Genomic DNA, 57,228 nt, shown 5'->3' with positions numbered 1-57,228 from the left:
TTTCAAACAAGCCGATGTGAAGGACATTCCTCATATAGTGAATGCGCTGTATTTACTAACGCAGGACGGCTGCGAACTCCTGGAAGTTGCCAGACAACGAATAGACCGTTAAAACCAAAAACATACACATTACAAACCCGGCAACAACTAACCACTTCATTATTTAAATAACACACACTAGCCTGCAAGCTCTTAAATAAAAACAAACGCACAACAATGACTACATTAACTATTTTCTTTTGCGGCACCGGCTCGACCAAATTAGACAGCCAAAACCCGACTTACTGGAATGGCGAACTGGTTTCAACGCTGGCTTCTCATCATGGCGGCCGGGAGTTTGCCGAATGGATCGTGCTCGATGGTCCCGGCACCAGCAATCTGCAAGCCGACGAACTGTTCACCCGCTCCAAGGACTATGGCCTCAGCGGCACGTTGTTTGGCAAGGGGTGGGACGAGAACGTCCAACACGCCATCAACATCATCAAAGGCAAGTGCGACTGGCAGCGTGAGAAGCTGACCGAGACCGAATACAAGCGACTCAAGGCGGCGGGTATTCCCATCGAAGACGTGATCGTTGAAGGTTCGTGGCTATGGCGTAAATATAACTACGGCGCCCGCAGCGTGACCCAGCAGAAGTTGCAAGAACAAATAATTAAAACATTTCGCAAGGACGGCATTATTCCAACCAAGGTCAACTTGGTAGGCTGGAGCCGCGGAGGTATTAGTTGCCACATGCTGGCCAATGCCATGTTCAAGGACAGCGCACTGAAGAACATCCCGGTGAATATCTTTGCGATTGATCCGGTACCGGGCATCGGTAACTTTCAGGAAGACAAAGTAAAACTGAATGCCAACGTAAAAGAATACGTCGGCTTCTACGCCCGAGACGAGCGCTCCAAAGGCTTCAGCTGCGTCATCCCGCAAACGGCCACCGGCACCCGAACCCACATTTATCCCATGCCCGGCCGCCATGGCACGCTGGCTGGCAACGCCGCCGCAGATGGTGTCAGCGGCCCTAAAACACTGGCCGAACCCGGCCTGATCGTCCGCCACTTTGCTGAAGGGTGCCTGAAACGCTGGGACGTGCCGCTGAACAAAAACCTCAACCTGAGCGCGGCCGACCTGCAGAACCATCACAACTCCATGGCCAGCGCCGCCGCGAAATACAAAGCGATGGAAAAGTGTTCGTACACCTACTTCACCGAACTGGACCAAGGCGAGCGATACGTTTCACTCGGCAGTAATGGGGTCAGGTTCTCGGCAGTGAAAGGCACGATCTATGCGCCGGCGACCGGGCTGAGCACTGACCTGCTGGATGTGGCTTCGTATCAGCATATTCTTTGAGGTGAGGGGCGCGGGAGGGTGGAAAGCGCGAGAACATTCGTCGCGAAAATTCCTATAGAAAGGACCTAGCCGAGGTTCGGCCCGATCCTACAAGCGGGGACTCTTTATCGTCTATCGCTGCCCGGCTGCCCGCACCTATAGTCGGGCTGTCGCTGCCAAATCAGCGTCTCGGGCTTGGTCACTCGATGGAATACATAAACGCGTCCGTTGTATGCTGCCGGCACCTCAAGTGTCTGCACGCTATATGGTGGCTGTGTTTGGGACGCCTTATGGCGTGCCGGTCTTATGTATTCCTCCGGCTGACCAACCCGAACACAGTCCGCCTCCATCGCTTGGTCACGATGGTGGTGGTTTCATCTGATGCATTTGAGAATACATAAAATGAATAAGTTGAACCCGTTCCCCGATCGCTACCGCCCCCTCCAAACAAACCTCACCGATTCCCCGCCCCTGATCATCGACACAGAAGCCAACCCGCAAGACATCCTCGAAGCCGCCCTCCAGCGAATCCGAGCCTCCGGCGACCTGCTCAAAACCCTACATTGCCAATGCTTCAAAAACGGTGACGTGGAAGACATCCCGCATATCACCCACGCCCTCTACCTATTGACCCAGGACGGCTGCGACCTACTGAAAGTCGCCCAACAACGCATGATGGGCTGGAAAGCACCCACCTGACGTTGAGCGAAGATCGTTCCCACGCTGTGGGAACGATCAAATCCCGGGGATAACCTTGAGCAAGTTTTTTGATCAGCTGATGGAAAGCGTGCAACAAATGAACGAGATCGTACGGAGTGAGCGCCAGCCTTCCCGCGAATTCCATGTTCGCAGCTCTGATCGACATCCAACGCATCGCAAAATCAGGCTTAATCCATCCCACGAAATGGCCCTGAACAGAAGACGCCCCATGAACCTCGCCCCCAACTTCCCCGATGACCACGCGATGCACTTGCTTATGCAGCTGCTGCACGAAGAACTCGGGCTGCCCGAACGCAAAACCATCAGCCTCACCACCTCGATCAACTTCGACCTGGGCTGCGACGGTGCCGATGCACGGCATTTGATGGAAGCGCTAGAAGAACAGTTTGGGGTCGACCTCGTGGACTACGACACCTATCGCTACTTCCAGCCGGAAGGGTTTGATGTGCATCTCAAGCGAAGGGCCAAGGGGCGCGGCGATAAAGTCCCACTGACCATCGATATGCTTTACCAAGCGGTCAAGTTGCAACGGTGGGATACACAGGAAATGGAAAGCCAATAAAGCAGATTCCGCAAAATCCGATTCTGAAAAGAGACTTCTAGCCTTTGTGGTCAATTTTCACTTCCCTAACCAACGTCCCCTCTTATCCAATCTGACCATGAGCTTTCAATAGATACTGGCAAATTGGTGCCGCTGCAGTTTACTCTCCAACAATGGGCAACGTGTCATTGCTCTTTAAGCATGGCACATCAGGTAATGAGAGACATAAGCAAAATTCGGTTTTGCACTGTACTGCCGACATAAAAATTCCCTGCTAGGGAACGGTATGGAACAAGACTTAAGGATCTATGCTCAAGGGCTCGCATTTAGCGGGGGAGTATACGACCTAAGAACTCTTGAAAATCTAATTTCTAGCTATAGAAAAATTCTGGACGGTTTAGTTGCGGTGCAATTAGGGAGAAGACAAATCACTCCCAACATAAAAAAACAATTAGACTACAATGTTAGTATCAACCAAGGGTCAATCGAGCTTTTATTGAACTTTGTACTAAACCACAAAGAGGTTTTGGGCATATTCGCAGCAGATGGAGGACAAGTACTATCCGAAACGATAGTTACTCTATTCAAAAATGCCATTGAACTTCGTGAAAAAGCGTCAAGCCTTATCGATAAAGGTCTTTCAATTAATATCAACATCGTAAACAGCTTCAACGCCGGTTCTCGCTTCGATAGTCCGAATGTTTCTTATGATAATAATAAAGGTACTATTCTTATTAACGACCCTAAAATTCTTTGGGCCGCCCAGCTTACTCGAGGACCTGTAAACAAGCTTCTTTCCCAGATTGACGGCAGCTCGGTCGAGTACATTAGTCTTAGCACCGAAAGCAGTGAGTTCAGACTAACTCCTGACCAAAGAGCAATAATGGGAAACCAAAAAGAGGAGCTTAAAGCCACCCTTAATATTGTCGGCCGCCTTGATGTCGTAGCGTTCAGCTAGCACAAAGGAACTATAATTTCAGATAATGAAAAATTCAGCGTGACTTGGAATGAAAGTATAAGGTCGAAGATGCAAAGAGTTGCTGATAGGGAGGGGATAATTTTTCGAGTCAATCCAGTTGTAGATCACATGCGCCTCGACAGCCAAACTATCGGCTTTCACATTCTTGATTGCACAGACCCTCAGCAAAAACTAGAAATTTAAAAGTACCCCACAAAAAAGCCGCCCTCAAAGGGCGGCTTTTTCATTCGCTAAATCCAAGCCTTACAACTTAGGCCCAGCAGCCTTGATCGCGTCGCTCACTTCAAACTTCTTGAAGTTCTCAACAAACAACCCAGCCAGTGCTTTCGCCGATTCATCGTAAGCAGCCTTGTCAGCCCAGGTGTTACGTGGGTTCAACAGCCCAGTCTCAACGCCCGGTACGGCCAATGGCACGTCGAGGTTGATGGTATCGAGGTGTTCGGTTTCAACGCCGATCAACGCGCCGCTCTGGATCGCTGCGATCACGCCGCGAGTGGTCGGGATGTTGAAGCGTTTGCCGACGCCGTAGCCGCCGCCGGTCCAACCGGTGTTGACCAGGTAGACCTTGGAGCCGAAGCCGCGGATGCGCTTGATCAGCAGTTCTGCGTATTCGCCGGCCGGACGCGGGAAGAACGGTGCGCCGAAGCAGGTGGAGAAAGTCGACTTGATGCCGCTGCCGGAACCCATTTCGGTCGAGCCCACCAGTGCGGTGTAGCCGGACAGGAAGTGGTAGGCCGCTTGTTCTTCGCTGAGGATCGACACTGGCGGCAGTACGCCAGTCAGGTCGCAGGTCAGGAAGATCACAGCGTTTGGCTCGCCACCGAGGTTTTCCTCGGAACGCTTGGCGACGTGCTCCAGCGGGTAGGCGGCGCGGCTGTTCTGGGTCAGGCTGACATCGGTGTAGTCGGCGTGCTTGGCGTCATCGATGACGACGTTTTCCAGGACTGCGCCGTGCTTGATGGCTTTCCAGATGACCGGCTCGTTCTTCTCGGACAGGTCGATGCACTTGGCGTAGCAGCCGCCTTCGATGTTGAAGACAACGCCTTCACCCCAGCCGTGCTCGTCGTCACCGATCAGGTAACGGCTTTCATCGGCGGACAGGGTGGTTTTGCCGGTGCCGGACAGACCGAAGAACAGGGTCACGTCGCCCGCTTCACCGATGTTGGCGGCGCAGTGCATTGGCAGTACGTCAGAAGCCGGCAGCAGGTAGTTCTGCACCGAGAACATGGCTTTCTTCATTTCACCGGCGTAAAGCATGCCGGCGATCAGCACTTTCTTCTGAGCGAAGTTGAGGATCACGCAACCGTCGGAGTTGGTGCCGTCACGCTCTGGCACGCACTCGAAGTTGGCAACGTTCAGGACTTGCCACTCGTCACGGCCAGCCGGGTTGTACTGAGCCGGGTTGATGAACAGGCAACGGCCGAACAAGTTCTGCCAGGCAGTCTGGGTGGTCATCTTCACGGCCAGGTAGTGGTCGGCGGACGCACCTACATGCACGTGGGAAACGAAGTGCTCTTGCGCGTTGTTGAACGCTTCAACGCGGTCCCACAGGGCATCGAACTTGTCGGCCGGGAACTTGCGGTTGATCGGGCCCCAGGCGATGGAAGCCGAGGTGGACGGCTCGTCAACGATGAAACGATCGACTGGCGAGCGGCCGGTGCGGTGACCGGTGCGAACAGTCAGCGCGCCGGTATCGGCAAGCTCGCCCTCACCGCGACTCAGAGCTTCTTTTACCAGATCATCAACACTCAGATCGGTGTACACGGCGTTATTGGCTTGCGTCATGAGATTCCCCGTCGGCCAGTGGCCGAGTGTGCTCCAAACGTTTTGTAGTAGAAAGTCGTGCACTACTACCGCGACAAAAAGTGGGCCGGATTATGCCAGAAACGCCCAAAAATAGTAGGGCCCTCCCGTCGTAATGGCGTTATTCCGGCGCTAACCAGTGAATTTACCTGCGCTGAACCGTTTTAGTGACGGGTATCTGACGGCGTATCGACACCCGCTCCGGCGAACAATTGAGCGATATCGGCGGCGTCGAACAGGTAACGCTGGTTGCAGAACTGGCAGTCGATCTCGATGTTCCCACCGTGCTCGATGACCAAGTTCTGCGCATCTTCAAGACCCAAACTGACCAGAGCATTGGCAGAACGTTCGCGCGAGCAGCTGCAACGGAAGCGTAGATTCTGCACATCGAACAAGCGAACCTGCTCTTCGTGGTAGAGGCGATGGAGCGCGGTTTCGTTGTCCAGGCCCAGCAATTCATCGGCGGTCAGGGTGCTGGCCAGCGCGGTGATGTGCTGCCAACTGGCGGCGCGTTCTTCTTCATCTTTCAGACGGTCGGCGGGCAATTGCTGCAGCAACAAGCCACGGGCACGACGACCATCGGCGTACAGCCAGAAACGCGTGCCGACTTGCTGAGACATGACGAAGTAGTTAGTGAAGCACTCCGACAGGGTTTCGCCATCGAGGTCGACGATGCCCTGGTAACGCTGGCCCTGGGTCGGGTCAACCGTCAGTGCCAGAACACCGTTTGGCATCAGGTCGGCGAGGGTCGCGTCAGGGGCAATCTTGTCGGCCTCGTAACGGGCCAGGCCACGGATTTCGCGCTCGCTGGAGCACTCGATCATCAACAGCGGCACCGGGCCTTCAGAACGGGCCTGAAGAATCAGCAAGCCGTCGAACTTCAACGTGCCGACCAGCAACGAAGCGGCCGCCATCAGTTCGCCGAGCAGTTGTTTGACCGGCTCCGGATAAGCGTGTTTGGCGAGGACTTCGGCGTAGCTACGTTCTAACGAAACCAGCTCGCCGCGGGTGTCGCTGTCATCGAAGATGAAGCGTTGGGTGTAGTCGGTATCCGGTAGATCAGTCATAGGTCTGGGTATCTGAAGTAATGACAAAATGGTTACAGAAGTGAAAATCGTACCTTGGCAGCACCGTTTTGGTGCACAACGTTCAGCCATGGGAGGCATTTTATGAACAATCCGGGTTTGTTCCAAGCAAGGTGGAACCTGCGCCGGGTGGCTTCGCGCAATTTTTTTGCCTCTGGCGCTGCTGGCCTTCTGGTTATGGCCTATTGGTCCCTTATCGTTTGATCGTTCCCACGCTCTGCGTGGGAATGCAGCCCGGGACGCTCTGCGTCGCATCCGGAGCCGAACGCGGAGCGTCCGTTGAGGCATTCCCACGCAGAGCGTGGGAACGATCTGCTGTCTCACTCGTCGTTGCTGCTGCTGCCGCGAAACTTGAACAAATCACGTCGCTGCTTCTTGCTCGGTTTGCCATCGGTGCTCACACCCAGCGAACCGGCCTTACGCATGGCCGCAGCCGCCTCGCGCTTGGCGATGCTGGCTTCGGTTTCAGCGTAGAGCGCCTGAGCCTCTGGCGCGCCACGGCGTACGATCGACAGCGCCTGAACCACCACCGTGCGCTCCTCGAAACCTGCGCGAATCTGAAACTCGTCGCCAATCCTCGGTTCCTTGCCGGGTTTGCAGCGCTCGCCCCGGCAATGCACCTTGCCACTTTCGATGGCCGACTTGGCCAAGGCACGTGTTTTATAAAAACGCGCGGCCCACAACCACTTATCGAGACGGACCTTGTCGTCCTCTTCCTGTTTTTGTGCCACTTGAATTCCTCTTTAAGCCCATAGTCGGAACTGTACTACCGTTTCTGTCGGGCGCAAGAACTCGGCCCTCCAGATAAACTGTGATCTTGGCCGGCTACCGGCATGGAGTGATCGAGTGACTATATTTCCGGCTTCATTGACCTCGCCTCAGGACAGTTGCCAGGGCTGCCAGCAAAGCGAGCCCCTGGGCTTCGATTTTGCCTTCGCCTATCAACCGATCGTCGATTTACGAGACCAGTCGATTTTTGCCCACGAAGCGTTGGTCCGCGGTTTGGCTGGAGAGGGTGCGCTGTCGGTGCTCGATCAGGTTACCGAAGACAATCGCTACCGCTTCGACCAGCTCTGCCGGACTCGCGCCATTGAAGGTGCGGCGAATTTAAATATGCAGACACACTTGTCGATCAACTTCATGCCCAACGCCGTATACCGCCCGGAGCTGTGTATTCGCAGCACTCTGGAAGCCGCGAGAAAACACAACTTCCCCATCAACCGGCTGATTTTCGAAACACTGGAAAGCCAGCATGTAGATAACTATCGCCATTTGACTAATATTCTGCGTGAATACCGCGAATTCGGCTTCAAGACTGCCATCGACGATTTCGGCGCGGGCTACTCGGGGCTCAATCTGCTCGCCGATTTCCAACCGGACCTGATCAAACTCGACATGGCACTGATCCGCGATGTCGACCGCGATCGTGTTCGTCAGGCTATCGTACGAGGGGTTGTCACAATGTGTGCGGAGTTGGACGTTACAGTCATCGCCGAAGGCATTGAAAGCGCTGGAGAACGGGACTTCCTGGCGGACTGTGGAATTTTTCTGATGCAGGGTTACTGGTTCGCCAAACCTGCATTCAAAGCGTTGGCTCAGGTAACGCCTGGGACCTGGACGCGTTAATCGCCGGTTTTTCCTATTGAAGACATTTGACCATTTGACCGTTGTCGGTCTGCGCGAGTGGGTGGCGCTCCCGGATCTGGGAGTCGCTGGCCTGCGGGCAAAAATCGACACCGGCGCCAGCACCTCCAGCCTGCATGCCACCGATATCGAACCGTTCGAACGCGACGGGGAACGATGGGTACGCTTTACTGCGCACTTGGGCACGGTGGTGCAACTGCGTCACCGGCGCTGCGAAGCACCGCTGGTGACGATGAAAACCATTAAAAGCTCCAATGGTCACGCGCAGATGCGTTACGTGGTCAGCACCACCCTGGCCCTCGGTGATCGGGTCTGGCGGGTCGAGTTCACCCTCGCCTGCCGCAAGTCCATGCGTTATCGCCTGTTACTCGGTTCCAAAGCCCTGATCGACGGCCAGTTGGTGGTCAATCCGGGCATCAAGTATGTACAAGACAAGCCGGTGTTCCCGGTATCTACCTTCTCCACAGGTGTTGCATGAAGATCGCTGTGCTGTCGCGAAACCCGCGTCTGTATTCCACTCGTCGTTTGGTCGAAGCCGGTATCGAGCGCGGCCATGAAATGGTGGTGATCGACACCCTGCGCGCTTACATGAACATTGCCAGCCACAAGCCGCAGATCCACTACCGCGGCAAGCCGCTGGAAGGTTTCGATGCGGTGATCCCGCGGATCGGTGCGTCGGTGACGTTTTATGGCTGCGCGGTGTTACGTCAGTTCGAAATGATGGGCGTTTTTCCGCTCAACGAGTCGGTTGCCATTGCTCGATCGCGGGACAAACTGCGGTCCCTGCAATTGCTGTCGCGACGGGGGATCGGTTTGCCGGTCACCGGTTTTGCGCACTCCCCGGACGACATTCCCGACTTGATCGAGATGGTCAACGGCGCGCCATTGGTGATCAAGGTGCTGGAAGGCACTCAGGGCATCGGCGTGGTGATGTGTGAAACGGCGACGGCGGCGGAATCGGTGATCGAGGCGTTCATGGGCCTGAAGCAGAACATCATGGTTCAGGAATACATCAAGGAAGCCGGCGGGGCGGACATTCGCTGCTTCGTGGTGGGCGACAAGGTGATTGCGGCGATGAAGCGTCAGGCCAAGCCTGGGGAGTTTCGCTCCAACCTGCATCGTGGTGGCACCGCCAGCCTGATCAAGATCACCCCGGAAGAACGCATGACGGCATTGCGTGCGGCGAAGGTGATGGGATTGGCGGTGGCCGGTGTGGATATCCTGCGTTCCAATCATGGGCCGCTGGTGATGGAAGTGAACTCGTCACCGGGGCTGGAAGGGATTGAGATCACCACGAGCAAAAACGTGGCGGGGATCATCATTGAGCATCTGGAAAAGAATGGTGGGCCGAATATGACGCGCACCAAAGGCAAAGGTTGAAGCTGACTCGGTGATCGTTCCCACGCTCTGCGTGGGAACGATCATGCCGATCGGGTTAGACGGCATCCCTCGGCAACAACAACCCCAGCGGCAACCGCACCCGCGCTTCCAGCCCGCCGCCGGAACGGTTGCGCAGCTCGACATTGCCGCCATGCATCGAAGCAATCCGCTTCACGATCGCCAACCCCAGCCCGGTTCCCTTGCCACCCCGCGCACGGTCGCCACGGGTGAACGGGTTGAAAATCGCCTCCAGCTCCGACGGATCAATCCCCGCCCCCCGGTCCATGACGCTCAGTACCACGTACGGCGCACTGGTATCCCCAGACACATAAGCCGCCACTTCAACACTGCTGCCGGCGTGATGCAGCGCGTTGCCGATCAAATTGTTCAGCAGCCGCTTCATCGACACCCGCCGCAACGGGAAAGGCTGGATCGGTTCCAGACGCAGGCGCACTTTCTCTTCGTTCTGGTTGTACGGCGCGGCGACTTCGCGAACCAGGTCGGTCAGGTCCACCTCTTCCACCGACTCATCGCGACCATCGCGAATGAACGCCAGGAACTGGTCGAGAATCGCGTCCATGTCTTCGATGTCGCGGACCATGTCATCCGTCAGGTCGCTATGGTCGCCCATCAACTCCAGAGACAGCCGCAAACGGGTCAAGGGTGTGCGCAAGTCATGGGAGACCCCGGCCAACATCAGTTCGCGTTCGCGACCGGCCTGTTCGACGTCTTCGGCCATCTGGTTGAAGGCGCGATATACCTCCGTCATCTCGCTCGGCGTGTCGCTGATCGGCAGGCGCACGCTACGGCCCTGGCCCAATTGCCTCGCGGCATAGACCAAGCGCTTCAACGGTTGATTGAGCTGGCTGACGAAGATCCACGCCGAGGCAGTGGACAGCAGACCGATAGCGAGGAACCAGCCGAGCACGTTCCAGATTTTCTGGCCGCGCAGTGGATGCGGATAAAGCGGTACTTTCAACCAGCCATCACCCAGGCTTGGCGCCCGAACCCACAGGGCTGGCGGCGAGTGCATGCGTAAGCGGACTTCGGTGTCGGCACCCAGCTCCGCCTGCATCTGCCGCTGATAGATCTCGCTGTACGGCCAGTGCTGCTCGCCTTCCGGCACACCGGCGCCCACTACCCGGATCAGGGTCGCGGCATCAGCAATTTTCGTGCGGTTTTCTTCATCGGCCGCCCAATAGGCACGCAGCGTCAGGGCGACGCCGTGGCTGTATTGGCGGTCCACCAGCACGTCTTCGTTCATCAGCAGATAAACCAGGGTCAGCGCCTTGGAAAACAGGACGACGATCAGCACCAGCCAAAGGGTGCGGGAGAAGAAACTCTGGGGGAACCAAACGGGGGTTTTCATGAATAACCGCTACACACTTGCAGGAGCGAGCGATGCTCGCATATTGCGGATCGCGAGTCTGCGGACAACATCATCCGCAAGACCCGCTCCTACAAATCGCCGATCACTTGGTGGCGGCGCCATCCGGAACGAACACGTAACCCACGCCCCAGACTGTCTGGATGTAACGCGGCTTGGACGGATCGGGCTCGATCATCCGGCGCAGACGGGAAATCTGTACGTCGATGGAACGCTCCAGGGCGTCCCACTCGCGGCCACGGGCCAGGTTCATCAGCTTGTCGCGGGTCAGTGGCTGACGCGCGTTCATCACCAAGGCCTTGAGTACCGCGAACTCACCGGTGGTGAGCATGTGCACTTCGTCACCGCGCTTGAGTTCGCGGGTGGCCAGGGACAGTTCGTAGTCACCGAAGGTCACGCTTTCGTCTTCGCTGCCCGGTGCGCCCGGCACAGGGGCCGACTGACGACGCAGGACGGCTTTGACGCGAGCCATCAGCTCGTCCGGGTTGAACGGCTTGGCGAGGTAATCGTCAGCCCCCAGTTCAAGACCCTTGATGCGGCTCAGCTCATCGCCCTTGGCGGTGAGCATGATGATCGGAATCTGATTGTCCGCGCCGCGCAGGCGGCGGCAGGCGGTCAAGCCGTCTTCGCCGGGCAGCATCAGGTCGAGGACGACCAGGTTGAACACTTCACGCGCCAGCAGGCGATCCATTTGTTCAGTGTTCGGTACGGAGCGGGCACGGTAGCCCTTGCTGACGAAAAAGCGTTCCAGCAGGCTGCTTAGCCCCGGATCGTCGTCAACGATAAGAATTTTTTCGCCTTCAGCAATGTTTGCAGTGCTGCTCATTAGATGCTCCTTTGATCTCGGCGCGCATTATGGCGTAGCTGCCGTTATACGCACCGTGTGCATTGTTAGCAGATTTTTCCTTCACCGCCAGAAATCCAGGCATTGTGCCTACAGCCTGCGATGCCCCCCGAATGATAGAACGCTGGTTATAATGCGCGGCCTTTTGTGTCAGGCAACGTCTGATCATTACTGTAGGTGGCCTTTTTTTATTTTCATGGCGCCGGCAGTAATTGTTCGATTTCACGGGTCAACGGGATGCCTGTTGATCCAGGTAGCGGCGCAGGCCAGGCCGCTCAACCAGACTCGCCGAGGCCTTATCTCTGCGCCTGCGAGCCTGCTTTCACAATTTGTCAGGTGGTTTTATGGACAGCATCAACAGCCGCATCGCCGAGGAACTCGGCGTACGCCCACAACAGGTCGAAGCGGCCGTCGCGCTACTCGATGAAGGCTCTACCGTTCCCTTCATCGCCCGCTACCGGAAAGAAGTGACCGGCAGCCTCGATGACATTCAGTTGCGTCATCTGGAAGAGCGTCTGCGCTACCTGCGAGAACTCGACGAACGGCGCATCAGCATCCTCGCCAGCATTCAGGAACAGGGCAAGCTGACGCCGCAACTTGAACGCGACATCAAACTCGCCGACACCAAAACCCGCCTCGAAGACTTGTACCTGCCGTACAAGCAGAAGCGCCGCACCAAGGGCCAGATTGCTCTGGAAGCCGGCCTCGGCGAACTGGCCGACGGCCTGTTCAACGACCCGACCCTGACGCCAGACGCCGAAGCTGCACGCTTCATCGATGCCGAAAAAGGCGTCGCCGATGTGAAGGCGGCCTTGGAAGGCGCCAAGTACATCCTGATGGAACGCTTCGCCGAAGACGCCGGCCTGTTGGACAAATTGCGCAGCTACCTCAAGCAGGAAGCCACCCTCAGCGCTCGCGTCATCGCAGGCAAGGAAGAAGAAGGCTCCAAGTTCCGCGACTACTTCGAGCACGACGAACCGCTGAAAAGCATGCCGTCGCACCGCGCGCTGGCGATTTTCCGTGGTCGCAACGAAGGCATCCTGAGTTCGGCGCTGAAAGTCGGCGACGAACTGCCGGGCGCCATGCACCCGTGCGAAGGCATGATCGGCCAGCAATTCGGCATCCAGAACCAGAACCGCGCCGCCGACAAATGGCTGGGCGAAGTGGTGCGCTGGACCTGGAAGGTCAAGCTCTACACCCACCTCGAAACCGACCTGTTGGGCGAACTGCGCGACGGCGCGGAAACCGAAGCAATCAACGTGTTCGCCCACAACCTGCACGACTTGCTGCTGTCGGCCCCGGCCGGGCCGCATGCCACGCTGGGCCTCGACCCGGGCCTGCGCACCGGTTGCAAGGTCGCCGTGGTCGATTCCACCGGCAAGCTGCTGGATCACGCCACGGTCTACCCGCACGTGCCGCACAACAAGTGGGACCAGACCCTCGCGATTCTTGCCGCCCTGTGCGCCAAGCATGCAGTGGACCTGATCGCCATCGGCAACGGCACCGCCAGCCGCGAAACCGACAAGCTGGCCGCTGAACTGATCAAAAAATACCCAGCGATGAAGATGACCAAGGTCATGGTCTCCGAGGCCGGCGCATCGGTTTACTCGGCATCGGAACTGGCTTCCAAGGAATTCCCGGACCTCGACGTGTCGATCCGTGGCGCGGTGTCGATTGCCCGTCGCCTGCAGGATCCACTGGCGGAGCTGGTGAAGATCGACCCGAAGTCCATCGGTGTCGGCCAGTACCAGCACGACGTGTCGCAGCTGAAACTGGCGCGCGGCCTGGACGCCGTGGTCGAAGACTGCGTAAACGCCGTGGGCGTGGACGTGAACACTGCTTCCGTAGCGCTGTTGGCGCGCATTTCCGGCCTCAACGCAACCCTGGCGCAGAACATCGTCAGCCACCGCGACGAGCACGGCGCCTTCAAAACCCGTGCGGCGCTGAAGAAAGTTGCGCGTCTGGGTGAGAAAACCTTTGAACAGGCAGCCGGTTTCCTGCGCGTGATGAACGGTGACAATCCGCTGGATTCGTCGGCAGTTCACCCGGAAGCCTATCCGTTGGTTCAGCGCATCGCCGCTGAAACCGACCGCGACATCCGCTCGCTGATCGGCGACGCCAGCTTCCTCAAGCGTCTTGATCCGAAAAAGTACACCGACGAAACCTTCGGTCTGCCAACGGTCACCGACATTCTGCAAGAGCTGGAAAAGCCTGGCCGCGATCCACGTCCCGAGTTCAAAACTGCCGAGTTCCAGGAAGGCGTCGAAGACCTCAAGGACCTGCAGCTGGGGATGATCCTCGAAGGCGTGGTGACCAACGTGACCAACTTCGGTGCTTTCGTCGACATCGGCGTGCATCAGGATGGTTTGGTGCACATCTCTGCGCTTTCGGAGAAGTTCATCAAGGATCCGCGTGAAGCAGTGAAGGCTGGCGATGTGGTTAAAGTGAAGGTCATGGAAGTCGACATCCCGCGCAAACGCGTGGGCCTGTCGATGCGCATGAGCGACACCCCGGGCGAGAAAATCGATGGCGCACGTGGTGCACGTCCGGGTTCGGCACCGCGCCAATCCCAGAACAATGCACCGCGTAAAGAAACCACGGCGGCGGCTCCGGTCAATAACGCCATGGCTTCGCTGTTCGCCAACGCCAAGCAATTGAAGAAACGCTGATGGACATCCCTGCCGGGCTGACCGAAAGCGCGTATTTCAAGCTGCTGGGGTGTCGCCTGCACAGCCTGGAGACCGGGGTGGCGCAAGTCGCCCTCGGGCTTGCGCCAGAACTGCGCAATCGCGGCGGCAAGCTGCACGGCGGGGCCTTGTTCAGTCTGGTGGACATTGCCATGGGGCTGGCCTGTTCCAGCAGCCACGGCTTTGACCAGCAGAGCGCGACCATCGAGTGCAAGATCAACTACATTCGCGCCGTGGCCGACGGCGAGGTGATGTGCACGGCGCGGGTGATCCACCCGGGCCGCCGCACGCTGGTGGTCGAAGCTGACGTGATGCAAGGCGACAAACTGGTCGCAAAAGCACAAGGCACGTTCGCTGTCCTGTAGCTAACGGTCATCGATTTGAGTTAATTTCAGCGCAAAGCAACCTGTGGGAGCGGCGGTGCGACGATTCGACTTGCCCGCGATGGCGGTGTGTCAGATGACATAAATGGTGGTTGACACTCCCTCATCGCGAGCAAGCTTGCTCCCACAGGGATCGTGCAGTTTTTGAATAATCGGCATATGGCCTGTCGGGCTCAAAAACCAGGCGACAACGCCAGTTTCAACTTCACCCTTGTAGACCGTCCTGCCCACCCCCATATTGGGGCGACTGACGCGTGAAGGAATCCAACTTGAGCGAACTTCTCAACCGCCGCCTGGCTCTGCTCGGCGAGCGCGCTAACCTCTCTCTGCTCGAACAGTGCCTTCACGGCATCGAACGTGAATGCCTGCGCGTGACCAGCGAAGGTCGCCTGGCGCAAACGCCGCACCCGGAAGAATTGGGTTCCGCGCTGACCAACGAACAAATCACCACCGACTATTCCGAGTCGTTGCTGGAGTTCATCACGCCCGCCCTGCCCGACCCGGCAGACACGCTGGCGAGCCTGGACAAGATTCACCGTTTTGCCTACAGCAAGCTCGGCAACGAGTACCTGTGGAGTCCATCGATGCCGTGCCCGTTGCCGGCCGAGGAAGACATCCCGATCGCCTATTACGGCACCTCCAACATCGGTCAGCTCAAGTACGTCTACCGCAAGGGCCTGGCCCTGCGGTATGGCAAGACCATGCAGTGCATCGCCGGGATTCACTACAACTTTTCCCTGCCGGAAAAGCTCTGGCCGCTGCTCAAGGAGGTCGAAGGTTTTGTCGGCACCGACCGCGACTATCAGTCGTCGGCCTACATCGCACTTATCCGCAATTTCCGCCGCTACAGCTGGCTGCTGATGTACCTGTTCGGTGCTTCGCCAGCGCTGGACGCCGGATTCCTGCGCGGTCGTTCGCATCAACTGGAGCAACTGGACCCCGACACTCTTTACCTGCCGTATGCCACCAGCCTGCGCATGAGCGACCTGGGTTACCAGAGTAACGCCCAGGCCGGTCTGACGCCGTGCTACAACGATCTGGCCAGCTACACCGACAGCCTGCGCAAAGCAGTGGCCACGCCGTATGCGCCGTATGTCGAGATCGGCACACACAAGGATGGTGAGTGGGTTCAGCTCAACACCAACATCCTGCAAATCGAAAACGAGTACTACTCCAACATCCGCCCGAAACGCGTGACCTACACCGGCGAACGGCCGATCCAGGCGCTGGTGGCCCGCGGCATCCAATACGTAGAAGTGCGCTGCCTGGACATCAACCCGTTCCTGCCGATGGGCATCGATCTGCCGGAGTCGCGGTTCCTCGACGCATTCCTGTTGTACTGCGCGCTGAACGACAGCCCGCTGCTGACCAACACCCACTGCGACAATGCAACCTCGAACTTCCTCAGTGTGGTCAAGGAAGGTCGCCGCCCGGGCCTGCAACTGCAACGCGACGGTCAACCGGCAGACCTGAAAGAGTGGGCCAGCGAATTGCTGGAGAAGATCGCGCCATTGGCGGCGCTGCTGGATCAGAGCCATGGCGGCGATGCCCACAGCAAGGCAGTGGATGCGCAACTGGCCAAGATCAAGGATCCGTCCCTGACGCCATCGGCCCAGGTGCTGGCAGCGATGGCTGAGCACAAGGAGAGCTTCAGTCAGTTTTCCCTGCGCCAGAGCCAGGTCCATGCAGAGTTTTTCCGCAGCGAGCCATTGAATGGCGAAGACCAGGCGAAGTTTGAAGCTCGGGCGCGCTCGTCGTTGGCTGAGCAGGTTGAGCTGGAGCAGAACGAAGTCGGCGACTTCGATGTGTTTGTCGGGTCGTATCAGGCGAGCATTCTGGCCATTAGCAACTAATCTCCTGAGCACCGATCGTTCCCACGCTCTGCGTGGGAACGATCAGGCGATCATCAGCGCACTCTGCTTAGAATTTTCCGCTCATAAGCTCATTCGAAAAAGTTATTTATTTTCGGATTCTTAGATCATTTAGTCTCCTTTCACGCCGACTCTCGGTCGCCTGACAAGGAGCTTCTCAATGAAACTGACTTTCCCCCTTCGCCTCTTGGCGGCCGTCTCATTGGCTGCGGCGAGTTTCTTTGCTCAGGCGGCTGACGTCACCGTCGCCTACCAGACCACCGTTGACCCGGCGAAAGTCGCCCAAGCCGACGGCGCGTACGAAAAAGCCACCAACGCCAAAATCGACTGGCGCAAATTCGACAACGGTGCCGACATCATCGCCGCCATCGCTTCCGGTGACGTGCAGATCGGCTACCTCGGTTCCAGCCCCCTGACGGCTGCGATCACCCGCAAAGTCCCGGTAGAAACCTTCCTCATCGCCACCCAGATTGGCGCCGCTGAAGCCTTGGTCGCTCGTGACGGCTCCGGGATCAAGACGCCACAAGACCTGATCGGCAAGAAAATCGCCGTGCCGTTCGTTTCCACCGGTCACTACAGCCTGTTGGCCGCACTGAAGCACTGGAACATCGACCCATCGAAAGTCACCGTCCTCAACCTTGCCCCGCCAGCCATCATCGCTGCGTGGAAACGCGGTGACATCGACGCCACCTACGTGTGGGACCCAGCCCTCGGTGTCGCCAAGGAGAACGGCAAAGTACTGATCACCTCCGGCGAACTGGCCAAGTTCGGCGCGCCGACTTTTGATGCGTGGATGGTGCGTAAAGACTTCGCCGAGAAGCATCCGGAAATCGTCACCGCGTTCGCCAAAGTGACCCTCGATGCCTACGCCGACTACCGCAAAGACCCGACAGCCTGGCTCGCCAACCAATCCAATGTCGACAAGCTGGTGAAATTGTCCGGCGCCAAGGCCAGTGACATTCCACTTCTGCTGCAAGGCAACGTCTACCCGCTGGCGGCTGATCAGGTGCTCACCCTCGGCGCGCCGACCACCAAGGCCATTACCGACACCGCTGCGTTCCTGAAAGAACAAGGCAAAGTCGAAGCCGTGCTGCCGGACTACGCCCCGTATGTCAGCTCTAAATACATCACCAACTGATCGGAGTTAACTGCGATGGCTTTGCTTCAGCTGGAGCGCATCAGCGCACAGTACCCCGGCAGTCCGGAACCGGTGCTGGCGGATATTTCCCTGAGCCTTGGCCCCCAGCAATTGCTGGTCGCCCTCGGCCCGTCCGGCAGTGGCAAGACTTCGCTGTTGAACCTGATTGCCGGTTTCGTCGAGCCCAGTGCCGGGCGCATCACCCTCGATGGCGTGCCGGTCAAAGGCCCGAGCGCCGAACGCGGCGTGGTGTTCCAGGACGATGCCCTGCTGCCTTGGCAGGACGTGCTGGCCAACGTCGGTTTCGGCCTGGAACTGGCCGGCATTTCCCGGGACAAACGGGAAATCCGCGCTCGGGAAATGCTCGCTTTGGTGGACCTTTGCGGCTTCGAAAACCGCCGGATCTGGCAACTCTCGGGTGGCCAGAAGCAACGTGTGGGTCTGGCCCGTGCGCTTGCTGCTGATCCCCGAGTATTGCTGATGGACGAGCCCTTCGGCGCCCTCGATGCCTTCACTCGCGAACAGATGCAGGAGCTGCTGCTGCAAGTCTGGCAGCGCACCGCAAAACCCGTTTTCCTGATTACTCACGACATCGAAGAAGCAGTGTTTCTCGCCACGGATCTGATTCTGCTGGCGCCCAATCCTGGGCAAATCGTTGAGCGTCTGAGTCTGGATTTCGGTCAGCGCTACGCTGCCGGCGAGTCGGCACGGGCAATCAAATCCGACCCGCGCTTTATCGAAACCCGCGAACACGTGCTCGCCAAAGTGTTCTCCCAACGCAGCGCCGTCCGGCGGCAGGAGCGCGCATGAGCAGCTATGAAATTCCGGCCGTCACGGTGAAACCGGGTTCGACGGTCATTGCGGTCCGTCGCAGTTTGAGCACGCGCTGGATCAGCCTGCTGACGCTTGTCGCACTCGTGGTTATCTGGTGGGCTGTCACCGCCACTGCAATGATCGAACCGCTGTTCCTGCCGCCACCCTCCGCGGTGCTGCAAAAAGGCTGGCTGCTGGTGACCACCGGCTACATGGATTCAACGTTATGGCAGCACCTTGGCGCGAGCCTCAGCCGAATCGGTCTGGGTCTGGGCTTCGCGGTGCTGACCGCCGTGCCGGTCGGCATCGCCATCGGTGACAACCGTATTGCTCGCGGCATTCTCGATCCGCTGATCGAGTTCTACCGGCCGATTCCACCGCTGGCTTATCTGCCGCTGATCGTGATCTGGTGCGGCATCGGCGAGCTGTCGAAAGTCTTGCTGATCTACCTGGCGATCTTCGCCCCGATCGCCATCGCTACGGCGACCGGCGTGCGTACCGTCGACCCGGCCAAATTGCGCGCCGCGCAGTCGTTGGGCGCGACTAAGGCTCAGTTGATTCGCCATGTGATTCTGCCGAGCGCGCTGCCGGATATTTTGACCGGTGTGCGAATTGGCTTGGGTGTGGGTTGGTCGACGCTGGTCGCCGCCGAATTGATCGCCGCCACCAGTGGTTTGGGGTTCATGGTGCAGTCGGCCGCGCAGTTTCTGGTCACTGATGTGGTGGTGCTGGGGATTCTGGTGATCGCCCTGATCGCCTTCGCCATGGAGATGGGCTTGCGCGCCCTGCAACGCAAACTGGTGCCGTGGCATGGCCAGGCTCACTGAGTGTTCATCATGTTAGATCCCCTGTGGGAGCGAGCCTGCTCGCGATAGCGATGTATCAGTCACAGCAATATCGCCTGACACTCTGCAATCGCGAGCAGGCTCGCTCCCACAGGAAAGCGTCCTGAATTGAAGAGAAAGACCATGAGCAACCTGACCATCGTCCCCTTAAGCTACGCCCTCGGCGCACAGATCAGTGGCGTCGACATCAGCCAACCGCTGAACCTGGAGCAGCGCGACGCCATCGAGCAGGCGCTGCTCAAGCATCAAGTGTTGTTCTTCCGCGATCAGCCAATCACACCGCAGCAACAGGCGCGTTTCGCCGCCAACTTCGGCGACCTGCACATTCATCCGATCTACCCGAATGTGCCGGAACAGCCGGAAGTGCTGATCCTCGATACCGCCGTCACTGACGTTCGTGACAACGCGATCTGGCACACCGACGTGACCTTCCTGCCGACCCCGGCCCTGGGCGCGGTGCTCAGCGCCAAGTTGCTGCCGGAATTTGGCGGCGACACGTTGTGGGCCAGTGGCATCGCGGCGTACGAAGCGCTTTCGGCGCCGATGAAATCCTTGCTCGAAGGGCGGACGGCCACCCACGATTTCACTCGTTCGTTCCCGTTGGAACGCTACGGCAACACGCCTGAGGCGTTGGCCCAGTGGGAAGAGGCACGCAGGAAGAATCCGCCGCTGTCGCACCCGGTCATTCGCACGCACCCGGTCAGCGGGCGCCGTTCGTTGTTCGTCAATGAAGGCTTCACGTCGAAGATCAACGAGCTGTCGGAGACCGAAAGCGAGGTGATTCTGAAGTTTCTGTTTGCCCACGCCACACGGCCGGAATTTACGATTCGCTGGCGTTGGCAGAAGGACGACGTGGCATTTTGGGACAACCGCGTGACACAGCATTACGCCGTGGATGATTACCGGCCGGCGCGGCGGGTGATGCAGCGGGCGACAGTGTTGGGGGATGTGCCGTTTTTCCGGTAATCCCTGAGTTCTTTGCTGTCTGTTCTGGCCCAATCGCGAGCAGGCTCGCTCCCACAGTGGATTTGCGTCAGGCACAGACCCTGTGGGAGCGAGCCTGCTCGCGATGAGGCCGGAACAGGCGCCGACAGACCCGGCGCCGAAAAGCTTACTCAGCCGTCGAAGGCTTCTCCCAAAGATTGACCCCGCCCTCCTGGGCAAACCGGTCAATTTCCGCCAGCTCTTCGGCACTAAAGCTCAAATTTTTCAATGCGCCGACGTTCTCGATAATCTGCTCCGGCCGGCTCGCACCGATCAACGCCGACGTCACGCGCGGATCGCGTAACGTCCACGCCAATGCCAACTGAGCCAGGCTCTGACCACGACGCTGGGCAATCTCATTGAGTGCACGCACGTGCGCGATGTTGGTCTCAGACAGATGAGACGCCTGCAAAGAACCACCGCCCGGACGGTTAACCCGCGCATCTGCCGGCACGCCGTTCAGATACTTGTCGGTCAGCAGCCCTTGAGCCAGCGGAGTGAACGCAATCACGCCCGTACCGAGTTCGTCCGTCGTATCCAACAGGTCTTTTTCCACCCAGCGATTGAGCAGGTTGTAAGCCGGCTGGTGAATCAGCAACGGCACTTTCCACTCTTTCAGCAGCGCGGCCATTTCACGGGTTTTAACCCCCGAGTACGAGGAGATACCGATGTACAACGCCTTGCCCTGTTGTACCGCGGTGGCCAGTGCGCTGGCGGTTTCTTCCAGCGGCGTGTCCGGGTCGAAGCGGTGGGAATAGAAAATGTCCACGTAGTCCAGACCCAGGCGCTGCAGGCTCTGATCAAGGCTGGCCAGCACGTATTTGCGCGAACCGCCGCCCTGACCATAAGGGCCGGCCCACATGTCCCAACCGGCCTTGCTGGAGATGATCAGCTCGTCGCGATACGGCTTGAAATCTTCACGCAGCAAACGGCCGAAATTGATCTCGGCGCTGCCGTACGGCGGGCCGTAGTTGTTGGCCAGGTCGAAATGGTTGATGCCAAGATCAAACGCGGTACGCAGTAACGAACGCTGAGTGTCGATCGGCGTGCTGTCACCGAAGTTGTGCCACAGGCCCAGTGACAGCGCCGGCAGCACCAGCCCGCTGCGGCCTACGCGGCGGTAAGGGATGGAGTCATAGCGGTTTTCGGCAGCGGTGTAGGTCATCGAATCCTCTCTTGTCTGTCTTGAATTTGGTATCGACTGCTTCGCAAGTTGCCCAGCATACGCCCAGACAAACGCCGATAACCCCCGGACTAGAGAAATGCTGAAACGTTTCACATATTTCATGTTTGCCGTGGAGCGTCCCGGGCTGCATTCCCACACAGAGCGTGGGGGCGATCAGGGGACGGGGTCAAACAGCATCCGCAAACACTTCCCCCAACCAATCCACAAATACCCGAACCCGTGGCGACATATGTCGGTTGTGGGGATACAGCACTGAAACCGGCATCGGCGGCGGTGGGGTGTTGGTGAGAATTTCCTGCACCAGCCCTTGGGAAATCTGCGTTTCCATTCGGTAGTGCGGGCACTGGATCAAACCCAGCCCGGCTATCGCCGAGGCGGCATAAATCTCTGCGCCAAACACCGATAACGCGCCATCGATGGTGACTTCCTTCAGTTCGCCATCGACCATGAATTCAAACGGAAACTGCTTGGCGGTGGTACGCGAAACGTAGTTCACCGCGCGATGGTTTTTAAGATCATCGAGATGCTTCGGCTCGCCGAATTTGCGAAGGTAAGCGGGGCTGGCACAGGTGATTTGTCGCAGGTTGGCCACGCGTTTTCCGATCAGCGCCGAGTCGCCCAAGGTGCCGGCGCGCAGCACGCAGTCGACGCCTTCGGCGATCAAGTCGACAAAGCGGTCGGCCTCGCTGATGGACAGTTCGATGTCCGGGTAGCGCGCCATAAACTGCGGCAACGCGGGGATCACAAAATGCCTGGCCAGCGTGCCGTGCAAGTCGACCCGTAACCGCCCTTTCGGCGCCACGCTGCGAAAGGCCAGTTCTGCTTCTTCCAGTTCTGCCAGCAATTGCACGCAACGCAGGTAGTACGCCTCGCCATCCAGCGTAGGACGGACCTTACGCGTACTGCGCTCTAGTAAACGAGTACCCAGCCAGGCTTCGAACTGATTCAGCGTATGGGTCAGCGTCGCCCGCGGCAGATTCAAGTCATCGGCGGCCAGCGTGAAGCTGCTGCGCTCATAAATCCGCACGAAAACCTTCATCGCTTTGACTTGATCCACGTGGGTCTCCGGCACTCGATTGTTGGCGATTATTGAACAGTCAAGGCAACTCTCGTGCATTTATCGGCCTGAGTAAACATGTGAATCTGGCTTCCCCTCCAAGCAAACAACTTCCAAGGAACCTTTGCCATGACTACTCAAACGACCAAAGTCGCCATCGTGACCGGCGCCTCTCGCGGCATCGGCGCCGTGATTGCCAAACAACTGGCCAGCGAAGGTTTTGCCGTCGCCATCAACTACGCCAGCAGCGCCACTGAAGCCTCGAAACTGGTTGTGGAACTGCGTCAGGCGGGCCATCAGGCCATAGCGATCAAGGCCGATGTGGCCAATGCCGACGACGTGCGCCGGATGTTCGACGAGACCGAAACACAACTGGGCAAGGTCGACGTCCTGATCAACAACGCCGGAATCCTTAAAGTCATGCCGCTGGCGCAACACACCGATGAGCTGTTCGACCAAAACTTCAACATCCACGCTCGGGGCACTTTCAACACCCTGCGTGAAGCGGCCACCCGCCTGAACAGCGGTGGCCGGATCGTCAACTTCTCCAGCAGCACCGTCGGCATGAACCTGCCGGGCTACGCCGTGTACATCGCCAGCAAAGCGGCGGTGGAATCGCTGACCCAGGTGTTCGCCAAGGAAATGCGCGGTCGCAACATCACCGTCAACGCCGTCGCACCCGGCCCGGTGGTGACCGATCTGTTCTTGCAGGGCAAGAGCGAAGAGCAAATCCGGACCTTCGCCAAGATGCCTCCGCTGGAACGTCTGGCTCAGCCGGAAGACATCTCGCGCGTTGTGTCCTTCCTGGTCGGCCCGGACTCAGCGTGGGTGAACGGGCAAATCCTGCGCGTCAATGGCGGCCTCGTCTGAGCAGCCTCACTCGGGTCAAGGAGAAGAAAATCATGAGTCATCCAGCCCACACCGCCCACACCGGGCAATCGAAATTGATGTTTACGCTGTTCGCTGACCCTGCCGGTCTGGGCGATGTTTGTCGGTTGGGTCGCGTTCTACGTCTTCTCCGTCGCGCCTGAAACCTCCCTTACGGTGCAGAGGTCAACGCTATGAAATCCGTCATTCTGATTACCGGTGCTTCCAGCGGTTTTGGCGCACCAACCACTTCGTGCACTCCGGCTCACCCGCCGATCAGGCCCGCGCCGCCGAATACAACGAAGGCCTTTACGCCGGAGTCCCGGATCAGGCACTCAAAGGTCTGGCCGCGCTGGAACCGGCAGACGCCGATGTGGGCGAGGTGGCCAACGCTATCGTCGAGATCGTCGGGATGCCCTTCGGCACTCGTCCGTTTCGCCGGCATATCGACCCATCTGAAGAGGGCGCGGAAATCGTCACCGCCATGGCCGATCGGGTACGCGCCGAGATGTTCCGCCGCATCGGCCTGGAAGACCTGTTGAAACCGACGCGGCGCTAACGTCCGCCCTGACACCGATCATTCCCACGCTGCGCGTGGGACCGATCATTGATGACACATGCCTCGGAGCTCCCATGCGCCAGAACCCGACCTTGCTTATTCCGGCACTCGCGCCGCTTTACCGCCTCGGCGAACCCGTTTCCTACGCCCTGTTACGCGCCACGTTCGGCGTGATCATGGTGACCCACGGCCTGCCCAAACTGCTCGGCCAGTCGCACGGCTCGATGGCGGACCCGATGGCCGCGTCGATCAACTTGATCCAGAACCTCCTGCACTTGCCTATGCCAGGCCTGATTGGCCTGGTGGTGGCGTTGCTGGAAGGCGTCGGCGGATTCCTGCTGGTTCTGGGACTGGGGACGCGCCTGCTGGCGGCGATGATGGGTATCCAGATGCTGACGATCGCCAGTATTCTCGGACCGACCTGGCCCTGGATCGACCGTGGCATCGAATACCCGGTGTTGATGGCGTTTCTATCGCTGTACATCCTGTTTCGCGGAGCAGGACGCTACTCACTCGACCACACTCTAGGTCGAGAACTCTGAAAGTCGTCGCGAGGACTTCACCATGCACACCACCATCATCATCTTCTTCGGCCTGGTCCTGCTGGCGCTGATGCTGTTCATCGGTGAGAAAATCGGCTTCCCGCGCCAGGTCCTGGCCTACAGCTTTGCCGTGTTGTGGCTGGCACTGACGTTGATCAACGGCGCAGTCGGCATGGTCACCGCCGGCCAGTCGTTGAGCACAGAACTGATGGTTGGCAGCGCCGTATTCGGTGTACCGGTGGCGGCGCTGGTGCTGTTCATGGTGATGAGCAGCGAAACCTGAGCGCCACCGGTTCTCGATCAACGCACCAAATGCAGAAACTGCATGTGCCGTTCGTACTGATCGAGGATGTCGTTGATAACCTGCTCCTTGGTATAGCCGACCAGATCGTAGTCCTGACTGCCCTCGCTCAAATGCACTTCGGCGCGGTAGTAACGGCGGTTGTTGAGTTCCTTGGAGCCCATCCCGCCCCGGGCGAACGAAGGCGTGAAGTAACCCCGCATCTGCACCTGATAGATGAACGGATGCTGCTCACCGTGACCGATTTCCAGGCTGACGCTGTCATTGGCCGGATCGGGCTGAGCGACCACGTGCAAACCCTTTTCGACGAACACTGCCGTCACCTCTTCAATCGCCGGACGCACCGTCGTTTCAAGGAAACGATAGACCTCATCGCGAGACGGGAAATGCACAGCCTGGCTCAAGCGCTGACGCCATCCGCCACGCCTCGAACCGGACACCGGTGCCAGGGAATGCAGCTGCGCGATCTGCTTCTGCGACTCCAGATAGAACGCCTTGTGCAGCCCCCACATCATCAGCAGCAAAATCATCGAGAACGGCAACGAGGTCAGCACCACCGCGGACTTCAGCGCATCAATGCTGCCGGAGAACAGCAGCGCACTGGTCACCAGCGCGGTCATCGCACCCCAAAATACCCGCAGCCATTTCGGCCCGTCTTCATCGGGATTGCCGCCCTTGGCGGACAACGTCGAGAGCACCACGGTGCCGGAATCGGCCGAAGTGACGAAGAACACGAAGCTGATGAACACCGTCACCGCGATGACAGTTTTGCTCCACGGGTAGGTTTCCAGCAGCAGGTAAAGGGTCATCGACGGGTTGTCGATGGCCGACATGCCGAGGGCGCTCATGCCGTGGTTGAGGACTTGATCGATGGCGCTGTTGCCGAAGATCGACATCCACGCCAGGGTGAAGCCAAGCGGAATCAGCAGCACGCCGAAGACGAATTCGCGGATGGTCCGGCCACGAGAGATCCGTGCGATGAACAGGCCCACGAACGGCGACCAGGCAATCCACCAGGCCCAGTAGAACACGGTCCAACCGCCCAGCCAGTCGCTGGGTTTGTCGTAGGCGTAGAGGTCGAAACTCTTCATCGGCAACGCGCCGAGGTAGTCGCCGATGTTCTGGATCAAGGTGTTGAGCAGGTGCTGCGTGGGGCCGGCGAACAACACGAATAGCAGCAGTGCGCAGGCCAGCAGCATGTTGATGTCGGACATTACCCGCACGCCTTTATCGACGCCGGACACCGCGACGATGATCGCCGCGCCCATCATCAACGTGATCAGACCGACCTGAACCCATTGGGTGTGGGCGATGCCGAACAGATAGTCCAGACCCGAGTTGAGGTGCAGCACGCCAAAGCCCATGTCCGCGCCCAGGCCGAACACCGTGGCGATGATGCCGAAGCCGTCCACCGCGTAGCCGATCGGGCCGTTGATGCGCTTGCCGATCAGCGGATACAGCGCCGAACGCAACGCCAGCGGCAGGTTATGCCGGTACGCGAAGTAGGCCAGCGCCATGCCGACGAAGGCGAACACGCCCCAGCCGTGCAGGCCCCAGTGCAGAAACAGAATCTGCATCGCCTGACGCGCTGCATCCGCCGTGCCCGCTTCGCCTTGCGGCGGTTGCGCCAAATGGGTCAGCGGTTCGGATACGCAAAAGAAAAACAGCGTGATGCTGATCCCGGCGGCGAACAGCATGCCGGCCCAGGACAGGTAACTGAATTCAGGTTCGTCGTGGTCGGCACCGAGCTTGATCTTGCCGTAGCCGGACAAGGCGGTGACCACCACGAAGACCAGATACAGGGTCATCGCGAGCATGTAGTACCAGCCGACCGTGTTGGCCGCCCAGTTTTGCGCGGCCAGCAACCAGGCACCGGCCTGTTCGGGTATCGCCATGACCACAACGGCGAACAACAAAATAAAGGTCGCCGCGAAATAAAAAACCGGCGGATTCATGCGGACCTGACCGCTGGCGGAGGTGGGCGATGCACTCATGAAAGATGCACCTCGAGGGAGTGAAACAGGGCAATCAATAACGGACTCGGCAAAGGCAAGCCTCCTGTTGTGAGCGGGCAGCAAACCGGCGGTTTAACTTGAATGAGCGTTCAATTTAAACATGAGTAGGGGGCTAAGGACTAATCGCAAAGCTCGACGGTATCTTTCGTACGCTAGCTCAAGGATGGGTATGACGCGGGGTTTGGGAGGTTCGTTCAGTGAAAATTGGCGGAATGCCATTATCTCTGTACAGATCTAAGATCCACCCCTCACCTTAACCCTCTCCCCAAAGGGGCGAGGGGACCGACCGAGGTGTTTGGTAGACATTCTGCGACCTGAGATACCGAGTGAACTCAAGTTTTGAAATGCCTGGAGATCGGCTCCCTTTCCCCTCTCCCCTGTGGGGAGAGGGTTGGGGTGAGGGGTGGCTCTCTGATCAGACAAAGCTCCATCGACCGCCCTACTTCTGCGTACCGTCATCATGCTGCAGATTCGCCTGAGTCAGGTTGCAGCCCGCCGGCACGCTGCGGGTCAGCCAGACGTTGCCGCCAATAGTCGACCCCTTGCCAATCGTGATACGCCCCAGAATCGTCGCCCCGGCATAGATCACCACATCGTCCTCAACGATCGGATGTCGCGGATGGCCTTTCTGCAACTGGCCGTCCTCATCCGACGGGAAGCGCTTGGCGCCCAGGGTCACCGCCTGATAAATCCGCACGCGTTCACCAATAATCGCCGTCTCGCCGATCACGACACCCGTCCCGTGATCGATGAAGAAACTGCGCCCGATCTGCGCGCCCGGATGAATATCTATGCCGGTCGCCGAGTGAGCGATTTCCGCGCTGATGCGTGCCAGCAACGGCAACCCGGCCCGGTACAAATGGTGGGCCAGGCGATGGTGAATCACCGCCAGAATGCCGGGATAGCACAACAACACTTCATCGACGCTGCGCGCCGCCGGATCGCCGTGGTAAGCCGCCAGCACGTCGGTGTCCAACAGGCTTCGCAACCCCGGAAGTGCGAGGGCGAAGTCCTGAATGATCTGAATGGTTCTGGCCTCGACCTCTGTATCAGCCTGGGTACTGTGGCGGGCGGCATAACGCAGTTCGAGGCGCGCCTGCGCCAGCAAAGCGTTCAACGCAACGTCCAGCGTGTGGCCGACGTAGAAGTCCTCACTCTCCTCGCGCAAATCCACCGGCCCCAGGCGCATCGGGAACAGCGCGCCGCACAGCGCTTCAAGAATCTCCGCCATGGCCGCGCGGGACGGCAGCTCTCGACCGCCCTGCTCGGTGCTGGCGCGGCCGTTTTCAGCTCGCCACTGGTCACGCGCCGTGCGCAGCTGGCTGACGATGGTCTGCAATTGCCAATGACTGGAACGCTCGCTCACGGTAAATAACTCCTCACGGCGGCCGGACTGTCTGGCCGCGCTGACGGCAATTACTTTACGGCAAGGTCTGGAAGCCGAATTAAGAACCAATTGTGCTGGGTTAAGAATTTTTAGCTATAAGCGATTGGCGGTTGCCCCGATAAATAGGCGTGCTTATAGTCCTGACATCTTTCTCCGCCAGTACGGAACCATGATCAAACAACAGCTTGCCCGTTTTGACCGCCTCGATCTGCTCGGCCACCCGACCCCGCTGGAAAAACTCGAACGCCTGTCGGCCTGGTTGGGTCGCGATGTGTACGTCAAGCGTGACGACCTGACGCCGTTGGCGATGGGCGGCAACAAGCTGCGCAAACTTGAATACCTGGCCGCCGATGCCTTGGCCCAGGGTGCTGACACCTTGATCACCGCGGGTGCGCTTCAGTCCAACCACGTTCGCCAGACGGCCGCCATTGCGGCCAAGCTTGGCCTGGGCTGTGTGGCGCTGCTGGAGAATCCGCTCGGCACCGACGACGCTAACTATGTCGGCAACGGCAATCGGCTGTTGCTGGACCTGTTCGATGCCAAGGTCGAGCTGGTGGAAAACCTCGACAACGCTGACGAGCAATTGCAGTCCCTGGCCGACCGTTTGCGCAACAACGGCAAAAAGCCGTATCTGGTGCCGATTGGTGGCTCGAACCCATTGGGCGCTTTGGGTTACGTGCGTGCAGGGCTGGAACTGGCCGAACAGATCAAGGACACCGGCCTGAATTTCGCAGCCGTGGTCCTGGCTTCGGGCAGCGCTGGAACCCACAGCGGCCTGGCGCTGGCGTTGAGTGAAACACTGCCGGATTTGCCAGTGATTGGTGTCACGGTTTCCCGTAGCGATGAAGATCAGCGACCGAAAGTCCAGGGGCTCGCCGAACGCACGGCCGAATTGCTGGGCGTGAGCCTGCCGGCGAGTTTCAAGGTCGAGTTGTGGGACGAATACTTCGGCCCGCGCTATGGCGAACCGAATGCCGGGACGTTATCAGCGGTGAAACTGCTGGCGAGCCAGGAAGGTTTGCTGCTCGACCCTGTTTATACCGGCAAGGCCATGGCAGGTTTGCTCGATGGCATCGGCCGCCAGCGCTTCAATGACGGTCCGATCATCTTCCTGCACACCGGTGGGGAGCCGGCATTGTTTGCCTACAAAGAGTTTTTTTAACCGAGACGTTGACTGATCGTTCCCACGCTCTGTGTGGGAATGCAGCCCGTGACGCTCCGCGTCCCTTGGGCATTCCCCCGCAGAGCTTGAGGAACGATCCTTGATTAGATATTCAAATAACGAATAACAAACTTAATATTTATTATTTTCCAATCTAAAAACTACATCATATAGTCACGCCGCAGGCGAATTTGCAGCGAGACGCATACGCTGCTTTAGGGCAGGATATCGCAGTCGTCCAAATCCCGATTTTGCCAACATTCCTAAAAGCGTCTTCATAAGAAAACACAGGGGCTTGTTCATGAATTTTTCCGCACTACGTCGAAATCTGCTGGTGGGTTCGCTGGGTCTGGCACTCAGTGCCGGCCTGTTGGGGCAGGCAGTTGCCGGTGAGCAACTGCAAAAAATCAAAGACGCTGGCGTGATCAACGTCGGCCTGGAAGGCACTTACCCACCGTTCAGTTTCGTCGACGCCGACGGCAAGCTGGCCGGCTTCGAAGTCGAGTTCTCCGAAGCCCTGGCCAAAGAGCTGGGCGTGAAGGTCAAACTGCAACCGACCAAATGGGACGGCATCCTCGCGGCGCTGGAATCCAAGCGTCTGGACGCGGTGATCAACCAGGTAACCATCTCGGAAGAGCGCAAGAAAAAGTATGACTTCTCCGAGCCGTACACCGTTTCCGGGATTCAGGCGCTGGTGCTGACCAAAAAGGCTGCGGAGTTGAACATCAAGTCTGCCGCCGACCTGGCCGGCAAAAAAGTCGGTGTAGGCCTGGGCACCAACTACGAGCAGTGGCTCAAGGACAATCAGCCAAAAGCCATCATCAAGACCTATGACGATGATCCGACCAAGTTCCAGGACCTGCGTGTCGGCCGCATCGACGCCATTCTGATCGACCGCCTCGCCGCGCTGGAATACGCCAAGAAAGCCAAGGACACTACCGCCGCCGGCGAAGCGTTCTCCCGTCAGGAAGCCGGTATTGCCCTGCGCAAAGGCGAGCCTGAGCTGCTGGCCGCGGTGAACAAAGCCATCGACAAGCTGCGTGCCGACGGTACGCTGAAAAAGCTTTCGGAAAAATACTTCAGCGCTGACGTCACTCAATAATGGAAGAAGCTTTCCAACTCGCACTGGACTCCCTGCCCTTCCTGCTCAAGGGGGCCTACTACACGGTCATCTTGAGCCTGGGCGGGATGTTCTTCGGCCTCGTGCTGGGCTTCGGCCTGGCACTGATGCGCCTTTCACGCTTCAAGCTGGTGAGCTGGATCGCCCGCATCTACGTGTCGTTCTTTCGCGGCACGCCGTTGCTGGTGCAACTGTTCGTGATCTACTACGGCTTGCCGCAATTGGGTATCGAACTTGATCCGCTGTCGGCAGCCCTGATCGGCTTTTCGCTGAACATGGCAGCCTACGCCTGCGAAATCCTGCGTTCCGCGATCAGCTCCATCGAGCGCGGTCAGTGGGAAGCTGCGGCCAGTATTGGCATGACCCGCGCGCAGACCCTGCGCCGGGCCATCATCCCGCAAGCGATGCGCACCGCATTGCCACCGCTGGGCAACAGCTTTATCTCGCTGGTAAAGGACACCGCGCTGGCCGCCACCATCCAGGTGCCGGAGCTGTTCCGCCAGGCGCAGCTGATTACCGCCCGAACCTTCGAAGTGTTCACCATGTACCTTGCCGCCGCGCTGATCTACTGGGTTCTGGCCACGGTGCTGTCGCACCTGCAGAACAAGTTGGAAGAGCGGGTAAACCGGCACGACCAGGAGTCCTGACCCAATGATTGTCGTGGAAAAACTGACAAAGCAGTTCAAGGGTCAAGTCGTGCTCAACGGCATCGATCTGCAAGTGAAGGAAGGCGAGGTGGTGGCAATCATTGGGCCCAGCGGCTCGGGCAAGACCACGTTCCTGCGTTGCCTGAATTTTCTGGAAGAGCCCACCAGCGGCCGGATCAAGGTCGGTGACATCGAGATCGATGGCAGCCGCCCGTTGAACCAGCAGCAGAGCCTGGTGCGACGTTTGCGCCAGCAAGTGGGTTTCGTGTTCCAGAACTTCAACCTGTTCCCCCATCGCACCGCCCTGGAAAACGTCATCGAAGGCCCGATCATCGTAAAGAAGATCCCGCACGCCGAAGCCGTTGTCCTGGGTAAAAAGCTGATGGCCAGGGTTGGCCTGGCGGGCAAGGAAGACGCTTACCCGCGACGCCTTTCCGGTGGTCAGCAACAGCGTGTGGCGATTGCCCGCGCACTGGCGATGGAACCGGAAGTGATCCTGTTCGACGAACCGACCTCGGCACTCGACCCGGAGCTGGTGGGTGAAGTGCTGGCGACGATTCGCAGTCTGGCCGAGGAAAAACGCACCATGGTGATCGTCACGCACGAGATGGGTTTTGCCCGGGACGTGGCCAACCGTGTGGTGTTTTTCGACAAGGGTGTGATCGTTGAGCAAGGCGAAGCCAAAGCACTGTTCGCCAACCCGAAAGAAGAACGGACGAAGCAGTTTCTCAGCAAGTTCCTGAACAACGCTCACAACTGAAATATCAATACTTGTTAACTTCCATGGATGGAAGTGGCATTTAACTCCCGCAAAGCAATATCCTTCACATCTAAATTAACTCGCCTAATCCTTCTATAACTTCTTGTCGGCGTGTGCGGTACATATATATGTCCTGCTACAGATTTGCTTCGCCTAAAATTCAAGAAAATGCGTGAGCTACAGTGGCCCACGGCTTGCCCCCCACAATGCGCAAAGCCCATAAAATTCGCAGTCAAGTTCGACAGAGCAGTGCAGCTTATTAACTTCTGCTCGTAGGAGATTTCTGAATAACTGGATATTCAACCTTTAACTAAGCAACTCTATTGACACGAATTCACGCGCACTCTTATCTAGTCCTCCACAGGCGCTAATCACGTTCAATCATTATTTTCACTCGTCAATAGTGAGCAGTTTTGTTGCTCGGTCATTCACGCCTTTTGATCTTTCAGAAACGGACTTCGCTGCAAGACTTCAAGGAGAAACCCCATGACAAACACTTCGAACAAACCCGAACTTGCGGCCCCGACCCTGGCGCAATCTCACAAGAGCGGCATCAACATCACCTCGGCGGCGCACCTGCTGATTGACGTGGCGCCCTACCCCGGCATGGACGAAGGCGACCTGGTCGAATTGTTCTGGGACAACTGCTACGTGGCTTCCAGAGTGCTAGCGATCAACGATGTCGGCCAACCGGTTCAACTGCGTGTACCCGAGAGCTTCATCGCCAACGGCACCTCGCGCATTCACTACCGGATCATGCAGATCGGGCAAGGCCCGGCGCTATCGGCGGCCAGACGAGTGCAGATCAAACTCGACTGCCCCGGCGGCCAATCATCTGCGCTGTGCGGCGACGAAAATCAGAGCCTGGAGCCGGTGAGCATCCCCGAGACCATTCGCCGTCAGGGGGTCAATCCGAACCAGATCAAGCGCGGCGTTCCGCTGACCATCGAGCCGTACCTGAACATGGCCGTCGACGACGAAATCACCCTGCGCTGGGGCGATGTACGTATGGATCTGCCACGGCTCAAGGCCTGTGATGTCGGCCAGCCAATCCAGGTCTGGGTGCCGCCGGCGATCATTCTTGAAGCCGGCGAAGACCTGCGGCTGGAAGTGACTTATTGCATCCTCGACCGGGTGGGTAACAACTCACGCTGGGCACCACCGCGCAGGCTGAAGATCGGCTGCGCCAATCCCTATCTGCAGGTCCGGCCAAAAGAGATGCTCATGGCCGCCGAACCCCGCAAACACTGAGATCCATGTAGCAGCTGGCGAAGCCTGCGCAGCCGAACGCAGGCTTCGCCAGCTGCTACATGAATCCGTGACGCTCCTTCTATCGTTATTCCTAAACGTTAGTTTATTAATTTTTTATACACGCTTAGGGTATATGCACCGGACCACCGGACATTCTTGATTTTCGTTCGCCGCATCCATCGCGGCGTTTCCATGAGATGTGAGGTAGGTATGGTCCGGAACACAATCACCCCAGTGCAGATCGCCAGGGCATTGCGTGCAGCCAAGGAGCGGCGCTGATGTCCAGTCTGGCAGATGCAATCGTCCAGAGTGATCTGGACATCGCCCCGTTGTTGTTGCCCGCTCAAATCTTGCGTAACGATGCGCAAGCCATCAAGGCTGCCCATGAGCTGGCGCAAATCGCCCGCCTGCAAGCGGCCAAACGGGACCGGCAGCGCAAACTGCCATGGTCGGAAATAGAACAATTCACCCGCAGCGGTCTGGGCAGTATTGCCATCCCCCGCGAGTACGGTGGGCCGCAGGTTTCGTTCGTCACAATTGCCGACGTGTTCGCGATCATTTCCGCGGCCGATCCTGCCTTGGGGCAGATCCCGCAAAACCAGTTCGGCATTCTCAACCTGGTACTGGGTAGCGCCACCGAACAGCAGAAAAAACAGCTGTTCAAAAGCGTGCTCGAGGGCTGGCGCATCGGTAATGCCGGACCTGAACGCGGCGCCAAAAACACCCTTGAACTCAAAGCGCGGATCACCGCTGACGGCGACAGCTTCGTCCTCAACGGACAGAAGTTTTACTCCACCGGCGCGCTGTTCGCCCACTGGGTTGCGGTCAACGCGCTGAACGACGACGGCAAGCAAGTACTGGCCTTCGTCCGCCGCGGTACGCCGGGGTTGCGCATCGCCGATGACTGGTCGGGCTTCGGTCAGCGCACCACGGCCAGCGGCACCATTTTGCTCAATAACGTGCGGGTCGACGCCGAGTGGGTGGTGGATAACTGGAAGATCAACGATACGCCGAACATCCAGGGCGCCGTGTCGCAGCTGATTCAAGCGGCCATCGACGCTGGCATTGCCCGGGGCGCCATCGACGACGCCATCGAGTTCGTGAAAACCCGCGCTCGCCCATGGATCGACGCCAAAGTCGAACGGGCCAGCGATGACCTCTACGTGATCGCCGATATCGGCAAGCTGAAAATCGAACTGCACGCCGCCGAAGCCCTGCTACGCAAGGCCGGGCAAGTGCTCGATCAAGTCAACGCCGCGCCGCTCACCGCCGAGTCCGCCGCCCGCGCCTCGATTGCCGTGGCCGAAGCCAAAGTGCTGACCACCGAAATCTCGCTGCTGGCCAGCGAAAAGCTTTTCGAACTGGCCGGCAGCCGCGCCACCCTCGCCGAATTCAACCTCGACCGCCACTGGCGCAACGCCCGAGTGCACACGCTGCACGACCCGGTGCGCTGGAAATATCACGCCGTCGGCACCTATCACCTGAACGGCACGCTGCCCGCACGGCACTCCTGGATCTGACGACCAGAACCTTTTTGACCAGATCTCTGGAGAAACACATGACTCTTTCTCACCACGTCGCGGTCATCACCAGCGATGAGCAAGCCCTGATCGTCGCCAGTGACCTGGCCGAAGACTTCAAACGCGACAGCGCCCTGCGTGACCGCGAACGCCGTTTGCCCTACCCGGAACTGGAAGTGTTTTCCCGCTCGGGTCTTTGGGGCATCAATGTGCCAAAAGAATATGGCGGCGCCGGGGTTTCCAACGTCACCCTGGCCAAGGTGATCGCGCTGATCGCCCAGGCTGACGGTTCCCTCGGCCAGATCCCGCAGAACCATTTCTATGCCCTCGAAGTGTTGCGGGTGAATGGCAGCGAAGAGCAGAAAAAACGCCTGTACGCCGAAGTACTGGCCGGTCAGCGTTTCGGCAATGCCCTCGCCGAACTCGGGACAAAAACCGCTCACGACCGCGTCACCCGCCTGACCCGCGACGGTGACGGCTATCGCATCAATGGCCGCAAGTTCTACGCCACCGGCGCCATCTACGCCCAGCGCATCCCGACCTCGGTGGTGGATGAAAACGGCGTGCAGCAACTGGCGTTCGTACCGCGCAACAGCAAAGGCCTGACGGTCATCGACGATTGGAGCGGCTTCGGCCAGCGCACCACCGGCAGCGGTTCGGTGGTGTTTGAAGATGTCTACGTCGCAGCCGAAGACGTGATCCCGTTTCAAAGCGCCTTCGAACGCCCGACCACCGTCGGCCCGCTGGCGCAGATCCTTCACGCCGCCATCGACACCGGCATCGCCCGCGCCGCGTATGAAGATGCGCTGCACTTCGTGCGCACCAAAACCCGGCCATGGATCGATTCCGGCAGCGACAAAGCCGTCGAAGACCCGCTGACCATCAAGAGCTTCGGCCACTTGAGCATTCGCCTGCATGCCGCTGAAGCCTTGCTGGAACGCTCCGGCGAATTCCTCGACAAGGCTCAGGCCGACACCAATGCCCAGACCGTCGCCGCGGCATCGATTGCAGTCGCCGAAGCCCGCGCTATCAGCACCGAGATTTCGCTCGCCGCTGGCAGCACGCTGTTCGAACTCGCCGGCAGTCAGGCGACCCTGGTTGAACACGGACTGGATCGCCATTGGCGCAATGCCCGGGTGCACACACTGCACGACCCGGTGCGCTGGAAATATCACGCGGTCGGTAATTTCTACCTCAACGATGAAAACCCGCCGTTGCGGGGGACCCTCTGATGGCCGACGCTAAAAAGAAGATCCTGCTCAACGCGTTCAACATGAACTGCATCGGGCACATCAACCATGGTCTGTGGACGCACCCACGGGACAACTCCACTCAATACAAAACCATCGAATACTGGACCGAACTGGCGCAATTGCTGGAGCGTGGATTGTTCGACGGCTTGTTCATCGCCGACATCGTCGGGGTCTATGACGTCTATCAAAACTCGGTGGACGTACCGCTCAAAGAGTCAATCCAGTTGCCGGTCAACGACCCGCTACTGCTGGTCTCGGCCATGGCCGCCGTGACCAAAAACCTCGGCTTCGGCCTGACCGCCAACCTGACCTACGAACCGCCGTACCTGTTCGCCCGACGCATGTCGACCCTCGATCACCTGAGCCGTGGTCGGGTCGGCTGGAACGTCGTCACCGGCTACCTCGACAGCGCCGCCAAAGCCATGGGGTTGAGCGAACAGGTGGAACACGACCGTCGTTACGACCAGGCCGACGAATACCTGCAAGTGCTCTACAAACTCTGGGAAGGCAGTTGGGAAAACGGCGCGGTGCTTAACGATCCGCAGCAGCGGATCTACGCCCAACCCGAGAAAGTGCACAAGGTCGAGCACAAGGGTGAGTTCTATCAGGTCGAGGGTTATCACCTTTGCGAACCGTCGCCGCAACGCACGCCTGTGCTGTTTCAGGCTGGCAGTTCGGATCGCGGTTTGCTGTTCGCCGGGCGACATGCCGAGTGCGTGTTCATCAGCGGTCAGAACAAACCGTCGACCAAGGTTCAGGTGAACAAGGTCCGCGCCAGTGCCGTCGAAGCCGGTCGCAACCCGGAGGACATCAAGGTGTTCATGGGGCTGAACGTGATCGTCGGCGCCACCGAGGAGCTTGCCTGGGAGAAGCACGCCGAGTACCTGAGCTACGCCAGCGCCGAGGCTGGCGTGGCGCATTTTTCAGCGTCGACCGGGATCGATTTCTCCGAGTACGCCATCGATGAACCGATCCAGTACGTGAAGAGCAACGCGATCCAGTCCGCCACCAAAAATCTGCAAAACAACGACTGGACCCGCCGCAAATTGCTGGAGCAACACGCCCTCGGTGGCCGCTACATCACCGTGGTGGGGTCGCCTGAGCAAGTCGCTGATGAGCTGGAATCGTGGATCGCAGAAACCGGGTTGGACGGCTTCAACCTGACGCGGATTGTCACGCCGGAGAGCTATGTAGATTTCATTGAGTTGGTGATTCCGGAGTTGCAACGGCGCGGGTCGTACAAGACCGCTTACGACAGCGGCAGCCTGCGGGAAAAGCTGTTTCACGGCGAGGCGCATTTGCCGGAGCAACACACCGGATCCCATTACCGACACTAACCCCCGACCCTGATCGTTCCCACGCTCTGCGTGGGAACGATCGCCTTAACTTGACTGGAAAATTCACCATGACCAAGCACTACCTCTCTCACCCAGTCAAAGCACTGGCCCTGGCCCTCGGCCTGTTCAGCTCCACCCTCTTCGCCGCCGAAGCGCCGCTGAAAGTCGGCACCACCGCCGCCTTCGCCATCCCCCTGGAGGCCGCCGTCGAAGAAGCCAAAAAACAGGGCCTGCAAGTCGACCTGGTGGAGTTCAGCGACTGGATCGCGCCCAACGTCAGCCTCGCCGCCGGCGACATCGACGTGAACTACTTCCAGCACATCCCGTTCCTGGAAAATGCCAACACCGCCGCCGGTTTTGACCTGGTGCCGTTCGCGCCGGGGATCATCAACAACGTCGGCCTCTACTCGAAAAAATACCAAAGCTTCGACGCGTTGCCTGAAGGCGCCAGCGTGGCCATCGCCAATGATCCGATCAACAGCGGTCGCGGCCTGCAACTGCTGGCCAAGGCCGGTCTGATCACGCTCAAACCGGGGGTCGGCTACAAGGCCACCGAAGAAGACATCATCGCCAACCCGAAAAAAATCAAAATCCTTCAGGTCGAAGCCGTGCAACTGGTGCGCGCCTATGACGACGCCGATCTGGTCCAGGGTTACCCGGCCTACATCCGCTTGTCGAAGACCTTCGATGCCGGCTCTGCCCTGCTGTTCGACGGCCTCGATCACAAGGAGTACGTGATCCAGTTCGTGATCCAGCCGAAAAGCAAAACCGATCCGCGCCTGATCAAATTCGTCGACATCTACCAGCATTCGCCGGCCGTTCGTGCAGCGCTGGATAAAGCCCATGGCAAGCTCTATCAAGCCGGTTGGGAAAGCTGAAAATGACGGCCGCTATCCAACGGCGACTGGATATTCCAGAGCGCAAAAACGCTGAACAAACGGAACTGCACCCGAACCTGAACCGTGCCCACGTGCGCTTCATTGGCCTGGGCAAAACCTACAACGGCCAACAGGGTCCGGTGGCGGCTTTGCACGGCATCGACCTGGCGATCCAGCGCGGTGAAGTGTTCGGCATCATCGGCCGCAGCGGCGCCGGCAAGTCGTCGCTGATCCGCACCATCAATCGCCTGGAACAACCGAGCACGGGGCGCGTGCTGATCGATCAGGTGGACATCGGCGAGTTCGATGAGGACCGCCTGGTAACGCTGCGTCGGCGCATCGGCATGATCTTCCAGCACTTCAACCTGATGTCGGCCAAGACGGTTTGGCAGAACGTCGAGTTGCCGCTGAAAGTCGCCGGCGTGCCCAAACAAAAGCGCGAGCAGAAAGTCCGCGAATTGCTGGAACTGGTAGGCCTGCAAGAGAAACACAAGGCCTACCCGGCGCAGCTTTCCGGCGGGCAGAAACAGCGCGTCGGCATCGCTCGGGCGCTGGTTCATGACCCGGCGATTTTGTTGTGCGACGAAGCCACCTCGGCGCTGGATCCGGAGACCACGCAATCGATCCTCGGCCTGCTGCGCGAGATCAATCAGCGCCTGGGCCTGACCATCGTATTGATCACTCATGAGATGGCGGTCATCCGCGATATCTGTGATCGCGTCGTGGTGCTTGAGCACGGGCGAATTGTCGAGCAAGGGTCGGTTTGGGAAGTCTTCGGCAACCCGCAGCATGAGGTCAGCAAGACCTTGCTGGCGCCGTTGCAACACGGTTTGCCGGAAGAACTGCAAAGCCGCTTGCACGTGCAGCCGCAGTCCTCGGATGACGCGGTAGTCCTGCGACTGCAATTCACCGGGGCGGCTCATGACGAGCCAGACGTGGCAGCGCTGTTCAGCGCCCTCGGTGGCCACGTGCGCTTGCTGCAAGGAGGCGTGGAACGGATTCAGGGCCATGCCCTCGGGCAATTGCTGTTGGCGGTGACCGGTTCGTCCCTCGGCGCCGAAGAATTGCGTCAACGCGCCAGCCACTGGGCGCAACAGGTGGAGGTGCTGGGTTATGTGGTTTGATCGCTTGCTGCAGGGCTTCATTGACACGTTTTTGATGGTCGGTGTTTCGTCGCTGATCGCACTGCTGGCGGGCATTCCGCTGGCGGTGATTCTGGTCACCAGCGCCAAGGGCGGGATCTATGAAGCACCGGCGCTGAACCGCGCATTGGGCGCGTTCGTGAACCTGTTTCGCTCGATTCCGTTTCTGATTTTGATGGTGGCGCTGATTCCGTTTACGCGGCTGATTGTCGGCACGACGTATGGCGTTTGGGCCGCCGTGGTGCCGCTGACCATCGCCGCCACGCCGTTCTTTGCGCGTATTGCCGAAGTCAGTTTGCGTGAGGTGGATCACGGGTTGATCGAAGCCGCGCAAGCCATGGGTTGCCGGCGCTGGCACATCGTTTGGCATGTGTTGTTGCCCGAGGCGCTGCCGGGGATTGTCGGTGGTTTCACGATTACGTTGGTGACGATGATCAACTCGTCGGCCATGGCCGGGGCGATTGGTGCCGGTGGGTTGGGCGATATCGCCTATCGGTACGGGTATCAGCGGTTTGATAGCCAGATCATGTTGACGGTGATTGTGTTGCTGGTGGTGTTGGTGGCGGGGATTCAGTTGGGCGGGGATCGGTTGGCTCGAGGGCTCAACAAGCGCTAGGTAAAGATGAAGCGGGTGTTTAGTAATCGGTTGTCAGTGATACCGCCTTCGCGGGCTTGCCCGCGATTGGCTGCGAAGCAGCCCCTAGTTTGATGGCGTATATTCGGCAAATCCCAATTGCCTGCGCAGCCGACCATGAAACAGACCCCCACCGACCTCGAGCAGATCACATCCACCACCCTGGGCCATTACAACTCGGTGGCTAAAAGTTTCCGCGAAGGGACTCGCGATCACGATGTCAGCCAGAACGTCGACGCCCTGCTGCGGCATATTCAGGGCGAAGCGCCGTTCAGCATTCTCGATTTTGGCTGTGGACCGGGGCGCGATTTACAGACCTTCACACGCATGGGCCACACCGCCGTCGGCCTCGATGGTTCGGAAAAACTTGCCCAGATGGCCCGGCAGGACAGCGGTTGTGAGGTCTGGCAACAGGACTTTCTGAAACTGGATTTGCCGGCCGGGCGCTTCGACGGGATCTTTGCCAATGCGGTGTTGTTTCATATCCCGACTCAAGAACTGCCCCGGGTATTGAAGGAATTACGCGAGGCGTTGAAGCCGGGCGGGGTGTTGTTCAGTTCCAATCCTCGTGGTGAGAATCAGGAAGGGTGGAACGGGCCACGGTATGGCGCGTATCACGACTTGCAGGCATGGCAGCAAATGCTGACCGCTGCGGGGTTTGTGGAGCTGGAGCATTACTACCGGCCGGCGGGGTTGCCGCGCGAGCAGCAGCCGTGGCTGGCGAGTGTCTGGCGTAAGCCGGCGTAGCCTGTCAGGACGCAATCGCTAGCAAGCTCGCGAGGGTTTTCTAGCGTTGCACAGCGACTTGATAGGTTGCCACTCCCCCATTGGCGTCAAACGCGGTGATGCTTCGATCGGCCAGCTGTCGCCCATCAATCTCCCGTTCGCGTACATCAAAATTCGCCACCAGTCTGGTGCCATCGGCGAACGTTGTCTGCTGTACCTGACGATCCTCAGTCAGCCAACGGAAATCTGTCATCGCCAGAGTCGCCAGCCGCTCATGCAGCGGGCGGAAGAACACATCCTGGCGCGCAATCACCGGTAACCGCTGCTTCAGCGTCGCCGCACTCAGGTGATACAGCGGCGGCACGTTGTAGAGCAATTGAGTCAGCTCATTCTCGGCGCGCACATTGCTCAACTTAAGGCTGTCGAACAGCCAATGATGAGTGGTGATCACCGAGCCATGGAACACCGCCTGATAAAGCGGCAAGCGCGTTTGCGGAGCAAAGTGAACCGTGCGGTAGGGTTCCTTGAGCGGCACGGTCTTGAAGAAAACCTGCGGCTGTTCATCAGGAAACCAGCGGCCCAGGTAATAGGGCGACTTCGGATTCTTGCTCATATCCGAATCCCCCCAGCCGATCACCGGTGTCTGCATTCCATGGGCAAACAACACACCTTGGGCCGTGGTGGCGTTGCCATCCTCGGAACCGGTCGGTAGCTTCAACGTCTCGTTGACCCAGCGCGAGGCGTCGATGTTGCCCTCGGCATTTTGCACCTGAGTCATGGTCGCTCCCACACGGTAGCTGTCGAACAGCATGCCGGTGGCGTAGGCGTCCAGAAACCAGCTATTGAACCCGGCCTTGCCATGTACAGCCCTGATGCGCGCCTCAAGCAATGGCCGAACACAACGCGGATCGGTGTAATGCCCCGATTGCTGAAACCCGCTTTTGAACGTCCCGGTTTCCAACACGATCGCACAGTCCTGATTGGCTCTGGAGCCCAGGTGCGCAGTGGTCCAGTCCGGGTTTTCAGTGATGGTCAGCGCCGTCTCATAGGAATCATAAGGCGCCACCAGGTAACCTGCGGCAACGCCTTGACGCACCGTTTCAGGGTGCCAGAGCCCCCCTTCCCAACCCTCGCCAAGGCCTAGCCATAATCGTGACAAGCCTGCAGATTTCAGTTGTTCGATCGTCGTGGGTGACAAGGTATTGCCCCAGCGTTCCGGGGTTGCCATCAAAGCATCGGAGAACGCCACTGCCAGCTCTGCACGTAATACGCCGTAGCCGTCAGCCAGTTTTTGCATGTCCGGTTCGACCACAGACTGCCAGCCGCTGCGTGCCTTCTTGTTGAGCGCAGCATTGAGGCTGCGTAGCAACGTGACTTGCTGGTAACGATCAAGCGGTGGCTCAGCCCGGGCCAGTAACTGCGAGCTTTCAGTGTCAAAACTGGAACGTAACTCGCTGGCCAGCAGACCATTACCGCGCAACCTTTTCAGCAAGGCTGGCCAGCTTCGAACATCCTCCGGTCCGAGCAGGTCGTTGCCCCACAGATAAACATGACTGGCGCCCAGGAGCTTTTTGGCTTCGGGAGTCTTCAGCAGTTTGTCGCTCAAGGTTTCGTATTGCCCGCTGTCGACCAACCATTTCCGATAGCGCCTGGCACCCGCCAACAGATCGACATCACCCAACGACAGCTTGAAAGTCAGCGGTGCATTGGGCTCGAGGGAGGTGAATTGATGATGGACAGTCAGAGCAAGGGTGTTGTTGTTTTCGGCGCTGAAGATCAGGCGATTGTTGTAAGGGTTGGTCATCAGCCAGTTCAGCGTGAAGCCACCGTGATCAACGCCCCACAGCGGCAGACTCAGGTCTTGGGTGGTATTGAACGCCCCCTGATCGAGCAGAAAGGTTTGCCACAGCGGATCACTGGCAGGCACGTAACGCCCCTCGGCCAGCGGCCAGATCAGCCCTTTTCCCATAGAACTGCCAGGCTGTTTGAGAAAGCTCAGTTCACCGGGATCACGGGCCGTGATGGACAGGGACAGCTCACGCTGATCGAGGACGGCACTCAGCGTCCAGGCGCCGTCATCCCACTGCCAGTCCATGCGATTGGCGCTTTGCTTGAGGTTGCTGACCTTATACCCAATAACGCCCGACGAGGCTTGCACTGGCGAATGTTGTGCGGGGGTGACGCGAATCGCCAGCGTGGCGGGATCGAGTTCGACGCGCCACAGCGAATTTTCCAGCACACTGCCAGCCAGCGTCAGGGGTGAACACAACAGAGCGCCGAGCAACAACACATGGCGCAGACAATTAGTCATCGGTGACATCGAAGTCCCTCCTCCATTAGGAAAGGGACCGTACAGCAACGCACCGGCCATGTAAGTAGGACCGTTCCCAAACGTCACTCGGGAACGATCAACGCATCAATTACTGCGCTTCTTTCTTCGGCTCGCGGATTTTGTACCAGGCCACATACAGCGCCGGCAAAAACAGCAACGTCAGCAACGTCGCAATAATAATCCCGCCAATCATCGCGTAGGCCATCGGCCCCCAGAATACTTCCCGGGCGATCGGGATCATCCCCAGGCTCGCCGCCGCTGCTGTCAGCAGAATCGGTCGGCGACGATGCTCCGTGGCTTGCACCACCGCATCCCACGGTGCATGACCGTCCTTCTCCATGGCGTCGATCTGGGTCACCAGAATCACCGAGTTGCGGATGATGATGCCGATCAGCGCCAGAATCCCCAGAATCGCCACAAAGCCCATGGGCGTACCCGTCGGGATCAGCGCCAACACCACGCCGATCAGCCCGAGTGGCGCGACGCTGGCCACCAGGAACAGCTTCTGCACGCTGTGCAACTGGATCATCAGAAAGGTCGCCATCAAAAACAGCATCAACGGCACCACTTTGGCAATCGGCCCTTGGGCCTTGCCGCTTTCCTCCACCGTCCCCCCGGTGGCGACCTTGTAACCCACCGGCAAACTGGCGGCGAATTTGTCGATGTCGGGCTGGAGCTGTTTCACCAGATCGGTCGGCTGGATTTCGTCTCGCACCGCAGCCTTGATGGTGATGGTCGGCTTGCGGTCGCGACGCCAGACCAGCGGTTGCTCAAGTTCATAGCGCACGGTGGCGAAGGCCAGCAGCGGTATCGACGTGCCGCCCGGCGTAACGATCTGCAAGTTCTGCAGGGTTTCCGGGGTGCCGCGTTCAGCGTCTTCGGCGCGGCCAACCACGTTGATCAAATAGATATCGTCGTCGACCTGCGTCACCGGCGCACCGACCACGATGCTGTTCATCAGGTTGGCAACATCTTCCGAGGACAGCCCCAATTGCCGCGCCTTGTCCTGCGCGATGTCGATGCGCAAGACTTTGCCCGGTTCGTTCCAGTCGTAAATGATCTCGCCAATGTGCGAGTTTTTATCCAGCTCGGTAGCCAGGGCGATGGCGTGTTTGCGCACCTGATCGATGTCCTTGCCGCTGACCCGGTACTGAATTGGCCGCCCAACCGGCGGGCCCATTTCCAGCGCCTGAACATAACTGCCGATGCCGACGAAGTCTTTGCGCAGCCGCTCACGCAAGCGCTGGCTCAGCGCCGTACGCGATTCCAGGCCTTTGCTGACGATCACCAATTGCGCGTAGTACGGGTTCTGTAATTGCTGGTCGAGCGGCAGGTAGAAACGGATCGCACCTTCGCCGATGTAAGTGCTCCAGCGCACGATGTCCGGGTCGTCCTTGAGCGTCGCTTCGAGTTTGTCCACAGCCTTGCGGGTCTCGGCGATCGAGGCGTTTTGCGGCAGGTTCAGATCAACCAGAATTTCCGGACGGTCCGAAGACGGGAAGAACTGATTCTGCACAAACTGCATGGAGAACACCGACGCGACAAACAGCGCAATCGTGATGCCGATAGCCCACCAGCGATTGCGCATGGCCCAGAGCATGCCACCGTTGAAGGCGCGACCGATGCGTCCCGGTTCTGCGGCGTGAGGTTTCACGTTGGCGCTGAGGATGTGCACGCCGATCACCGGGGCGAACAAAACCGCGACAATCCACGACACGATCATGGCCACCGCAATCACCGCGAACAGCGTAAAGGTGTACTCACCGGCCGAGCTGGCGTTGAGGCCGATGGGCACAAAACCGGCTACCGTCACCAACGTACCGGTGAGCATCGGGAACGCCGTCGAGGTGTAGGCAAACGTGGCCGCCTGCTCCTTGGTCTCGCCCATTTCCAGGCGCGTGACCATCATCTCGACGGTGATCATCGCGTCGTCCACCAACAAGCCGAGGGCGATGATCAACGCGCCGAGGGAAATCCGCTGCATGGTGATGCCGCTGTATTCCATGAACACAAAGACCATCGCCAGCACCAGCGGGATCGAGCACGCCACCACCAGCCCGGCACGCACGCCGAGACTGATGAAGCTGACGATCAGCACGATCACCACCGCCTCGAACAGCGCACTGGTAAAGCCGCCCACGGCTTTTTCCACCACTTCGGCCTGGTCGGAAACGTTGTGCACGCCGACACCCACCGGCAAATCGGCGGTCAGGTCGTTCATGCGCTGGTGCAGCGCGCTGCCGAACACCTGGATGTTGCCGCCCTTCTTCATGGCGATGGCCAGGCCTATGGCGGGATGGCCATTGAAGCGGAATTCCGGCGTTGACGGGTCGACGTAACCACGGCTGATTTCAGCGACATCGGCCAGGCGATAGAAGCGATCATTGAGTCGCAGGTTAACGTTGGCCAGGTCTTTCTCGGAGGCAAACTGCCCGGAGGTGCGCACGGAAATCCGCTCGGGACCGGCCTCGATCACCCCGGCCGGCGTGACCGCGTTTTGCGATTGCAGGCTCTGCACCACCTGACGCTGATCGATGCCCAGCGCCGCCAGTTTGCGGGTGGAAAAGTTCAGGTAGAGGACTTCGTCCTGCTCGCCGACCATCTCGACCTTGCCCAGCCCCGGGACTTCGCGGATCTCGGCGCGGACCTGCTCGACGTAATCGCGCAATTGGCGCATCGACAAGCCATCGGCGGTAAAGGCATACACCGAGCCGAACACGTCACCGAACTCATCGTTGAACCCCGGACCTTGCAGGCCTTGGGGGAACTCACCGCGGATGTCGTTGATCTTCTTGCGCACCTGATACCAGATTTGCGGAATGTCCTTGGCACTGGTGGTATCACGCAAGTTAACGAAGACCGTCGACTCGCCGGGGCGGGTGTAGCTTTTAACGTAATCGAGGGAATCGAGTTCTTCGAGTTTCTTCTCAATGCGGTCAGTGACCTGCTTGAGGGTTTCCTCCTGGGTCGCGCCGGGCCAGCGAGTCTGGATCACCATGGTTTTGATGGTGAACGACGGGTCTTCTTCGCGGCCAAGGTTCATGTACGAGAACACGCCCATCAGCAGCGCGATGAACATCAAATACCAGACAAACGACTGATGCTTGAGGGCCCACTCGGATAAGTTGAAACTCCCTTTCATCGCGGGCTGTCCTCGTCCATTTTCACTTTCTGCCCAGGTTTCAGGCTGTTCACACCGGCACTGACCACCCGTTCACCAGACTTCACACCGTTGGCCAGGACCACCGTGCTGTCAGTGCGGCTGATCAGGCTGACATCCCGTGGGGAAACGGTTTGTGTCTGCGGGTCGATGACCCAGATCCGCGGTTTGCCATCGACCTCTTGAAGCACGGTCAGGGGCAGTTCGATACGCGGTTTGATCGCGGAGCTGAGGGTCACGCTGATCGCGGTGCCCAGGCGAAAACCCGCTGGCGTTTCGGTCAGGGTCAGACGGGCGCGACGGGTACGGGTCGCGCTCTGGGCCTGAGGTTCGATCTCGCGCACGATGGCGGTGGTGGTGATGCTCGGGGCCAGTTGCGCGGCGACCTGAAACACCACGTCCTCCGGCAGCCGGTCGACCAGGGTGTCAGGCAGATCGATCACCGCTTCCTTGATATCCGGTTGCGCCAGGGTCACCACCTGCTGACCTGCAGTCACGACCTGCCCGGCTTCGGCGTTCCATGCGGTGACGATCGCTTTATGGTCAGTGTGCAACTCGACGTAGTTGAGTTGGTCCTTGGCTTGACTCACCGAGGCCTTGGCCTGATCGAGGGAAGCCTGGGTGGTTTTCAAATCGGTCTGGGCGATGTCGAGTTGCGCCTGGGCGCCCACCCCGCGATCGAACAATTCCTGCTGGCGCCGGGCATTGGCCTGAGCGTTGATGAATTGCGCCTGGATGCGGGCCAGATCGCCCTGAGCCGAGCGCAATTGGTTCTGTTGCTCGGTGGGGTCGAGTGTTGCGAGCAAGGCACCTTTTTCGACCTGCGCACCGACATCGACATTGCGGCTGGCGATGCGACCCGGCACGCGGAAACCGACATTGCTCTCATAACGGGCCTGAATGCTGCCGGCGAAACGGCCAAGTTTTTCCTCGTCCAGGGACTGGACCTCGACGGACAACACCGGTCGTATCGGCTCCGGCGGTGGCTCTTTTTTCGAGCAGGCCACCAGCATCACACCCGCGAAAACCAGCACCAGACGCTTCATGGCTGGGCTCCCGCGGCTAAATCCTTATAGGTGTTTTCGGCGATTTCCACCTTCACTCCGGGGTGCAATAACTGGCCGCCCGCGATAACCACTTTTTCACCAGCGTTCAAGCCGGCACTGATGATGACTTTGCCGGTCAGGTAGCGGCCGACGGTGACGGAGTGCAGTTGTGCCTTGCCCTCGCCGTCCACCAGCCATACGGCGGGATCGCTGAGGTTTTTGGTCAGGGCCGACCAGGGCAGTTCAACGGCGGACTTGCCCGGCGTCTTTGCTGTGGCGCTCACCACCGAGCCGAGCTGCATGCCTTCGGGCAGGCCGTTGAGGGTGACTTTGACTTGCACGGTGCCGGTCTGCGCGGACACCGCTGGCGTAATTTCCCGAACGGTACCGGTGGTTTTGATCGCGGGATTGTCGAGCAGGCTGACCACGATCGTTTTATCTTCCGGTGCCTCCGCCAGCAGTGATTCATAAACGTTGAACACCGCATCGCGCTCACCGTCCCGAGCGAGGCTGAAAATCGGCACCGTGGCCTGCACCACTTGGCCGACTTCAGCCTGGCGCGCGGTAATGATCCCCGGCGCATCGGCAATCAACGCGGTGTAGCTCAGTTGTTCACGGGCGTTGGCCAGTTGCGCCTGGGCGGCCGTCAGGGCGCTCTGACTGCTGCGCAAGGCGGCTTGGGCGGAATCGTATTCGCTTTGGCTGGTGTAGCCCTTGGGCAGGAGTTTTTGCTGGCGAACGAACGCGGCGGCAGTCTGTTTGACCCGGGCCTGTTCAGCGACAACCTGGGCCTGGGCTGAGTCGACGCTGGTTTGCAGGTCCTTGGGATCGAGTTTGGCGAGCACCTGTTTGGCCGAAACCCGGTCGCTGACATCGACCATGCGCTGGATGATTTTGCCGCCCACGCGAAACGAAAGTTCGGTCTGTACCCGCGCCTGGACATCGCCAGTGAGTGTGACCGACGCCGCGTAATCAGCCGCTTTGACCTCTTGCACGAACACCCGCGGACGGTCCTTTTCGACCTGGGTTTTTTCGCCGCAAGCGGTCAGCAAAGCAAAGAGGCTCAGGCCAACCACTGTTTTCAATCCGGGACCCGCCATGCAGACTCCTTTGCGTTGTACGTTCGTGCCAGTGACGATACGACTGTGAGCTTAGAACAGGGTTCCACGTCTGCACTGGCGATCCTTATACTCCAACTCGATCGTTCCCACGCTCTGCGTGGTAACGCCGCCATGGACGCGCAGCAATCACTGTGACGCAGAGCGTCACGGGATGCATTCCCACGCAGAGCGTGGGAACAATCAGTGAGAAGATGATGCTCAAAACCCTCGCGGTAGCCAATTACCGCTCGATCAATAAATTGGTGATCCCGCTGGGTCGGTTGAACCTGATCACCGGCCCCAACGGCAGCGGTAAGTCGAACCTCTATCGCGCGTTGCGCCTGCTGGCGGAAACCGCTCAGGGCGGCGTGGTCAATGCATTGGCCCGCGAGGGTGGGCTGGATTCGACATTTTGGGCCGGGCCGGAAACCATCACCCAGCGTATGCGCAATGGCGAAGTTCCGGTCCAGGCCAGCGTGCGACAGGGCGTCAAACGCCTGCGTCTTGGGTTTTCCGCTGAAGACTTCGGTTATTCGATCAGCCTCGGGCTGCCCGACTCCAACGGTCACTTCATGCTACCCGAGCACAGTTCACCCATTCCGTCACGTTTCAGCCTTGACCCGCAAATCAAGCGCGAATGCGTCTGGGCCGGGCCGTTCTATCGTCCGGCGAGCCTGCTGGTGGATCGCGACGGGCCGATGATCCGCGCCCGAGCCAACCGCAGCTGGGACGTGCTGGCCCAGCACACGCCGAATTTTGACAGCCTGTTCGACCAGGTTGGCAGCTTGCGTACTTCGCCGGAGGTTCTGGAAATGCGCGAGTTCATCCGTCGCTGGCGCTTCTACGATCACTTTCGCAGTGACGCCGATGCCCCCGTGCGCCAACCGCAACTCGGCACCCGAACGCCAGTGCTGCACCACGACGGTCGCGACCTGGCGGCAGCCTTGCAGACCATCATCGAAATCGGCGACCCCGAGGCACTGCGGGCGGCCATCAGCGACGCCTTCCCCGGCGCGCGACTGAACATCGAATCGCTGCCCGGTGGACGCTTTGCCATCGAGTTTTATCAGGAAGGTTTGTTGCGGCCATTGTCTGCTGCGGAGTTGTCGGACGGGACGTTGCGTTATTTGCTGCTGGTTGCAGCACTGCTGACACCTCGGCCGCCAACGCTGATGGTATTGAACGAGCCGGAAACCAGCCTGCATCCGGATCTGTTGCCGGCGCTGGCAAGGTTGATTATCCGCGCGTCCGAGCAGTGTCAGGTGTGGGTGGTGTCTCATGCGCGGCGGTTGATCTCGGCGTTGCAAGAGGATCCGGAGTGCAATTGCATTGTGCTGGAGAAGACACTCGGTCAGACCGGGATTGTCGGGCAGCGAGTGCTGGATGAGCCGGCGTGGTATTGGCCGGATTAGAGGGTGCCTGATAAACCGCCAATCACGCAGCTCGATATTGCCCTTCTTCACCGCTGGCGCGATCGGAATGCGTAATCGAAGTTCATTGAACACCCTGGACGTCGCGGGGTAAGCGACGGTGGCGCAGTCCATGGGCGGTGGATAACCACCCGGCAGGCACCGACTTTAAAGGTATAAAAAAAGAATTTAAATACCGTAAAAGTATATTGATATCACGCAAAAAAACGCTCCCACGGATTTGCTGCGGCAGCGGAAGACGACTATTTTTCTTTGCGCTGTAGGAAGGATCTTTTTTTCAAAATACCCCTCCAAGGATGTACAGCTTTTGGCCAGACTCCCCGGCCGAACCATCACAAGGAAGAGAAAATGGCTGACGTAAAAGTGCCACAGCGACTGGATCCGCAGGACATTGTGAAATTACTGATGGCGTTGCGCAGGGCGTTGAAGGCCAGGGTGGCCTGAGAGCGCTGATCGTTCCCACGCTCTGCGTGGGTACGATCATAAAAAACGCCGACGCTGTAATAGCCGTCGGCGTTGAAACCTTGAAGAGGGTTTGCCTCGCGAATCAGAACGCCGGCAATACCGCGCCGCTGTACTTCTTCTCGATGAATGCTTTCACTTCCGGGCTGGTCAGGGCTTTGGCCAGTTTCTGGATGGCGACGCTGTCCTTGTTGTCCGGACGAGCCACCAGGAAGTTCACGTAAGGCGAATCGGCACCTTCGATCACCAGCGCGTCTTTAGCCGGGTTCAGGCCCGCTTCCAGCGCGTAGTTGGTGTTGATCATGTCCAGGTCAACCTGATCCAGAACACGCGGCAGCATGGCCGATTCCAGTTCCTTGAACTTGAAGTTGTGCGGGTTCTTGGCGATATCTTTTGGAGTGGCCAGGGCGTTTTTCGGGTCTTTCAACTCGATCAGGCCGGCCTTCTGCAGCAGGATCAGGGCACGGCCGCTGTTGCTGCCTTCGTTCGGAATGGCGATGGTTGCGCCGTCTTTCAGCTCAGCCAGGCTTTTGACTTTCTTCGAGTAGCCGCCGAATGGTTCGACGTGTACACCGATCACGGTCACCAGGTTAGTGCCTTTGCCTTCATTGAAGCTTTTCAGGTACGGCAGGGTCTGGAAGTAGTTGGCGTCCAGACGCTTCTGGTCGACCTGCACGTTCGGCTGAACGTAGTCGGTGAAGACTTTGATCTCCAGGTCCACGCCTTCTTTGGCGAGGGTTGGCTTGATCAGTTCAAGAATCTCGGCATGTGGAACCGGGGTCGCCGCCACCACCAGTTTCTCGCCAGCCTGAGCCAGGCCCGCGGTCAGGGCAGCCGCCAATGCGGTGAACAACAGAACCTTTTTCATGCAGTGTCCTTATCGAAAATCACGGTCGTCATCGACGACGGCTTGTTTAGTACGAGTGCCAGCGAAGTGCTACTGCTGGTGTGACGCGGACAATACCGGGATTTTTTATTCCCGAACAATATCTTTTATTTACTTTCATATTCCATTTTGTTCATACAGATCGCTACAGCGTCTGCGTCAGGCTTTCGAGCAATCTCTTGAGTGCGGATCGCTCCGCTGCGCTGCCGTTTTTTATCGTCTGCGCCACTTGCCGTTCGATCTGCGCCAGTGAGATGGGCGCCTCAGGCAGATTCAAATGCTCCGGCAAAATCTCATCGCCAGTGCTGACCAACAACGCAAAGTGAATGACGTTCTCCAGCTCCCGGGTATTGCCCGGCCAACTGTGTTGCTCTAACAGATGCTGCGCAGCTTCGCTGATCAGCGGCACCGGCAGGTCCAGGCGCTGGCTGTAGATGCCGAGGAAGTATTCGGACAGCGACAGAATATCGCCGACCCGCTCACGCAAGGCCGGCAGTTCGAGCTGGCCTTCGCTGAGGTAGTGATAAAGCCGCTCGTGGAATTTTCCGGCGGCGACCGCTTGGGCCAGGTCGATGCTGGTCGCCGCGACCAGACGCACATCCACGGGGCTTGGTTGGTGAGCGCCGACGCGGGTGACTTCATGGTTTTCCAGGGCGGCGAGCAATTTGATCTGAATCGGCAACGGCAAGTCGCCTATTTCATCCAGATAAAGCGTGCCGCCGTTGGCCGAGCCAAACCAGCCGGCACGACTGCTGGCCGAACCGCTGTAGCTGCCAGCCGCATAACCGAACAACTCCGCATCGGCGTAAGTCGGGCTGATCGCGCCGCAGTTGACCGAAACGAACAACCCGCCGCGATCACTGGCACGATGGATGTGCCGCGCGAGCAATTCCTTGCCGCTACCCGTTTCGCCACGGATCAACACCGAGATCGAGCGCGGTGCCAATTGCGCCAGCTCCTGGCGCAACTGTCGAGAGCGCGGATCGACGAATACCAGCGCCTTGGCGCGGATGCTAAGGGGACTTTTTTCTGCGTCGGGGAAGGTCAGCAGCGGCTGACCAAAGGCTTCAAAACTCATGGCAGGCTCCCGCCCAAAACCGCCATTGGACGGGGGCGTTCAAAAAAAATAAAAATTCAAGCGCGGCGCAGGGCGTGATGTTTCATGCGGTTTTGCAGGCGATAGAGATAAGCAAAACCTTGCTCCCAACGCTGGTGACCGGACTTCACATTGATGTGCCCGGCACCCGACAAAATGCCCGCCTCGGCACCCCAGTTGCGCGCCAGCTCCACCGCACGCGGCGCACTGACGGCGCTGTCGTTGTCGGAGCTGACGACCTGGCTCGGGAACGGCAGAAGGTTTGTTGGAATCGGTGCGAAATTGCGCAAGGCCGGTGCGCAGGCCGGGCGTTCGACGTCCGCAGGTGCGACCAATAATGCACCGCGAACCTGACGCAAAAACTGCACGGGCGCCGTCGCAGCCCAGTGTGCGACGGTGACGCAACCCAGGCTGTGGGCGATCAGGATCACCGGCGTGCTGTCGGCGGCAATCGCCTCGGCCAGTGCCGCGACCCAGTCTTCACGACGCGGCGTCACCCAGTCGGCCTGCTCCACCCGTGCGCTGTTTGGCAGGCTGTTCTGCCAGTGGCTTTGCCAATGATCTTCTGGCGATCCTTGCCAGCCCGGCACAATCAGATAGCGAATTGATTCGTTGCGCATGGGGGAACTCTCCTGCTGCGTGTCTGTTCGTGAGCAAGTATAGGGAGGGGAGTTATATTCGTTAAGGAATAAGAAGCTATTTATTAAGACCTATATGGAATATTAAGTCTTCACTGATCGTTCCCATGCTCTGCGTGGGAATGCCTCAACGGACGCTCCGCGTTCGGCATTAGATGGGACGCGGAGCGTCCCGGGCTGCATTCCCACGCAGGAGCGTGGGAACGATCACTTTACTGAGGACAAAAAAAGGGACCGCACCCTGCCAAGGAGACGGCCCCGGAAACTCAAAATCTGTTGGCGATGATTGGCTGAAACGGTTATCTAATAAAGGAATATTTAATTACTTTATTAGGCCTAAATTGCATAAGCCAATCACTCCTTACGTCCTAACGTATCGCCCCTTTGGGTCAAATTGATGACCAGCGTTTGAGTTTCCGATTGCCATCCATCAAGCCTGAGCGGCACGCACTTCCTGCGGCGCTGATGTTTCCTTGCGCACAAACCGGTTCGCCCGCCCAAACGTCCCGAAATCGTTGAAACGCACGCCCATCTCGCGCATTACTTTGTGCGCCACCGGCACAGTCATCTGGCGGATGTAAAACGGTTCCTTCACGACAAAGTGATGGATCCCGTGGCTGCTGCCGAAGTTGAAGCAGAACGCCTGCAACGGCCACATCCACCAAGGGTTCAACACCTGTGTCTGCTGCATGACATTGCCCGGCTCCACATCACCGTAGTAGTGCATGTTCGAGCTGACGAAATGCAGGCAAAACGTGCGCAATACGTTCGGTCCGATGAGCACCACCGCAGCAATATCGATCACCTGCATCACCGATAACGTGGTCGCCGACCAATCGATGGACGCACCCAGCAGATGGGCGATGCCGTTGGCCGCGTGGAAACCGAGGAACACGTACCACGCGCCCCAATGCACCAGCGCCAGTGGTGCGTAGACCTTCAACGTGCGTTTGATGATGCTGAATTTGTGCGCCCGGGTTTTGGCTCGCAGCATGCGAATGACCGCCGACATCACGTTGTCGCCGACCATCAACAGCCGCGCGAAACCCCAGGGTTCGCCGTTGGTGATGGCGCGTTCTTCCATGTCGGTTTCCGTGCCGGACACCTTGTGGTGATTGAGGTGCAGATGCCGGCGAATCCACGGATTGATCGTGCTCGGTCGCGCCAGCCAGACCAGCCCCATCATCAGGTTGTGCGGCACGCGCTGCTTGCGGAAGTACATGCTGTGGATCAGGTCGTGTTCCAGTTCGTGGGTCAACGAAGCGAAAAACGCGTTGAGCAACAGGCAAACCCACCACGCCATATGCCCGGTCATGTAGAGCGCCGCCGAGCCGATCATCCCGATCAGAGCGAAGGCCAGAATGCCCGCACCCATAGCATCCTGATGCTTCAAAATCGGGTAGCGCTGACGCAATTCGACGCCCTTGGCCAGCACCACTTCGCGAATACGCGCTGATCGCTGTGCTGCATTCAGTCGCTGGGGACTTGCAGAAGTAACGTGCATGCTTCCATCCTCTGGTTATTGATGTTCGCATCCTGCCTTGCGAACTCTCGCAAGGCGGTAGCCGTGAACGCCAACCTGTTGACCGGAAGCGCCAATCAGCATGACTGAACCGACCTCCCTCGCCAGCTGGACCCGCGCCCTGCGCAAGCAACTTGATGCCCTGGGCCTCGACAGCACCGTCTTGTGCCAACAAGCGGGGCTCGACCCTAAACTGATGGACGACCCGAACGCCCGTTACCCGTTGTCCGGCACGACGCGCCTGTGGGAAATCGCCGTGCAGGTCAGCGGCGACCCGGCGATCGGTTTGCGCGTTTCGCGTTTCGTCAGCCCCACCACGTTTCACGCACTCGGTTATGCACTGGTCGCCAGCGGCAGTCTGCGGGAAGTCTTCGAGCGCATCGTGCGGTATCACCAGGTGGTCAGCGATGCCCTGGAACTGGAGTTGACCCGCACCGAAGATCGCTACCGTTTTCGCCTGAAAATCCCGCTGGGCAATCCGGCCCCGGCCTTCGAAGCCATCGACGCTTTCACGGCGATTTATGTGCGCACCTGCCGCAATCGGCTGGGCCGCGATTACGCCCCGCTGGCGGTGTACTTGCGCCGCCCGGAACCGGCTGACCCGCTTCAATGGCACAAGGTCTTTCGCGCACCAGTGCACTTCGCCGCCGATGAAGACCGACTGGAATTTGCCCTCGTGGACTTCGACAGTCACCTTGACGACGCCAACCCGGAACTGGCTGAGCACAACGAAGCCGTGCTCAAACGCACCCTGGCGCAACTCAAACCCCTGACCTGGGAACGCAAAGTCCGCGACGCCATTGAAGAACAATTACCGGAAGGCGAGCCCAGTGCCGAACACATCGCCCAGACCCTGCACCTGAGCTTGCGCAGCCTGCAACGGCATCTGGCGGACGAAGGCTGTCGGTTCGATACGCTGCTCAATGAAAGTCGGGAAAACCTCGCGCTGCTGCACCTGCGAGACCCGCAATGCTCGTTGAGCGAGATCAGTTATTTGCTGGGGTTTGCCGATACCAGCAGCTTCAGCCGTGCGTTCAAGCGCTGGACAGGGATGACGCCGGGGCAGTTTCGGGATGGATTGCGGTAGAGGATCCGAAAGGTGTGTTGCCTCGTCTGGCCTCAGCGCCCCCGATCCCGCCGCAACACCTTGCGCACCCGCTTCACCAACTCGCTCACAGCAAATGGTTTGACCAGGTAATCATCCTCATGCAACTCCAACCCGCGCAGGCGATCTTCGATGCCGTCCCTGGTGGTGAGGAACAGCACCGGCGTTTCGCCGAGCTTGCGGATCTGTTGCAACAACTGCCAACCGTTGAGCCCCGGCAGCATGACGTCGAGGATGATCAGCTCGTATTCGCCGGACTCGATGAAGCGTCGGCCGTCCATTCCGTTCAGCGCCACATCCACCGAATAACTCGCCTCGCTCAGACCATTGGCCAGAAGCTTGGCGGTTTCGGGTTCGTCTTCCACTAACAGCACACGCATGGCACACCTCGATTGTCGTCATCACAGGCTAGGCGCGTTCGACCCGGTTGCCCATTACAATCTTTCTTTTCAACCTGTCGCGCGCCCTGAAACCATCACAATCAACTGTGGGAGCGAGCTTGCTCGCGATTGGGCCGTATCAGTCAGCATTGATGTCAGCTGACACACCGCAATCGCGAGCAAGCTCGCTCCCACAGGATGGCTGTTCAAAACCTCAGACTGCAGCCAACGCCCGCAACCGCTCAGCATCCAGAATTTCGATCTCGCCGTACTTGAGATTCAGAATCCCCTGGCCCTGCAAGTCCTTGAGGATCTGATTCGTGGTCTGGCGCGACAGCGAAAGCATCGACGCCAGCTGCTCCTGGGGCAATTGCAACACGCGTCGCGGCGGGGCGATTTCGCCATAGCCCTCGGCGATCATTAGCAAACGATGAGCCAGTCTGGCCAGGGCCGGCATCAGGCTCAGTTGTTCGAGATTGATGAAGGTCAGGCGCAGTTTCTGGCTCATCAGCAGTGCCAGTTGCCGCCAGTACACCGGTTGCTCATCGAGCAACGCCAGCAGCGCGGTTTGCGAGATGTGCAAGAGGGTGCACTGGCCCAGACCGAACGCATCGTGGGTTCGTGGCTGGCCATCGAACAGGCAGATTTCACCAAACCAGTGCGGCGACTCTACCAGGCTCAGCAGCGCCTCCTTGCCCTGCTCGCTTACCGCGCCGATGCGCACTGAGCCTTCAAGTACCGCGTACAAACCGCACGGTGGATCGCCGCGTTTGAACAGCCGCTGCCCCGGGGTCAACCGTCGCACCTTGGCGGCGGCCAGCAGACTATTCTGTAAGGGAGCAGGTAAATGGCTGAACCATTGCCCCGTCATCAGGCGCGAACGCCAGACCTGCATGTCCATGAAAACTCCTGGAGATTGTCGCCTGGCTGACAGAGCGAGGGATGAACCCGGGGCATGATCGATCACCCTACAGGAGGAATAATAATGAAAAGCCTCGTTGACCATCTCAGTCAATACGCCGCTTACCACCGTGACCCGCGCAATATTGCCACCCATTTCGTCGGTATTCCGCTGATTGTGGTCGCTGTCGCGGTGCTGCTGTCTCGGCCGCAGTGGGCCGGAGGCTGGCTTTCACCGGCGATGCTGGTAGCGCTGGCGTCGGCGTGGTTTTACCTGCGCCTGGAGTTGCGACTTGGGGTGTTGATGACTGTGTTGCTAGGGCTTTGCGTTTGGGCAGGTCAATCGCTGGCGCAGCAAAGCACTCTCGTCTGGCTTGCGAGCGGCATCGGGATGTTTGTG

At 58.9% G+C, this 57,228-nt stretch carries 53 protein-coding genes and 3 pseudogenes (2 of these 56 running past the window's edge); 35 read left to right on the top strand and 21 right to left on the bottom strand.

What is annotated here, in order from left to right; genetic code table 11:
• The 5 genes from FQ185_RS05750 to FQ185_RS05730 form a co-directional block, all read left to right on the top strand.
• On the top strand, positions 1-112 hold the 3' end of the coding sequence (locus FQ185_RS05750) for a hypothetical protein (RefSeq protein WP_149416663.1). It extends 152 nt beyond the left edge of the window; the window shows 112 of its 264 coding nt (coding positions 153-264); its start codon lies off the left edge, out of view; the stop codon is at positions 110-112.
• 104 nt (positions 113-216) lie between these two features.
• A complete protein-coding gene (locus FQ185_RS05745) occupies positions 217-1,344 on the top strand; it encodes a hypothetical protein (RefSeq protein WP_149416662.1) in 1,128 nt (375 codons plus the stop codon).
• Between the two features lie 381 nt (positions 1,345-1,725).
• On the top strand, positions 1,726-2,022 hold the full coding sequence (locus tag FQ185_RS05740; protein WP_123367054.1) for a hypothetical protein: 297 nt from the start codon (positions 1,726-1,728) through the stop codon (positions 2,020-2,022).
• Positions 2,023-2,251: 229 nt separating this feature from the next.
• Positions 2,252-2,605, top strand: a complete 354-nt coding sequence (locus tag FQ185_RS05735; RefSeq protein WP_149416950.1) for a DUF1493 family protein — start codon at positions 2,252-2,254, stop codon at positions 2,603-2,605.
• Between the two features lie 265 nt (positions 2,606-2,870).
• The gene (locus tag FQ185_RS05730) at positions 2,871-3,542 is read left to right on the top strand and encodes a hypothetical protein (protein ID WP_149416661.1); all 672 of its coding nucleotides are present in this window, start codon (positions 2,871-2,873) and stop codon (positions 3,540-3,542) included.
• A gap of 264 nt (positions 3,543-3,806) precedes the next feature.
• On the opposite strand, the gene FQ185_RS05725 is transcribed toward FQ185_RS05730, so the two are convergent.
• Both FQ185_RS05725 and hslO read right to left on the bottom strand, forming a co-directional pair.
• The gene (locus FQ185_RS05725; RefSeq protein ID WP_149416660.1) at positions 3,807-5,348 is read right to left on the bottom strand and encodes a phosphoenolpyruvate carboxykinase; all 1,542 of its coding nucleotides are present in this window, start codon (positions 5,346-5,348) and stop codon (positions 3,807-3,809) included.
• A gap of 182 nt (positions 5,349-5,530) precedes the next feature.
• On the bottom strand, positions 5,531-6,433 hold the full coding sequence (gene hslO, locus FQ185_RS05720; protein WP_149416659.1) for an Hsp33 family molecular chaperone HslO: 903 nt from the start codon (positions 6,431-6,433) through the stop codon (positions 5,531-5,533).
• 102 nt (positions 6,434-6,535) lie between these two features.
• Here hslO and FQ185_RS30955 point away from each other — a divergent pair.
• Positions 6,536-6,647: pseudogene (locus tag FQ185_RS30955) on the top strand (phosphoesterase); the annotation flags it as partial.
• A gap of 124 nt (positions 6,648-6,771) precedes the next feature.
• Here FQ185_RS30955 and FQ185_RS05715 read toward each other — a convergent pair.
• On the bottom strand, positions 6,772-7,182 hold the full coding sequence (locus tag FQ185_RS05715; protein WP_149416658.1) for an RNA-binding S4 domain-containing protein: 411 nt from the start codon (positions 7,180-7,182) through the stop codon (positions 6,772-6,774).
• A 115-nt stretch (positions 7,183-7,297) separates the two neighbouring features.
• Here FQ185_RS05715 and FQ185_RS05710 point away from each other — a divergent pair, with 115 nt between their 5' ends.
• From FQ185_RS05710 to rimK, 3 genes are read left to right on the top strand one after another with little or no spacing between them, the layout of a single operon-like run.
• On the top strand, positions 7,298-8,077 hold the full coding sequence (locus FQ185_RS05710; protein ID WP_149416657.1) for an EAL domain-containing protein: 780 nt from the start codon (positions 7,298-7,300) through the stop codon (positions 8,075-8,077).
• A 34-nt stretch (positions 8,078-8,111) separates the two neighbouring features.
• Positions 8,112-8,573 carry an ATP-dependent zinc protease gene (locus FQ185_RS05705; protein WP_178113504.1) on the top strand — a complete coding sequence of 154 codons (462 nt, stop codon included), beginning with the start codon at positions 8,112-8,114 and terminating at the stop codon, positions 8,571-8,573.
• Positions 8,570-9,475 (top strand): 30S ribosomal protein S6--L-glutamate ligase, encoded by a 906-nt coding sequence (rimK, locus tag FQ185_RS05700; protein WP_149416655.1) that lies wholly within the window; start codon positions 8,570-8,572, stop codon positions 9,473-9,475. Before FQ185_RS05705 ends, rimK begins: the two co-directional genes overlap by 4 nt.
• 55 nt (positions 9,476-9,530) lie before the next feature.
• Here the strand turns inward: rimK and FQ185_RS05695 are convergent, their stop codons facing one another.
• Positions 9,531-10,844 (bottom strand): ATP-binding protein, encoded by a 1,314-nt coding sequence (locus FQ185_RS05695; RefSeq protein WP_149416654.1) that lies wholly within the window; start codon positions 10,842-10,844, stop codon positions 9,531-9,533.
• A 103-nt stretch (positions 10,845-10,947) separates the two neighbouring features.
• On the bottom strand, positions 10,948-11,688 hold the full coding sequence (gene ompR, locus FQ185_RS05690) for a two-component system response regulator OmpR (protein ID WP_149416653.1): 741 nt from the start codon (positions 11,686-11,688) through the stop codon (positions 10,948-10,950).
• Positions 11,689-12,050: 362 nt separating this feature from the next.
• On the opposite strand from ompR, the gene FQ185_RS05685 reads away from it, so the two are divergent.
• From FQ185_RS05685 to tauD, 7 genes are all read left to right on the top strand, one after another.
• On the top strand, positions 12,051-14,375 hold the full coding sequence (locus tag FQ185_RS05685) for a Tex family protein (protein ID WP_149416652.1): 2,325 nt from the start codon (positions 12,051-12,053) through the stop codon (positions 14,373-14,375).
• Entirely contained in the window at positions 14,375-14,758 is a 384-nt protein-coding gene (locus FQ185_RS05680) for a PaaI family thioesterase (RefSeq protein ID WP_149416651.1), read from the top strand. Before FQ185_RS05685 ends, FQ185_RS05680 begins: the two co-directional genes overlap by 1 nt.
• Before the next feature lie 287 nt (positions 14,759-15,045).
• Positions 15,046-16,629, top strand: a complete 1,584-nt coding sequence (gene gshA, locus FQ185_RS05675) for a glutamate--cysteine ligase (RefSeq protein ID WP_149416650.1) — start codon at positions 15,046-15,048, stop codon at positions 16,627-16,629.
• 178 nt (positions 16,630-16,807) lie between these two features.
• Positions 16,808-17,785 (top strand): taurine ABC transporter substrate-binding protein, encoded by a 978-nt coding sequence (gene tauA / locus FQ185_RS05670; RefSeq protein ID WP_149416649.1) that lies wholly within the window; start codon positions 16,808-16,810, stop codon positions 17,783-17,785.
• 15 nt (positions 17,786-17,800) lie between these two features.
• Positions 17,801-18,595 carry a taurine ABC transporter ATP-binding subunit gene (tauB, locus tag FQ185_RS05665; protein WP_149416648.1) on the top strand — a complete coding sequence of 265 codons (795 nt, stop codon included), beginning with the start codon at positions 17,801-17,803 and terminating at the stop codon, positions 18,593-18,595.
• Positions 18,592-19,425 carry a taurine ABC transporter permease TauC gene (gene tauC / locus FQ185_RS05660; protein ID WP_149416647.1) on the top strand — a complete coding sequence of 278 codons (834 nt, stop codon included), beginning with the start codon at positions 18,592-18,594 and terminating at the stop codon, positions 19,423-19,425. Before tauB ends, tauC begins: the two co-directional genes overlap by 4 nt.
• A 141-nt stretch (positions 19,426-19,566) precedes the next feature.
• Positions 19,567-20,409, top strand: a complete 843-nt coding sequence (tauD, locus tag FQ185_RS05655) for a taurine dioxygenase (protein ID WP_149416646.1) — start codon at positions 19,567-19,569, stop codon at positions 20,407-20,409.
• 145 nt (positions 20,410-20,554) lie between these two features.
• On the opposite strand, the gene mgrA is transcribed toward tauD, so the two are convergent.
• Both mgrA and FQ185_RS05645 read right to left on the bottom strand, forming a co-directional pair.
• Positions 20,555-21,592 carry an L-glyceraldehyde 3-phosphate reductase gene (mgrA, locus tag FQ185_RS05650; RefSeq protein ID WP_149416645.1) on the bottom strand — a complete coding sequence of 346 codons (1,038 nt, stop codon included), beginning with the start codon at positions 21,590-21,592 and terminating at the stop codon, positions 20,555-20,557.
• A gap of 187 nt (positions 21,593-21,779) precedes the next feature.
• Positions 21,780-22,670, bottom strand: coding sequence for a LysR family transcriptional regulator (locus FQ185_RS05645; protein ID WP_149416644.1), 891 nt, complete (start codon positions 22,668-22,670; stop codon positions 21,780-21,782).
• A gap of 129 nt (positions 22,671-22,799) precedes the next feature.
• Between FQ185_RS05645 and FQ185_RS05640 the strand changes: the two genes are divergently transcribed.
• From FQ185_RS05640 to FQ185_RS05625, 4 genes are all read left to right on the top strand, one after another.
• On the top strand, positions 22,800-23,540 hold the full coding sequence (locus FQ185_RS05640) for an SDR family oxidoreductase (protein WP_149416643.1): 741 nt from the start codon (positions 22,800-22,802) through the stop codon (positions 23,538-23,540).
• Between the two features lie 250 nt (positions 23,541-23,790).
• The gene (locus tag FQ185_RS05635; RefSeq protein WP_256730374.1) at positions 23,791-24,096 is read left to right on the top strand and encodes a hypothetical protein; all 306 of its coding nucleotides are present in this window, start codon (positions 23,791-23,793) and stop codon (positions 24,094-24,096) included.
• Between the two features lie 74 nt (positions 24,097-24,170).
• Complete coding sequence (locus tag FQ185_RS05630; protein WP_149416642.1) at positions 24,171-24,638, top strand: DoxX family protein; 468 nt, start codon at positions 24,171-24,173, stop codon at positions 24,636-24,638.
• Between the two features lie 22 nt (positions 24,639-24,660).
• A complete protein-coding gene (locus tag FQ185_RS05625) occupies positions 24,661-24,921 on the top strand; it encodes a hypothetical protein (RefSeq protein WP_149416641.1) in 261 nt (86 codons plus the stop codon).
• 17 nt (positions 24,922-24,938) lie between these two features.
• On the opposite strand, the gene betT is transcribed toward FQ185_RS05625, so the two are convergent.
• Both betT and epsC read right to left on the bottom strand, forming a co-directional pair.
• A complete protein-coding gene (gene betT / locus FQ185_RS05620; protein WP_178113503.1) occupies positions 24,939-26,894 on the bottom strand; it encodes a choline transporter BetT in 1,956 nt (651 codons plus the stop codon).
• A 499-nt stretch (positions 26,895-27,393) separates the two neighbouring features.
• Complete coding sequence (gene epsC, locus FQ185_RS05615; RefSeq protein WP_149416639.1) at positions 27,394-28,320, bottom strand: serine O-acetyltransferase EpsC; 927 nt, start codon at positions 28,318-28,320, stop codon at positions 27,394-27,396.
• Between the two features lie 190 nt (positions 28,321-28,510).
• On the opposite strand from epsC, the gene FQ185_RS05610 reads away from it, so the two are divergent.
• From FQ185_RS05610 to FQ185_RS05555, 12 genes are all read left to right on the top strand, one after another.
• Entirely contained in the window at positions 28,511-29,503 is a 993-nt protein-coding gene (locus tag FQ185_RS05610) for a D-cysteine desulfhydrase (RefSeq protein WP_149416638.1), read from the top strand.
• A 301-nt stretch (positions 29,504-29,804) separates the two neighbouring features.
• Positions 29,805-30,605, top strand: a complete 801-nt coding sequence (gene tcyJ / locus FQ185_RS05605; protein ID WP_010464802.1) for a cystine ABC transporter substrate-binding protein — start codon at positions 29,805-29,807, stop codon at positions 30,603-30,605.
• Positions 30,605-31,270, top strand: coding sequence for a cystine ABC transporter permease (gene tcyL / locus FQ185_RS05600; RefSeq protein ID WP_149416637.1), 666 nt, complete (start codon positions 30,605-30,607; stop codon positions 31,268-31,270). The genes tcyJ and tcyL overlap by 1 nt, the downstream gene beginning before the upstream one ends.
• Positions 31,271-31,274: 4 nt before the next feature.
• Positions 31,275-32,030: an L-cystine ABC transporter ATP-binding protein TcyN gene (gene tcyN, locus FQ185_RS05595; RefSeq protein WP_149416636.1), complete on the top strand. Its 756-nt coding sequence runs from the start codon at positions 31,275-31,277 to the stop codon at positions 32,028-32,030.
• 486 nt (positions 32,031-32,516) lie between these two features.
• The gene (locus FQ185_RS05590; protein ID WP_149416635.1) at positions 32,517-33,281 is read left to right on the top strand and encodes a hypothetical protein; all 765 of its coding nucleotides are present in this window, start codon (positions 32,517-32,519) and stop codon (positions 33,279-33,281) included.
• A gap of 278 nt (positions 33,282-33,559) precedes the next feature.
• Entirely contained in the window at positions 33,560-34,801 is a 1,242-nt protein-coding gene (locus FQ185_RS05585) for an SfnB family sulfur acquisition oxidoreductase (RefSeq protein WP_149416634.1), read from the top strand.
• Between the two features lie 38 nt (positions 34,802-34,839).
• Entirely contained in the window at positions 34,840-36,033 is a 1,194-nt protein-coding gene (locus FQ185_RS05580) for an SfnB family sulfur acquisition oxidoreductase (RefSeq protein ID WP_149416633.1), read from the top strand.
• Positions 36,033-37,391: an LLM class flavin-dependent oxidoreductase gene (locus FQ185_RS05575; RefSeq protein WP_149416632.1), complete on the top strand. Its 1,359-nt coding sequence runs from the start codon at positions 36,033-36,035 to the stop codon at positions 37,389-37,391. The genes FQ185_RS05580 and FQ185_RS05575 overlap by 1 nt, the downstream gene beginning before the upstream one ends.
• A gap of 68 nt (positions 37,392-37,459) precedes the next feature.
• Positions 37,460-38,269: a MetQ/NlpA family ABC transporter substrate-binding protein gene (locus tag FQ185_RS05570; RefSeq protein ID WP_149416631.1), complete on the top strand. Its 810-nt coding sequence runs from the start codon at positions 37,460-37,462 to the stop codon at positions 38,267-38,269.
• Positions 38,270-38,271: 2 nt separating this feature from the next.
• Positions 38,272-39,393, top strand: coding sequence for a methionine ABC transporter ATP-binding protein (locus FQ185_RS05565; RefSeq protein ID WP_149416630.1), 1,122 nt, complete (start codon positions 38,272-38,274; stop codon positions 39,391-39,393).
• Positions 39,383-40,027 (top strand): methionine ABC transporter permease, encoded by a 645-nt coding sequence (locus tag FQ185_RS05560; protein WP_149416629.1) that lies wholly within the window; start codon positions 39,383-39,385, stop codon positions 40,025-40,027. Before FQ185_RS05565 ends, FQ185_RS05560 begins: the two co-directional genes overlap by 11 nt.
• A 135-nt stretch (positions 40,028-40,162) precedes the next feature.
• Complete coding sequence (locus FQ185_RS05555) at positions 40,163-40,792, top strand: bifunctional 2-polyprenyl-6-hydroxyphenol methylase/3-demethylubiquinol 3-O-methyltransferase UbiG (protein WP_149416628.1); 630 nt, start codon at positions 40,163-40,165, stop codon at positions 40,790-40,792.
• 40 nt (positions 40,793-40,832) lie between these two features.
• On the opposite strand, the gene FQ185_RS05550 is transcribed toward FQ185_RS05555, so the two are convergent.
• The 4 genes from FQ185_RS05550 to FQ185_RS05535 form a co-directional block, all read right to left on the bottom strand.
• Positions 40,833-43,091 (bottom strand): glycoside hydrolase, encoded by a 2,259-nt coding sequence (locus FQ185_RS05550; RefSeq protein ID WP_149416627.1) that lies wholly within the window; start codon positions 43,089-43,091, stop codon positions 40,833-40,835.
• A 100-nt stretch (positions 43,092-43,191) separates the two neighbouring features.
• On the bottom strand, positions 43,192-46,245 hold the full coding sequence (locus FQ185_RS05545) for an efflux RND transporter permease subunit (RefSeq protein ID WP_149416626.1): 3,054 nt from the start codon (positions 46,243-46,245) through the stop codon (positions 43,192-43,194).
• Complete coding sequence (locus FQ185_RS05540) at positions 46,242-47,309, bottom strand: efflux RND transporter periplasmic adaptor subunit (RefSeq protein ID WP_149416625.1); 1,068 nt, start codon at positions 47,307-47,309, stop codon at positions 46,242-46,244. The genes FQ185_RS05545 and FQ185_RS05540 overlap by 4 nt, the downstream gene beginning before the upstream one ends.
• On the bottom strand, positions 47,306-48,409 hold the full coding sequence (locus FQ185_RS05535; protein ID WP_149416624.1) for an efflux RND transporter periplasmic adaptor subunit: 1,104 nt from the start codon (positions 48,407-48,409) through the stop codon (positions 47,306-47,308). The genes FQ185_RS05540 and FQ185_RS05535 overlap by 4 nt, the downstream gene beginning before the upstream one ends.
• Before the next feature lie 215 nt (positions 48,410-48,624).
• On the opposite strand from FQ185_RS05535, the gene FQ185_RS05530 reads away from it, so the two are divergent.
• Entirely contained in the window at positions 48,625-49,821 is a 1,197-nt protein-coding gene (locus FQ185_RS05530) for an AAA family ATPase (RefSeq protein WP_149416623.1), read from the top strand.
• A 565-nt stretch (positions 49,822-50,386) separates the two neighbouring features.
• Here FQ185_RS05530 and FQ185_RS05525 read toward each other — a convergent pair.
• The 4 genes from FQ185_RS05525 to FQ185_RS05510 form a co-directional block, all read right to left on the bottom strand.
• Positions 50,387-51,169, bottom strand: a complete 783-nt coding sequence (locus FQ185_RS05525; protein ID WP_064675356.1) for a MetQ/NlpA family ABC transporter substrate-binding protein — start codon at positions 51,167-51,169, stop codon at positions 50,387-50,389.
• A 163-nt stretch (positions 51,170-51,332) separates the two neighbouring features.
• Entirely contained in the window at positions 51,333-52,265 is a 933-nt protein-coding gene (locus tag FQ185_RS05520) for a sigma 54-interacting transcriptional regulator (protein ID WP_149416622.1), read from the bottom strand.
• 56 nt (positions 52,266-52,321) lie between these two features.
• A complete protein-coding gene (locus FQ185_RS05515; RefSeq protein ID WP_149416621.1) occupies positions 52,322-52,903 on the bottom strand; it encodes an alpha/beta hydrolase in 582 nt (193 codons plus the stop codon).
• A gap of 448 nt (positions 52,904-53,351) precedes the next feature.
• Positions 53,352-54,425, bottom strand: coding sequence for a fatty acid desaturase (locus tag FQ185_RS05510; protein ID WP_149416620.1), 1,074 nt, complete (start codon positions 54,423-54,425; stop codon positions 53,352-53,354).
• 100 nt (positions 54,426-54,525) lie between these two features.
• Between FQ185_RS05510 and FQ185_RS05505 the strand changes: the two genes are divergently transcribed.
• Entirely contained in the window at positions 54,526-55,530 is a 1,005-nt protein-coding gene (locus FQ185_RS05505; protein WP_149416619.1) for an AraC family transcriptional regulator, read from the top strand.
• A 32-nt stretch (positions 55,531-55,562) separates the two neighbouring features.
• Here the strand turns inward: FQ185_RS05505 and FQ185_RS05500 are convergent, their stop codons facing one another.
• The 4 genes and pseudogenes from FQ185_RS05500 to FQ185_RS30940 form a co-directional block, all read right to left on the bottom strand.
• On the bottom strand, positions 55,563-55,928 hold the full coding sequence (locus FQ185_RS05500; RefSeq protein ID WP_149416618.1) for a response regulator: 366 nt from the start codon (positions 55,926-55,928) through the stop codon (positions 55,563-55,565).
• Positions 55,929-56,142: 214 nt separating this feature from the next.
• Positions 56,143-56,385, bottom strand: a complete 243-nt coding sequence (locus FQ185_RS30950; protein WP_371926595.1) for a Crp/Fnr family transcriptional regulator — start codon at positions 56,383-56,385, stop codon at positions 56,143-56,145.
• A gap of 50 nt (positions 56,386-56,435) precedes the next feature.
• Positions 56,436-56,489, bottom strand: a pseudogene (locus FQ185_RS30945) (hypothetical protein); the annotation flags it as partial.
• Positions 56,482-56,799: pseudogene (locus tag FQ185_RS30940) on the bottom strand (Crp/Fnr family transcriptional regulator); the annotation flags it as partial. The pseudogenes FQ185_RS30940 and FQ185_RS30945, both read right to left, overlap by 8 nt.
• A 114-nt stretch (positions 56,800-56,913) precedes the next feature.
• On the opposite strand from FQ185_RS30940, the gene FQ185_RS05490 reads away from it, so the two are divergent.
• Positions 56,914-57,228, top strand: the 5' portion of a protein-coding gene (locus tag FQ185_RS05490; protein ID WP_149416616.1) for a DUF962 domain-containing protein. 204 nt of this gene lie beyond the right edge of the window; the window shows 315 of its 519 coding nt (coding positions 1-315); its start codon is at positions 56,914-56,916; its stop codon lies off the right edge, out of view.

It is taken from the genome of Pseudomonas sp. ANT_H12B (assembly GCF_008369325.1).
Taxonomy (GTDB): Bacteria; Pseudomonadota; Gammaproteobacteria; order Pseudomonadales; family Pseudomonadaceae; genus Aquipseudomonas.
This window is presented reverse-complemented; position numbering and strand designations above follow the sequence as displayed.

What these genes read in the sequence shown, in the direction of transcription:
- FQ185_RS05745 (WP_149416662.1), top strand. Translation starts at nt 217, where the DNA reads ATGACTACATTAACTATTTTCTTTTGCGGCACCGGCTCGACCAAATTA.
- FQ185_RS05740 (WP_123367054.1), top strand. Translation starts at nt 1,726, where the DNA reads ATGAATAAGTTGAACCCGTTCCCCGATCGCTACCGCCCCCTCCAAACA.
- FQ185_RS05735 (WP_149416950.1), top strand. Translation starts at nt 2,252, where the DNA reads ATGAACCTCGCCCCCAACTTCCCCGATGACCACGCGATGCACTTGCTT.
- FQ185_RS05730 (WP_149416661.1), top strand. Translation starts at nt 2,871, where the DNA reads ATGGAACAAGACTTAAGGATCTATGCTCAAGGGCTCGCATTTAGCGGG.
- FQ185_RS05725 (WP_149416660.1), bottom strand. Translation starts at nt 5,348, where the DNA reads ATGACGCAAGCCAATAACGCCGTGTACACCGATCTGAGTGTTGATGAT.
- hslO (WP_149416659.1), bottom strand. Translation starts at nt 6,433, where the DNA reads ATGACTGATCTACCGGATACCGACTACACCCAACGCTTCATCTTCGAT.
- rimK (WP_149416655.1), top strand. Translation starts at nt 8,570, where the DNA reads ATGAAGATCGCTGTGCTGTCGCGAAACCCGCGTCTGTATTCCACTCGT.
- FQ185_RS05695 (WP_149416654.1), bottom strand. Translation starts at nt 10,844, where the DNA reads ATGAAAACCCCCGTTTGGTTCCCCCAGAGTTTCTTCTCCCGCACCCTT.
- ompR (WP_149416653.1), bottom strand. Translation starts at nt 11,688, where the DNA reads ATGAGCAGCACTGCAAACATTGCTGAAGGCGAAAAAATTCTTATCGTT.
- FQ185_RS05685 (WP_149416652.1), top strand. Translation starts at nt 12,051, where the DNA reads ATGGACAGCATCAACAGCCGCATCGCCGAGGAACTCGGCGTACGCCCA.
- FQ185_RS05680 (WP_149416651.1), top strand. Translation starts at nt 14,375, where the DNA reads ATGGACATCCCTGCCGGGCTGACCGAAAGCGCGTATTTCAAGCTGCTG.
- tauA (WP_149416649.1), top strand. Translation starts at nt 16,808, where the DNA reads ATGAAACTGACTTTCCCCCTTCGCCTCTTGGCGGCCGTCTCATTGGCT.
- tauB (WP_149416648.1), top strand. Translation starts at nt 17,801, where the DNA reads ATGGCTTTGCTTCAGCTGGAGCGCATCAGCGCACAGTACCCCGGCAGT.
- tauC (WP_149416647.1), top strand. Translation starts at nt 18,592, where the DNA reads ATGAGCAGCTATGAAATTCCGGCCGTCACGGTGAAACCGGGTTCGACG.
- tauD (WP_149416646.1), top strand. Translation starts at nt 19,567, where the DNA reads ATGAGCAACCTGACCATCGTCCCCTTAAGCTACGCCCTCGGCGCACAG.
- mgrA (WP_149416645.1), bottom strand. Translation starts at nt 21,592, where the DNA reads ATGACCTACACCGCTGCCGAAAACCGCTATGACTCCATCCCTTACCGC.
- FQ185_RS05640 (WP_149416643.1), top strand. Translation starts at nt 22,800, where the DNA reads ATGACTACTCAAACGACCAAAGTCGCCATCGTGACCGGCGCCTCTCGC.
- FQ185_RS05630 (WP_149416642.1), top strand. Translation starts at nt 24,171, where the DNA reads ATGCGCCAGAACCCGACCTTGCTTATTCCGGCACTCGCGCCGCTTTAC.
- FQ185_RS05625 (WP_149416641.1), top strand. Translation starts at nt 24,661, where the DNA reads ATGCACACCACCATCATCATCTTCTTCGGCCTGGTCCTGCTGGCGCTG.
- betT (WP_178113503.1), bottom strand. Translation starts at nt 26,894, where the DNA reads ATGAATCCGCCGGTTTTTTATTTCGCGGCGACCTTTATTTTGTTGTTC.
- FQ185_RS05610 (WP_149416638.1), top strand. Translation starts at nt 28,511, where the DNA reads ATGATCAAACAACAGCTTGCCCGTTTTGACCGCCTCGATCTGCTCGGC.
- tcyJ (WP_010464802.1), top strand. Translation starts at nt 29,805, where the DNA reads ATGAATTTTTCCGCACTACGTCGAAATCTGCTGGTGGGTTCGCTGGGT.
- tcyL (WP_149416637.1), top strand. Translation starts at nt 30,605, where the DNA reads ATGGAAGAAGCTTTCCAACTCGCACTGGACTCCCTGCCCTTCCTGCTC.
- tcyN (WP_149416636.1), top strand. Translation starts at nt 31,275, where the DNA reads ATGATTGTCGTGGAAAAACTGACAAAGCAGTTCAAGGGTCAAGTCGTG.
- FQ185_RS05590 (WP_149416635.1), top strand. Translation starts at nt 32,517, where the DNA reads ATGACAAACACTTCGAACAAACCCGAACTTGCGGCCCCGACCCTGGCG.
- FQ185_RS05585 (WP_149416634.1), top strand. Translation starts at nt 33,560, where the DNA reads ATGTCCAGTCTGGCAGATGCAATCGTCCAGAGTGATCTGGACATCGCC.
- FQ185_RS05580 (WP_149416633.1), top strand. Translation starts at nt 34,840, where the DNA reads ATGACTCTTTCTCACCACGTCGCGGTCATCACCAGCGATGAGCAAGCC.
- FQ185_RS05575 (WP_149416632.1), top strand. Translation starts at nt 36,033, where the DNA reads ATGGCCGACGCTAAAAAGAAGATCCTGCTCAACGCGTTCAACATGAAC.
- FQ185_RS05570 (WP_149416631.1), top strand. Translation starts at nt 37,460, where the DNA reads ATGACCAAGCACTACCTCTCTCACCCAGTCAAAGCACTGGCCCTGGCC.
- FQ185_RS05565 (WP_149416630.1), top strand. Translation starts at nt 38,272, where the DNA reads ATGACGGCCGCTATCCAACGGCGACTGGATATTCCAGAGCGCAAAAAC.
- FQ185_RS05560 (WP_149416629.1), top strand. Translation starts at nt 39,383, where the DNA reads ATGTGGTTTGATCGCTTGCTGCAGGGCTTCATTGACACGTTTTTGATG.
- FQ185_RS05555 (WP_149416628.1), top strand. Translation starts at nt 40,163, where the DNA reads ATGAAACAGACCCCCACCGACCTCGAGCAGATCACATCCACCACCCTG.
- FQ185_RS05550 (WP_149416627.1), bottom strand. Translation starts at nt 43,091, where the DNA reads ATGTCACCGATGACTAATTGTCTGCGCCATGTGTTGTTGCTCGGCGCT.
- FQ185_RS05545 (WP_149416626.1), bottom strand. Translation starts at nt 46,245, where the DNA reads ATGAAAGGGAGTTTCAACTTATCCGAGTGGGCCCTCAAGCATCAGTCG.
- FQ185_RS05540 (WP_149416625.1), bottom strand. Translation starts at nt 47,309, where the DNA reads ATGAAGCGTCTGGTGCTGGTTTTCGCGGGTGTGATGCTGGTGGCCTGC.
- FQ185_RS05535 (WP_149416624.1), bottom strand. Translation starts at nt 48,409, where the DNA reads ATGGCGGGTCCCGGATTGAAAACAGTGGTTGGCCTGAGCCTCTTTGCT.
- FQ185_RS05530 (WP_149416623.1), top strand. Translation starts at nt 48,625, where the DNA reads ATGCTCAAAACCCTCGCGGTAGCCAATTACCGCTCGATCAATAAATTG.
- FQ185_RS05525 (WP_064675356.1), bottom strand. Translation starts at nt 51,169, where the DNA reads ATGAAAAAGGTTCTGTTGTTCACCGCATTGGCGGCTGCCCTGACCGCG.
- FQ185_RS05520 (WP_149416622.1), bottom strand. Translation starts at nt 52,265, where the DNA reads ATGAGTTTTGAAGCCTTTGGTCAGCCGCTGCTGACCTTCCCCGACGCA.
- FQ185_RS05515 (WP_149416621.1), bottom strand. Translation starts at nt 52,903, where the DNA reads ATGCGCAACGAATCAATTCGCTATCTGATTGTGCCGGGCTGGCAAGGA.
- FQ185_RS05510 (WP_149416620.1), bottom strand. Translation starts at nt 54,425, where the DNA reads ATGCACGTTACTTCTGCAAGTCCCCAGCGACTGAATGCAGCACAGCGA.
- FQ185_RS05505 (WP_149416619.1), top strand. Translation starts at nt 54,526, where the DNA reads ATGACTGAACCGACCTCCCTCGCCAGCTGGACCCGCGCCCTGCGCAAG.
- FQ185_RS05500 (WP_149416618.1), bottom strand. Translation starts at nt 55,928, where the DNA reads ATGCGTGTGCTGTTAGTGGAAGACGAACCCGAAACCGCCAAGCTTCTG.
- FQ185_RS30950 (WP_371926595.1), bottom strand. Translation starts at nt 56,385, where the DNA reads ATGCCGGCCCTGGCCAGACTGGCTCATCGTTTGCTAATGATCGCCGAG.